At 37.9% G+C, this 55837-nt stretch carries 70 protein-coding genes and 1 riboswitch (2 of these 71 only partly in view); of the genes, 55 read left to right on the forward strand and 15 right to left on the reverse strand.

Annotated features, from left to right (window positions below; genetic code table 11):
- Both QFZ28_RS09870 and QFZ28_RS09875 read left to right on the forward strand, forming a co-directional pair.
- On the forward strand, positions 1–395 hold the end of the coding sequence (locus QFZ28_RS09870) for a M14 family metallopeptidase (RefSeq protein ID WP_307194466.1). 739 nt of this gene lie to the left of the window's left edge; the window shows 395 of its 1134 coding nt (coding positions 740–1134); its start codon lies off the left edge, out of view; the stop codon is at positions 393–395.
- 193 nt (positions 396–588) lie between these two features.
- Positions 589–1731 (forward strand): YqgU-like beta propeller domain-containing protein, encoded by a 1143-nt coding sequence (locus tag QFZ28_RS09875; protein ID WP_307194467.1) that lies wholly within the window; start codon positions 589–591, stop codon positions 1729–1731.
- Positions 1732–1769: 38 nt separating this feature from the next.
- Here the strand turns inward: QFZ28_RS09875 and QFZ28_RS09880 are convergent, their stop codons facing one another.
- On the reverse strand, positions 1770–1946 hold the full coding sequence (locus tag QFZ28_RS09880; protein ID WP_307194468.1) for a DUF2759 domain-containing protein: 177 nt from the start codon (positions 1944–1946) through the stop codon (positions 1770–1772).
- 195 nt (positions 1947–2141) lie between these two features.
- On the opposite strand from QFZ28_RS09880, the gene QFZ28_RS09885 reads away from it, so the two are divergent.
- Positions 2142–2777: an MBL fold metallo-hydrolase gene (locus QFZ28_RS09885; protein WP_307194469.1), complete on the forward strand. Its 636-nt coding sequence runs from the start codon at positions 2142–2144 to the stop codon at positions 2775–2777.
- A 199-nt stretch (positions 2778–2976) separates the two neighbouring features.
- On the forward strand, positions 2977–4065 hold the full coding sequence (locus tag QFZ28_RS09890; protein ID WP_307194470.1) for a class I SAM-dependent methyltransferase: 1089 nt from the start codon (positions 2977–2979) through the stop codon (positions 4063–4065).
- A gap of 48 nt (positions 4066–4113) precedes the next feature.
- Here the strand turns inward: QFZ28_RS09890 and QFZ28_RS09895 are convergent, their stop codons facing one another.
- Positions 4114–4362, reverse strand: coding sequence for a DUF2626 domain-containing protein (locus QFZ28_RS09895; RefSeq protein ID WP_063251310.1), 249 nt, complete (start codon positions 4360–4362; stop codon positions 4114–4116).
- A gap of 80 nt (positions 4363–4442) precedes the next feature.
- A complete protein-coding gene (locus QFZ28_RS09900) occupies positions 4443–5138 on the reverse strand; it encodes a helix-turn-helix transcriptional regulator (protein WP_307194471.1) in 696 nt (231 codons plus the stop codon).
- A 292-nt stretch (positions 5139–5430) separates the two neighbouring features.
- On the opposite strand from QFZ28_RS09900, the gene comGA reads away from it, so the two are divergent.
- From comGA to QFZ28_RS09940, 8 genes are all read left to right on the forward strand, one after another.
- A complete protein-coding gene (gene comGA / locus QFZ28_RS09905) occupies positions 5431–6513 on the forward strand; it encodes a competence type IV pilus ATPase ComGA (RefSeq protein ID WP_307194472.1) in 1083 nt (360 codons plus the stop codon).
- Positions 6500–7531: a competence type IV pilus assembly protein ComGB gene (gene comGB / locus QFZ28_RS09910; protein WP_307194473.1), complete on the forward strand. Its 1032-nt coding sequence runs from the start codon at positions 6500–6502 to the stop codon at positions 7529–7531. The genes comGA and comGB overlap by 14 nt, the downstream gene beginning before the upstream one ends.
- A gap of 51 nt (positions 7532–7582) precedes the next feature.
- Positions 7583–7894: a competence type IV pilus major pilin ComGC gene (gene comGC / locus QFZ28_RS09915; RefSeq protein WP_307194474.1), complete on the forward strand. Its 312-nt coding sequence runs from the start codon at positions 7583–7585 to the stop codon at positions 7892–7894.
- The gene (comGD, locus tag QFZ28_RS09920) at positions 7894–8328 is read left to right on the forward strand and encodes a competence type IV pilus minor pilin ComGD (RefSeq protein WP_307194475.1); all 435 of its coding nucleotides are present in this window, start codon (positions 7894–7896) and stop codon (positions 8326–8328) included. Before comGC ends, comGD begins: the two co-directional genes overlap by 1 nt.
- The gene (gene comGE, locus QFZ28_RS09925; RefSeq protein WP_307194476.1) at positions 8312–8650 is read left to right on the forward strand and encodes a competence type IV pilus minor pilin ComGE; all 339 of its coding nucleotides are present in this window, start codon (positions 8312–8314) and stop codon (positions 8648–8650) included. The genes comGD and comGE overlap by 17 nt, the downstream gene beginning before the upstream one ends.
- The gene (gene comGF / locus QFZ28_RS09930) at positions 8598–9074 is read left to right on the forward strand and encodes a competence type IV pilus minor pilin ComGF (RefSeq protein WP_307194477.1); all 477 of its coding nucleotides are present in this window, start codon (positions 8598–8600) and stop codon (positions 9072–9074) included. Before comGE ends, comGF begins: the two co-directional genes overlap by 53 nt.
- Entirely contained in the window at positions 9056–9454 is a 399-nt protein-coding gene (comGG, locus tag QFZ28_RS09935; protein ID WP_307194478.1) for a competence type IV pilus minor pilin ComGG, read from the forward strand. Before comGF ends, comGG begins: the two co-directional genes overlap by 19 nt.
- A 69-nt stretch (positions 9455–9523) precedes the next feature.
- On the forward strand, positions 9524–9712 hold the full coding sequence (locus QFZ28_RS09940; protein ID WP_063251304.1) for a YqzE family protein: 189 nt from the start codon (positions 9524–9526) through the stop codon (positions 9710–9712).
- 32 nt (positions 9713–9744) lie between these two features.
- On the opposite strand, the gene QFZ28_RS09945 is transcribed toward QFZ28_RS09940, so the two are convergent.
- Together QFZ28_RS09945 and QFZ28_RS09950 are read right to left on the reverse strand one after the other, a co-directional pair.
- Positions 9745–10536 (reverse strand): YqhG family protein, encoded by a 792-nt coding sequence (locus QFZ28_RS09945; protein WP_307194479.1) that lies wholly within the window; start codon positions 10534–10536, stop codon positions 9745–9747.
- A complete protein-coding gene (locus QFZ28_RS09950) occupies positions 10514–12202 on the reverse strand; it encodes a DEAD/DEAH box helicase (RefSeq protein ID WP_307194480.1) in 1689 nt (562 codons plus the stop codon). The genes QFZ28_RS09945 and QFZ28_RS09950 overlap by 23 nt, the downstream gene beginning before the upstream one ends.
- A 157-nt stretch (positions 12203–12359) precedes the next feature.
- A riboswitch (glycine riboswitch) is annotated at positions 12360–12448 on the forward strand.
- Between the two features lie 186 nt (positions 12449–12634).
- On the opposite strand from QFZ28_RS09950, the gene gcvT reads away from it, so the two are divergent.
- Genes gcvT through gcvPB form a run of 3 tightly spaced genes read left to right on the forward strand, consistent with a single transcriptional unit; the run spans position 12635 to position 16558 of the window.
- On the forward strand, positions 12635–13738 hold the full coding sequence (gene gcvT / locus QFZ28_RS09955) for a glycine cleavage system aminomethyltransferase GcvT (protein ID WP_307194481.1): 1104 nt from the start codon (positions 12635–12637) through the stop codon (positions 13736–13738).
- Positions 13739–13758: 20 nt separating this feature from the next.
- On the forward strand, positions 13759–15105 hold the full coding sequence (gene gcvPA, locus QFZ28_RS09960; protein ID WP_307194482.1) for an aminomethyl-transferring glycine dehydrogenase subunit GcvPA: 1347 nt from the start codon (positions 13759–13761) through the stop codon (positions 15103–15105).
- The gene (gene gcvPB, locus QFZ28_RS09965; RefSeq protein WP_307194483.1) at positions 15098–16558 is read left to right on the forward strand and encodes an aminomethyl-transferring glycine dehydrogenase subunit GcvPB; all 1461 of its coding nucleotides are present in this window, start codon (positions 15098–15100) and stop codon (positions 16556–16558) included. The genes gcvPA and gcvPB overlap by 8 nt, the downstream gene beginning before the upstream one ends.
- Before the next feature lie 157 nt (positions 16559–16715).
- Here gcvPB and QFZ28_RS09970 read toward each other — a convergent pair whose 3' ends face one another.
- Positions 16716–17099: a rhodanese-like domain-containing protein gene (locus tag QFZ28_RS09970; protein ID WP_307194484.1), complete on the reverse strand. Its 384-nt coding sequence runs from the start codon at positions 17097–17099 to the stop codon at positions 16716–16718.
- Between the two features lie 181 nt (positions 17100–17280).
- On the opposite strand from QFZ28_RS09970, the gene QFZ28_RS09975 reads away from it, so the two are divergent.
- Positions 17281–18117: a lipoate--protein ligase family protein gene (locus QFZ28_RS09975; protein WP_307194485.1), complete on the forward strand. Its 837-nt coding sequence runs from the start codon at positions 17281–17283 to the stop codon at positions 18115–18117.
- Between the two features lie 38 nt (positions 18118–18155).
- Here QFZ28_RS09975 and QFZ28_RS09980 read toward each other — a convergent pair whose 3' ends face one another.
- A complete protein-coding gene (locus QFZ28_RS09980) occupies positions 18156–18635 on the reverse strand; it encodes an SRPBCC family protein (protein ID WP_307194486.1) in 480 nt (159 codons plus the stop codon).
- 381 nt (positions 18636–19016) lie between these two features.
- Between QFZ28_RS09980 and QFZ28_RS09985 the strand changes: the two genes are divergently transcribed.
- On the forward strand, positions 19017–21566 hold the full coding sequence (locus QFZ28_RS09985) for a vitamin B12-dependent ribonucleotide reductase (protein ID WP_307194487.1): 2550 nt from the start codon (positions 19017–19019) through the stop codon (positions 21564–21566).
- A gap of 38 nt (positions 21567–21604) precedes the next feature.
- Here the strand turns inward: QFZ28_RS09985 and QFZ28_RS09990 are convergent, their stop codons facing one another.
- Positions 21605–22789: a chromate transporter gene (locus tag QFZ28_RS09990; protein ID WP_307194488.1), complete on the reverse strand. Its 1185-nt coding sequence runs from the start codon at positions 22787–22789 to the stop codon at positions 21605–21607.
- Between the two features lie 259 nt (positions 22790–23048).
- Between QFZ28_RS09990 and QFZ28_RS09995 the strand changes: the two genes are divergently transcribed.
- The 4 genes from QFZ28_RS09995 to QFZ28_RS10010 all read left to right on the forward strand — a co-directional run bounded on the left by QFZ28_RS09995 (position 23049) and on the right by QFZ28_RS10010 (position 27630).
- Positions 23049–23861 (forward strand): hypothetical protein, encoded by an 813-nt coding sequence (locus QFZ28_RS09995; RefSeq protein ID WP_307194489.1) that lies wholly within the window; start codon positions 23049–23051, stop codon positions 23859–23861.
- A gap of 163 nt (positions 23862–24024) precedes the next feature.
- A complete protein-coding gene (locus QFZ28_RS10000; RefSeq protein WP_307194490.1) occupies positions 24025–24759 on the forward strand; it encodes an urease accessory protein UreH domain-containing protein in 735 nt (244 codons plus the stop codon).
- A 165-nt stretch (positions 24760–24924) separates the two neighbouring features.
- Positions 24925–25131, forward strand: coding sequence for a copper chaperone CopZ (gene copZ, locus QFZ28_RS10005; RefSeq protein WP_307194491.1), 207 nt, complete (start codon positions 24925–24927; stop codon positions 25129–25131).
- An 84-nt stretch (positions 25132–25215) separates the two neighbouring features.
- Positions 25216–27630 carry a heavy metal translocating P-type ATPase gene (locus QFZ28_RS10010; RefSeq protein WP_307194492.1) on the forward strand — a complete coding sequence of 805 codons (2415 nt, stop codon included), beginning with the start codon at positions 25216–25218 and terminating at the stop codon, positions 27628–27630.
- Positions 27631–27840: 210 nt separating this feature from the next.
- On the opposite strand, the gene QFZ28_RS10015 is transcribed toward QFZ28_RS10010, so the two are convergent.
- From QFZ28_RS10015 to QFZ28_RS10035, 5 genes are read right to left on the reverse strand one after another with little or no spacing between them, the layout of a single operon-like run.
- Positions 27841–28044 carry a hypothetical protein gene (locus tag QFZ28_RS10015; protein WP_307194493.1) on the reverse strand — a complete coding sequence of 68 codons (204 nt, stop codon included), beginning with the start codon at positions 28042–28044 and terminating at the stop codon, positions 27841–27843.
- 6 nt (positions 28045–28050) lie between these two features.
- Positions 28051–28434 (reverse strand): hypothetical protein, encoded by a 384-nt coding sequence (locus tag QFZ28_RS10020; RefSeq protein ID WP_307194494.1) that lies wholly within the window; start codon positions 28432–28434, stop codon positions 28051–28053.
- Between the two features lie 10 nt (positions 28435–28444).
- Positions 28445–28885, reverse strand: coding sequence for a sulfite exporter TauE/SafE family protein (locus QFZ28_RS10025; protein ID WP_307194495.1), 441 nt, complete (start codon positions 28883–28885; stop codon positions 28445–28447).
- Complete coding sequence (locus QFZ28_RS10030; RefSeq protein WP_307194496.1) at positions 28870–29028, reverse strand: hypothetical protein; 159 nt, start codon at positions 29026–29028, stop codon at positions 28870–28872. Before QFZ28_RS10030 ends, QFZ28_RS10025 begins: the two co-directional genes overlap by 16 nt.
- Positions 29012–29170, reverse strand: coding sequence for a heavy-metal-associated domain-containing protein (locus tag QFZ28_RS10035; RefSeq protein ID WP_307194497.1), 159 nt, complete (start codon positions 29168–29170; stop codon positions 29012–29014). The genes QFZ28_RS10030 and QFZ28_RS10035 overlap by 17 nt, the downstream gene beginning before the upstream one ends.
- 198 nt (positions 29171–29368) lie before the next feature.
- Here QFZ28_RS10035 and splB point away from each other — a divergent pair, with 198 nt between their 5' ends.
- Both splB and QFZ28_RS10045 read left to right on the forward strand, forming a co-directional pair.
- Positions 29369–30394 (forward strand): spore photoproduct lyase, encoded by a 1026-nt coding sequence (splB, locus tag QFZ28_RS10040; protein WP_307194498.1) that lies wholly within the window; start codon positions 29369–29371, stop codon positions 30392–30394.
- Between the two features lie 88 nt (positions 30395–30482).
- Complete coding sequence (locus QFZ28_RS10045; protein WP_307194499.1) at positions 30483–31367, forward strand: patatin-like phospholipase family protein; 885 nt, start codon at positions 30483–30485, stop codon at positions 31365–31367.
- A gap of 23 nt (positions 31368–31390) precedes the next feature.
- Here QFZ28_RS10045 and QFZ28_RS10050 read toward each other — a convergent pair whose 3' ends face one another.
- Positions 31391–31780, reverse strand: a complete 390-nt coding sequence (locus QFZ28_RS10050) for an SA1362 family protein (RefSeq protein ID WP_307194500.1) — start codon at positions 31778–31780, stop codon at positions 31391–31393.
- A gap of 339 nt (positions 31781–32119) precedes the next feature.
- Between QFZ28_RS10050 and QFZ28_RS10055 the strand changes: the two genes are divergently transcribed.
- The 16 genes from QFZ28_RS10055 to QFZ28_RS10130 all read left to right on the forward strand — a co-directional run bounded on the left by QFZ28_RS10055 (position 32120) and on the right by QFZ28_RS10130 (position 44180).
- A complete protein-coding gene (locus QFZ28_RS10055; protein WP_307194501.1) occupies positions 32120–32617 on the forward strand; it encodes a YqhR family membrane protein in 498 nt (165 codons plus the stop codon).
- 105 nt (positions 32618–32722) lie between these two features.
- Complete coding sequence (locus QFZ28_RS10060) at positions 32723–33784, forward strand: M24 family metallopeptidase (protein WP_307194502.1); 1062 nt, start codon at positions 32723–32725, stop codon at positions 33782–33784.
- A gap of 20 nt (positions 33785–33804) precedes the next feature.
- Complete coding sequence (efp, locus tag QFZ28_RS10065) at positions 33805–34362, forward strand: elongation factor P (RefSeq protein ID WP_306073436.1); 558 nt, start codon at positions 33805–33807, stop codon at positions 34360–34362.
- 187 nt (positions 34363–34549) lie between these two features.
- A complete protein-coding gene (locus tag QFZ28_RS29735; RefSeq protein WP_373428056.1) occupies positions 34550–34999 on the forward strand; it encodes a PCYCGC motif-containing (lipo)protein in 450 nt (149 codons plus the stop codon).
- 10 nt (positions 35000–35009) lie between these two features.
- A complete protein-coding gene (locus QFZ28_RS10075; RefSeq protein WP_307194503.1) occupies positions 35010–35663 on the forward strand; it encodes a c-type cytochrome in 654 nt (217 codons plus the stop codon).
- Between the two features lie 214 nt (positions 35664–35877).
- On the forward strand, positions 35878–36924 hold the full coding sequence (locus QFZ28_RS10080; RefSeq protein WP_307194504.1) for a hypothetical protein: 1047 nt from the start codon (positions 35878–35880) through the stop codon (positions 36922–36924).
- Between the two features lie 13 nt (positions 36925–36937).
- Positions 36938–37393 (forward strand): cytochrome c maturation protein CcmE, encoded by a 456-nt coding sequence (locus tag QFZ28_RS10085; RefSeq protein WP_307194505.1) that lies wholly within the window; start codon positions 36938–36940, stop codon positions 37391–37393.
- Positions 37394–37418: 25 nt separating this feature from the next.
- The gene (locus tag QFZ28_RS10090) at positions 37419–39401 is read left to right on the forward strand and encodes a heme lyase CcmF/NrfE family subunit (RefSeq protein WP_307194506.1); all 1983 of its coding nucleotides are present in this window, start codon (positions 37419–37421) and stop codon (positions 39399–39401) included.
- A gap of 1 nt (position 39402) precedes the next feature.
- Complete coding sequence (locus QFZ28_RS10095; protein ID WP_307194507.1) at positions 39403–39906, forward strand: cytochrome c-type biogenesis protein; 504 nt, start codon at positions 39403–39405, stop codon at positions 39904–39906.
- Between the two features lie 12 nt (positions 39907–39918).
- Positions 39919–40296 carry a hypothetical protein gene (locus tag QFZ28_RS10100; protein ID WP_307194508.1) on the forward strand — a complete coding sequence of 126 codons (378 nt, stop codon included), beginning with the start codon at positions 39919–39921 and terminating at the stop codon, positions 40294–40296.
- Positions 40293–41288: a hypothetical protein gene (locus QFZ28_RS10105; protein ID WP_307194509.1), complete on the forward strand. Its 996-nt coding sequence runs from the start codon at positions 40293–40295 to the stop codon at positions 41286–41288. The genes QFZ28_RS10100 and QFZ28_RS10105 overlap by 4 nt, the downstream gene beginning before the upstream one ends.
- Positions 41289–41312: 24 nt before the next feature.
- A complete protein-coding gene (ccmA, locus tag QFZ28_RS10110) occupies positions 41313–42017 on the forward strand; it encodes a heme ABC exporter ATP-binding protein CcmA (protein ID WP_307194510.1) in 705 nt (234 codons plus the stop codon).
- Positions 42017–42691 (forward strand): heme exporter protein CcmB, encoded by a 675-nt coding sequence (locus tag QFZ28_RS10115; RefSeq protein WP_307194511.1) that lies wholly within the window; start codon positions 42017–42019, stop codon positions 42689–42691. The genes ccmA and QFZ28_RS10115 overlap by 1 nt, the downstream gene beginning before the upstream one ends.
- A gap of 3 nt (positions 42692–42694) precedes the next feature.
- Positions 42695–43456 carry a cytochrome c biogenesis protein gene (locus QFZ28_RS10120; RefSeq protein ID WP_307194512.1) on the forward strand — a complete coding sequence of 254 codons (762 nt, stop codon included), beginning with the start codon at positions 42695–42697 and terminating at the stop codon, positions 43454–43456.
- 12 nt (positions 43457–43468) lie between these two features.
- Positions 43469–43594: a CcmD family protein gene (locus QFZ28_RS10125; RefSeq protein WP_082799345.1), complete on the forward strand. Its 126-nt coding sequence runs from the start codon at positions 43469–43471 to the stop codon at positions 43592–43594.
- A 76-nt stretch (positions 43595–43670) separates the two neighbouring features.
- The gene (locus tag QFZ28_RS10130; RefSeq protein ID WP_307194513.1) at positions 43671–44180 is read left to right on the forward strand and encodes a TlpA family protein disulfide reductase; all 510 of its coding nucleotides are present in this window, start codon (positions 43671–43673) and stop codon (positions 44178–44180) included.
- Positions 44181–44225: 45 nt separating this feature from the next.
- On the opposite strand, the gene QFZ28_RS10135 is transcribed toward QFZ28_RS10130, so the two are convergent.
- A complete protein-coding gene (locus tag QFZ28_RS10135) occupies positions 44226–44900 on the reverse strand; it encodes an SIMPL domain-containing protein (RefSeq protein WP_307194514.1) in 675 nt (224 codons plus the stop codon).
- Positions 44901–45096: 196 nt separating this feature from the next.
- On the opposite strand from QFZ28_RS10135, the gene spoIIIAA reads away from it, so the two are divergent.
- The 16 genes from spoIIIAA to QFZ28_RS10215 all read left to right on the forward strand — a co-directional run.
- Positions 45097–46020 carry a stage III sporulation protein AA gene (spoIIIAA, locus tag QFZ28_RS10140; RefSeq protein ID WP_307194515.1) on the forward strand — a complete coding sequence of 308 codons (924 nt, stop codon included), beginning with the start codon at positions 45097–45099 and terminating at the stop codon, positions 46018–46020.
- The gene (gene spoIIIAB / locus QFZ28_RS10145) at positions 46021–46536 is read left to right on the forward strand and encodes a stage III sporulation protein SpoIIIAB (RefSeq protein ID WP_307194516.1); all 516 of its coding nucleotides are present in this window, start codon (positions 46021–46023) and stop codon (positions 46534–46536) included.
- 11 nt (positions 46537–46547) lie between these two features.
- Entirely contained in the window at positions 46548–46751 is a 204-nt protein-coding gene (gene spoIIIAC / locus QFZ28_RS10150; protein WP_026572556.1) for a stage III sporulation protein AC, read from the forward strand.
- A gap of 16 nt (positions 46752–46767) precedes the next feature.
- On the forward strand, positions 46768–47157 hold the full coding sequence (spoIIIAD, locus tag QFZ28_RS10155) for a stage III sporulation protein AD (protein ID WP_307196993.1): 390 nt from the start codon (positions 46768–46770) through the stop codon (positions 47155–47157).
- Positions 47158–47194: 37 nt separating this feature from the next.
- Positions 47195–48394, forward strand: coding sequence for a stage III sporulation protein AE (spoIIIAE, locus tag QFZ28_RS10160; protein WP_307196994.1), 1200 nt, complete (start codon positions 47195–47197; stop codon positions 48392–48394).
- An 11-nt stretch (positions 48395–48405) separates the two neighbouring features.
- The gene (spoIIIAF, locus tag QFZ28_RS10165) at positions 48406–49026 is read left to right on the forward strand and encodes a stage III sporulation protein AF (RefSeq protein WP_307194517.1); all 621 of its coding nucleotides are present in this window, start codon (positions 48406–48408) and stop codon (positions 49024–49026) included.
- A 1-nt stretch (position 49027) separates the two neighbouring features.
- Positions 49028–49678, forward strand: a complete 651-nt coding sequence (spoIIIAG, locus tag QFZ28_RS10170) for a stage III sporulation protein AG (RefSeq protein WP_307194518.1) — start codon at positions 49028–49030, stop codon at positions 49676–49678.
- Positions 49679–49694: 16 nt separating this feature from the next.
- On the forward strand, positions 49695–50255 hold the full coding sequence (locus QFZ28_RS10175; RefSeq protein ID WP_307194519.1) for a SpoIIIAH-like family protein: 561 nt from the start codon (positions 49695–49697) through the stop codon (positions 50253–50255).
- A 136-nt stretch (positions 50256–50391) separates the two neighbouring features.
- Positions 50392–50907 (forward strand): acetyl-CoA carboxylase biotin carboxyl carrier protein, encoded by a 516-nt coding sequence (accB, locus tag QFZ28_RS10180; RefSeq protein ID WP_307194520.1) that lies wholly within the window; start codon positions 50392–50394, stop codon positions 50905–50907.
- Between the two features lie 14 nt (positions 50908–50921).
- On the forward strand, positions 50922–52277 hold the full coding sequence (gene accC / locus QFZ28_RS10185) for an acetyl-CoA carboxylase biotin carboxylase subunit (protein WP_307194521.1): 1356 nt from the start codon (positions 50922–50924) through the stop codon (positions 52275–52277).
- Positions 52278–52295: 18 nt separating this feature from the next.
- Positions 52296–52703 carry an Asp23/Gls24 family envelope stress response protein gene (locus QFZ28_RS10190; protein WP_307194522.1) on the forward strand — a complete coding sequence of 136 codons (408 nt, stop codon included), beginning with the start codon at positions 52296–52298 and terminating at the stop codon, positions 52701–52703.
- A 202-nt stretch (positions 52704–52905) separates the two neighbouring features.
- Positions 52906–53295, forward strand: a complete 390-nt coding sequence (nusB, locus tag QFZ28_RS10195) for a transcription antitermination factor NusB (RefSeq protein WP_307194523.1) — start codon at positions 52906–52908, stop codon at positions 53293–53295.
- A gap of 35 nt (positions 53296–53330) precedes the next feature.
- Complete coding sequence (gene folD / locus QFZ28_RS10200; protein WP_307194524.1) at positions 53331–54185, forward strand: bifunctional methylenetetrahydrofolate dehydrogenase/methenyltetrahydrofolate cyclohydrolase FolD; 855 nt, start codon at positions 53331–53333, stop codon at positions 54183–54185.
- A 12-nt stretch (positions 54186–54197) separates the two neighbouring features.
- Positions 54198–55553: an exodeoxyribonuclease VII large subunit gene (gene xseA, locus QFZ28_RS10205; protein ID WP_307194525.1), complete on the forward strand. Its 1356-nt coding sequence runs from the start codon at positions 54198–54200 to the stop codon at positions 55551–55553.
- Positions 55546–55779, forward strand: a complete 234-nt coding sequence (locus QFZ28_RS10210; RefSeq protein ID WP_179596676.1) for an exodeoxyribonuclease VII small subunit — start codon at positions 55546–55548, stop codon at positions 55777–55779. The genes xseA and QFZ28_RS10210 overlap by 8 nt, the downstream gene beginning before the upstream one ends.
- A gap of 3 nt (positions 55780–55782) precedes the next feature.
- Positions 55783–55837: the beginning of a polyprenyl synthetase family protein gene (locus QFZ28_RS10215; protein WP_307194526.1), read on the forward strand. The gene runs 839 nt beyond the window's last position; only the first 55 of its 894 coding nucleotides appear in the window; it begins with the start codon at positions 55783–55785; its stop codon lies beyond the right edge, outside the window.

Below are 55837 nucleotides of genomic sequence, written 5' to 3' on the forward strand. Positions count from 1 at the left end.
GGAAGTCACCCAAGTCTCCTGCACCCAGAGATTATCCCGGCAGTTCTTCTTTATCAGAACCAGAAGCAAAAGCAATGGCTGACTTGATTAAGAAGAATCAATATGATCGAATTTTGGCCTTTCATACTCAAGGCGAGGAATTTTATTGGGGATATGAAGGATTCGAACCACCTGAATCTGAAATCTTAGCAAAAGAATTCGAACGAGTGAGTGGATATAAGGCGATTCGAAATGTCGATAGTCATGCGGGATTTAAAGATTGGTATATTCAAGAATATAAACGCCCTGGTTTCACCATTGAATTGGGAAGGGGCATAAATCCATTGCCTTTATCACAATTTGACGACATTCTCCATAAAGTTGAGGGAATATTTCTAGCTGCAATTTATTTGTAAATAGTTGTTTACACGACTTGTAAAATGACCTCAATGACATTAAAATAAATTGTTGTGTTGGTGATTTTAATAAGAAAAAAGTCGTGTAATATGCGACTTTTTTCTTATTTCTAGAATTTTCTGTAATGATTGAAACATTTCTGTAAAATAAACGTACTAATTAATGTGAAGAAAAAGTGGAGGGAGGGGGAAAATGAGCCGTAACAAAGGTAATATCATTAAAAAATTTATTTATCAAATCTTATTTTCGCTCGTTTTTGCCTCCTTTTTAAGTGCTTGTGCGCAACTACAAGATGCCAAGCCCAGCCCTTCTGAAGATCATGACAAGCAAAATGTCCCGCCATCACAACCTGAAGGAACATGGAAACTTCCAATCGAAATACCAGAGGGTGAGTTTTACAAAATAGGTTCCTGGTATTCGGACCATCAATTACTTTATATTACAAATTTTGAACAATCATCGTCTGTTTATCTTTATAATCTTCTAACAGGAAGCAGTGAATTACTTTATAAAAGTGAAGTTCCTATTGTGACTTTACAGATAAGCCCATCAAAAAAGAATATACTTATTCAATCATCTCCTTCTACGTATGAAGGACAAGTTACCATACTATCTCCTGAGGGCAAAGTAATCTATAAACAATCTATCCCATCATATGAATTAACTTTTGAATGGAACCCATTCAATGAGTCTGAAATCCTAATCTCATCTTTTAATGAAGATTGGACCTATCAAATGCTGCTATTAGACATTGAACAAAGAAAAACGACTGAACTAACACTTCCTCAACCTTTTATTAAATGGATCGGTAATGAGGAAGTAGCCTATTTGAAGTGGGATGAAGAAAGTCCATCTCTTTTTGCACCACTCATGACGAAAAATTTAAGTGCAGAGGATGAGAAAGAAATACTTACAGAAGTACTTCAATTCGCAACTTTCAAAAACATTTTAATGACTGTTACAGTCAAAGACGTCGAACAGTTACAGGCTTCCTATACTTTTTATGATAAGGACAAAAAGGTATTAAATTCGTTTTCCATTCCTCACCTAACTATGTTTTCTGGATGGTTGGTTCCTTACAATGACTTAAATGTTAGTAAAGGTGAATTTATTACTCTTAAGCCAGTAAAAAGCGCAGAGGCTGATGCTTATAGGGAGGGTTTTGAACTTGTAAGCTATAATATTAACAGTGGAAGCAGTCATGTCATTTTGCAGGACCTGAAAAATGAACCCATTCTTCTATCCCCTTCGGGCGAAGTTGCACTATATGGTAATCGTTTTGAAAAGATCATTGATCTCAAAACAAAAGAGGTAAGGGAGCTCGTTGCAAAATAAAAAGACTGCCGGCTGGCAGTCTTTCAATTTTTTTAAGTTTAGTGTGTACCAGTAGGAAAACCACTTTCTATAACGGTCATGATTGCAAACCAGCCAAAAACAGCCAATGTGCCTACTGCAAAAAATACTCCTAAGAAATTTTTATTTTTTAGGGCAGTGAATGCACCATAAGCAGCAAGTAATGCTACCAAAGAAAAAATAATAACTACTCCCATTAATAAAGCCCCCTTTATTAGATAATACTTGGGCTCAGCCCAACACATTTCTAAGAGTTATGTAAGAATATTATATACATTCGATTCTTATTTTATATTCTTTTCAATCATTTGTCGAGGGCTAAAAAAGTTAGCAATGCAGCTTACATAGTGTAAAATAATAGTAATGTAAAAATAGTTGGAGGTATATGAGAAATGAAATGGTCACAAATCCCATTAGGGGTATTACAAACAAATTGTTATATCGTTGAGAGTCCTGACAAAACCTGTTTGATTTTTGATCCAGGGAGTGAAGGGAAAAAGCTAATAAAGTGGTTAACAAAACGAGAACTCAATCCGATTGCTATTTTTTTAACACATGCACATTTCGACCATATTGGCGCTGTTGATGAAATCAGAGACTATTATAAAATTCCGGTTTATATTCATGAAGAGGAACAAGATTGGCTGACAGATCCGGCATTAAATGGTTCCAAGTACTTTCAAATGCAAGAGTTAATGAAAATGAAAAAAGCCGACTACATCCTTAAAAAAGAGGAAACGATGACGATTAGTAATTTCAAGTTCTCTATTCTTGAAACTCCAGGACATTCTCCTGGGAGTGTGTCGTATTACTTTGAGAAAGAGGGATTTGTTGTATCAGGGGATGCATTATTTAAGAGCAGCATTGGCAGAACAGACCTGCCAGGAGGTAACCATAAACTTTTAATGAAGAGCATTCATGAAAAATTATTATTTTTACCAGAAGAAACAACAGTATTATCGGGACATGGACCAATTACCACAATAGGGGAAGAAATGGATAGTAATCCGTTTTTAAATGGGTTTTAATATCAAAAGCGGAAGCCCTGGGCGCTGGAGTTAGACGGAATTATTCTATAGAAAAAACCCTTCTCGATTGAGGAGGGTTTTTCTGGGGATGTTCTTTTCCTATTAAAAATGGGAGGGGATAATAGTTAAGCTACTAGAATTACAATATAATAAAGTTTTCACTGTGTCAATGATGTAAACCTACATAAAGGAGATTTAAATGATTACGTACTTAAAGAGTTTAATTTCAAACTCACCAACAAACTTAATTTCCTATGCAGAATATATGGAAGCTGCCCTCTACCATCCCAAATATGGTTACTATATGAAAGATAAACAGAAAATTGGCAGCCAAGGTGATTTTATCACTACCAGTAATATTTCTGATATTTATGGTAGAATCGTTGCCAAATGGTTTGCGAGTGTTTGTAAGAAAAATGATCTTGAAGCTAATTTTTGTGAAATTGGTGCTGGTAATGGACGTTTTGCCCATGCCTTTTTACAGGAATGGGAGAATTCCATCAAAGCTCCAATCAATTACATGATTGTAGAAAGCAGTCCCTATCATCTGAAATTACAAAATGAATTAATACCACCACACCATAATGTACTCCAAGTAAACAACCTGGAAGAACTTGAGCCTTTCGAAGGGTTGGTTTTTTCAAATGAATTATTTGATGCTTTGCCAGTTCATGTTATAGAAAAAGAGAACGGTCAATTGTACGAGGTTATGGTGGGATTAAAAAATGAAACCTTATATGAGGAGAAGGTTTTATTAACCAATCCAGCTATCCACTCCTTTTTAGAGGAATTTATGCTGGAATTAAAAGATGAACAGCGTATTGAAGTGCCTTTGTTAATGGAAGTGATGGTACAAGATATATCTAGAGCGCTAACGAAGGGAATCGTTGTGACAGCAGATTATGGTTATACGAAAGAAGATTGGAAGCACCCTTCACGAAAAAAAGGAAGCTTAAGAGGATATTATCAGCATCAAATGATTGATAATGTTTTAGAGCATCCGGGTGAAATGGATATTACCACACATATCCATTTTGATTGGCTTATTCAAAAAGGTGAGCTAGCCGAGTTGGTATTTCATTCAAAGCTAAGACAGGATGAATTTTTATTAAAAGCAGGAATACTAAAGGAATTAGAAAACCATTACGATCCCAATCCTTTTTCAGAGGCTGCTAAACGAAACCGTGCAATCAGAAGTTTAATTATGCCATCTGGAATAAGTTCTTTTTTCCATCTGATTATTCAACAGAAAGGTATCATTGATGTTAATCTTTTTGAAGAAGTATAAAAAACACCGGAGAAGAACTCCTCCGGTGTTTTTATGTGTGATTACTTCTTAATGTCCTCCAACTCCACCCAGCGGCATCATGAATGTTGTCCAATAAGTGAAGCCTGCGAAGAATACGGTCAAATATGCTCCGAAAACATACATATACATACGTTCGGAAAGTTTAAGATAGCTTAACAAAACAAAGAATCCAGTTTGGGCTAGGAATAGCATTGCTGTTTTATCCATATCTCCTAGATAGAACATAACAGTAAAAATACCCGTCCAGAAACCCAAAACTCTGAACATGCGATCCATATGTATCCCTCCTTTTCCCCTACGGTACCATCATGCAATATTATAAAGAAAAGGAGTTCAAAAGTAAATAAAGATTCAAATTAGTTTGCTACAAGTGCTTGGTATGAACAAGTTTCACAGCCAGAAATGATATTTTCTTTCTCTACTAATTCCACCGATTCAAATAATGCCTCAAACATTCCTTTTAGGAACTCGTGATGCATAGCGCATACACTTTCATGTTCCTCTGCAACCTCTTTAAAAGGACAATTGTAGATTTGGAAGTAGATTTTTGTATGATCCCCATTTGCTTCAAATTCTGGGTAAAAACCTGCTAATGTTGCTGCGCTTTTTAGTATTGTTAATTTTTGATCAAAATCTATTTCTTCCCCATAGGATCTTTTTGCCACTTCTTGTTCAATGACTTCAGTACCAAATCGCTTCCCGGTTAAGTAAAGAGCCTGTTTACCCGCCTCACCCAATGTGAGCATGGTAGCGATAGCTACTTTGGATAGCAGCATGTAATCTCGGAACGGAAAGTGCAATTGAATGACATCGTCTGATAAACGGTATAACCTGCTTGGTCTCCCGCCTTTACCAGTCTTTTTTGTTTCAGATACCAACATGTTAACATCTTCAAGCTTAGATAAATGTAATCTTGCAACGTTCGGATGGATATTAAAATTCTCTGCAACCTCTTGTACTGTTACTTCTTGATGACGTTTCGTAATGTATTGATAGATGTAGTACCTGGTTGGATCTGATAAAACATTTGTGATCTTTAATGTTTGTTCCATCTCTGTTCACCTCGAACCCCCATAATTTAATCCAATTATAATACAGCTATTTAAACATGGGAATGAGGTTAACAATGTTAACACTATATGTTTAGAAATTGTTCACAATTACCAAATGCTTTGAGTGCTGGTGTTATACAAAACTTACACAAAACATATATAATATGTCTGTCAAGAGTAGTTTTTCGGTAGATTTAGGAGTGAAAAATCAAAAAAATTTTTCCAAAAAAGATGAATATTGAAGGAAAGGCATGAATGATGTCGTATAATTACTAAGACAAAATAAAAGGTGGTGTTTCCCATTGTAAGTGCAATCGAAATACTAGCGAATAGAATTATTACAGATGCTGCCAGAAACCAAGCAACAGATATTCACATTGTTCCCAGGAAAAAAGACACACTCATTCAAATCCGCTTAACAAACAAGCTTATTCCCCGGTTATCACTTCCAAAAGATGAATGCGACAGATTAATCTCACATTTTAAATTTACTGCAAATATGGATATCGGTGAACGAAGGCGCCCTCAAAGCGGTTCAATTTTTTGTGAAGTGGATGGAAAATTAATGGGTCTTAGACTGTCAACCCTTCCTTCTAACAATCGAGAAAGTCTTGTGATTAGACTTCTGCCCCAACAAGAACAGATTCCCTTTCATCAGCTCTCACTTTTCCCTGGTATGACAAGAAAACTACTTGCTCTCCTAAAGCATGCTCACGGCCTAATAATTTTTACAGGTCCAACCGGATCAGGTAAAACGACCACTTTATATTCCCTTTTAAATGAAACTGCACATCTTTTTCATCGAAACGTTATTACTCTTGAAGACCCCATCGAAAAAAACTACGATTCTGTTTTACAAATACAAGTGAATGAAAAAGCAGGTGTGACATATGCAGCTGGTTTAAAGGCAATTCTGCGTCATGATCCAGATATTATTATGGTCGGTGAGATCCGTGACGGTGAAACTGCCAAAATTGCTGTGCGGGCAGCATTAACAGGACACTTAGTTCTAAGTACGATGCATACAAGAGATGCAAAGGGTGCGGTATACCGTCTTCGTGAGTTTGGTGTTAATTGGTTAGAGGTAGAGCAAACTCTTATTGCTGTTACAGCTCAGCGGCTAGTAGAGCTAACATGTCCGTATTGCGAAGGAGAGTGTTCACCCTTCTGCTATTCATATGGGAGATGGAAAAGGGCGAGTGTTTTTGAACTTCTGTCAGGGAGAAACCTCAATGCTGCAATGAAAGAAGCCAAAGGTGAAAATATTATTTCACATTACACAACAGTTAAGGAAGTAATTAAAAAAGGGATTGTTCTAGGCTATATTAAAGAGTCTGAATATGATCGCTTGGTGTATGATCATGAAGCGCCATAAGTGGACTATTAATGAACAGGCTAATTTTTTAAAAAGGATTGGAGAATTATTGGCACGCGGTTATCCAATTGCAGAAGCGATTGAGTCCCTATGTTTGCACTTACCAAAGAACCGAAAGGAGGAATTGTACAAGTGTTTGGCTGATTTGAAAAATGGGATGTCATTCCATGATGTTCTAAATAACATAGGGTTTCATAAGGACTTAATTGGTTATGTCTATTTTGCGGAACAGCATGGCAGCTTTGCGGAGGCACTCTTAGAAGGGAGCAGTTTAGCATTAGTAAAGGAGAATGATAGGAAAAAGCTTTTGAAACTATTACAGTATCCAGCTTTACTTACCTTTATTACTGGCTTTCTATTTGTATTTGTCCAAAAATCATTGCTTCCTAAATTTACAAGTCTCTTCCAGTCTATGAGTCTTGAAGCAAATTTCTTTATGAAAGTACTTTATTCCTTTGATGAATATTTTCCTATATTTATGACTGGTGTAGTGTTTCTTCTGGCAGTAGGCGCAACTTATTATTTTTTTGTATTTCGAAAAGTCTCCATTCTTAAGCAAAGAGCAATTCTGGTAAGAATTCCGATTGCAGGAAGAATCCTCAAATTGTTGTTTACTCATTATTTTTCTGTACAACTCAGCTTTCTTTTAGCGGGTGGTATTTCCGTATTTGAGGCACTAATCTTATTTGAGAAGAATCACAGACAGCCCTTTTATAGTCGGCTGGGAATGGTGATTAAGCAAAAACTGTTAACGGGAGAAAAACTAGAGTCTATTTTGGCTTCCTTTCCATTCTTTGAAAAAGAGTTTCCGATGATTATTAAACATGGTCAAGAGAATGGGAAATTGGAACAGGAATTACTCTTCTTCAGCGAGCACTGTATGGTGAATATGGAAGAAAGAATCGAAAAGAGTTTAAAAATGATTCAACCTATGCTTTATCTTTTTATTGGGTTACTCGTTGTATCCATGTACTTAGCAATATTATTACCAATGTTCCAACTCCTAGAAGGAATATAGAAACGCTTAAGAGCATTGGGACTAAAAATATAATAAATGGAGGAATTACTGATGTTGAAAAATGAAAAGGGTTTTACTCTTATAGAAATGATGATTGTAATGCTGGTTATTTCTGTTTTATTAATTGTTACAATTCCGAATGTGGCAAGGCATAATACCAATATTAACAATAAGGGCTGTTATGCGTTTGTGAAAATGGTTCAAGCACAGGTGCAGTCGTATATTATGGAAAATAACAAGGTGCCAACAATGGCAAATTTGATTACGGATGGATATCTAATTGAAGATACTGGTTGTCCAAATGGAACGAAGAATGTACAGATTGATTCAGAAGGTAAAGTAACCGCAGTACCAACAACGTAATGCTCCGCAATCAAAAGGGATTTACACTAATAGAATCGTTGATTGTTCTCTCCATCTTTCTAATCATCTCCTCGATAACTGCCTTTAACATGAAGCCACAATATTATTCAGCTGTTGATAAGGCCTTTATTTCCCAATTAAAAGCGGACTTATATTATGGTCAGCAATACGCTATTGCTAATCAGATGGAAGTCAAAGTTATCTTTTATGAACATGAGCACAGGTATCTCATCAGTACAGTCAGTAAACAGCTGATTGAAAGAAATCATTCTCCAATGGTTACTGTGACTCAAGGAACGATTCAATTAGTTTTTAAATTTAACTCAAATGGAAATGTAGACAGATTCGGTACATTATATATTCGGACAAAACAAAAAAATTACCGATTAACTCTTTTGATTGGAAAGGGACGGTTTTATGTTATGGAAGAATGATGGATTCTTTTTACTAGAGCTCCTATTATCACTATCTGCATGGTTTATGATGGGCATGTTTTTTATGCCGTTATTAATGGAATTATCCAATCAATCTCAACAGCTTGTGAGGGATAAAAAAGCGGTACAGTTCTTATATGAAGAACTACAAGCAAATTTAACTGAAGACAGAACAAACTCAAATTACTCCATACTTCATAATGGAACAGAATATAAGATTTATTGGAATCAATCGTCAGGGACTGGACAAAAGGAGGTGTGTGTAAAAATTGAGGGAAATTCCTTTCTTCCAAGAACAGAAATTTGTAAAGTACCGGAATGAAAAAGCCTTTACGCTCCTCGAGGTGCTTTTTGCCTTTTCAGTTTTTATGACCATTATATTTTTCATGGCTCCTGTATTTCATATTGTTTTAAACAATAAAGATTCAAATGGAAGGCTTCAGGAAATGGAATGGGATGTTTTTTGCAGCCAAATCAAAAAAGAAATTCGTATTAGCTCTAAAGCTGAGGTAGTCTCAGGTCGACTGGTGTTAACAAATAATAATGAAAGTATTACTTACGAGAAATATGGAAGCAACATAAGAAGGCGTGTGAATTCCTCGGGGCATGAGACGTTACTCCAAAATGTATCTTCCGTTACCTTTACTAGGGTTAATAACTCCATAAAAATTATTGTAAAAGATGTTTGGGGGAAGGAGTACAATGTGGTAGGACATTCTTATATTCAATGGTTTCCGGTCATATGAGAAATAATGAAAATGGATTTACATATCCACTAACTTTAGCAGTGGTTATCCTCTTCCTATTACTATTCACCTTTCGTGTAGAACAGCTGTTAACCGAAAGGAAGTTGTCCTATGAAAATACAATCATTCTCCAGGAGGAATATTATTTTCATTCATCGGTGAAAAAAATTGAAGAAATCATGCAATCGGGTGGTGTAATTCCATCCAAAGGTACCTTTACCTATTTAAAGGGCAGCATAGGATTTCAAGCGGACATTCCAATTGGAACTGTACAGAAAATCAACTTCACTCTTAGAATGCATACAGGTACAACAGTGGTAGGACGCGGTTTTTTCGATATTGCTTCCAAGAAAATGATAAAGTGGATTGAAATTTACTAAGGAAATTAGTTGTTTGAAAAATTGAAATATGGACATACTTTTTAGTGAAGACTGAAGGCAGGTGTGTCCATGAAAACGAATGATTATGTAAAATATATGACTCAAACGCTTGTTAAATATGCGGACCAGCCAAAAGATGAAAGAAAACGGCTCCGGGAAGAACGAAAACAAACAAGAGCTTCTTTTTGGTATCGCTGGTTCGGGATACTACCCTATATCTTTTATATTGAAGTGAAAAATAGAAGAAGGAAAGAGTAAAGAAGCAGATTCAAGATCTGCTTCTTTCTTTTTTATACAGCATTATCGGTTAAATAAAACAATCCTCCATTGATAAATGATATGTTTATTTTTGGTTCATATTGGTCTTGTAAGGCCTTTTTCTCCGTTTCGTAACTTTCATTTTCTTCTTCCGCGTCCTCATAAAAATGATCAAGAAGGCGTAAATCCTGTTCCCACCGTTTCCGGGCATCCTCTGCCCAAGTATGATCATCTTCATTAATTACCGCTTTTAGGTAGTTTTCGATTCTTGACATTCCGCTTTTTGGCTTAACAAGAGGTGAAAGTGTAAACGAGTAATCCGGTATTTTCGGTGTAAGTTGGACATTCTGCAGTCGTTCATGAAAATCCTCAATCATTTGTCCATTAATGAGCTGCAAACCGATTGATTTGTAAATATCCCGTTTCCGGTCGCATTGATACGAAATCTTAACATTCATACAGAGCCAAGGCATTAATGGAGTTTGCTGTTGGCCATTCCGGTGATTCTCATAAAGCCTGATGTAGCTTGCTAGCTTTTTGGTTGATTGAAAAATTTGGTGCAGACGAGGAGAACCAAAATGAACGGTTTCTCCCTTAATATGTTCCGGTGCTATCTGTGGGTTCGTAATAAACGTAAGCTTCATCGGATTAGGTATACCGCCAGTTTTTTCTAGGTAATGCCAATAAAAAGGCCGATTCATTAATTCCTTATCGAGTTCAATTGTTAATTGGACCTTTAAATATCCTGGACCATTTTCTGTTATTTCACATTCATTAGCCTGAAAATAGCGTATAAGAAAGTTATGAATTTCCAGCTGCTGCATGTGAATCCTCCTTCTGCATATCTTTAGCCAAATCAATCATCGATGTAAGATTTTCCATCTTAATCCGCATTTCACCCTCAGAGCAGGATTGTCCGAAAATATCAATTAGATGATCTTCAATACTTCCAAAGTCCAATTTCGTTAAAATATCATCCAAATCACCTATTACTTTTTCAAAGAGTTCAATTTTTTCATATAGAAGCTTTAATATATGTTCCTCGACTGTGTTTTGTATTGCAAAATTATAGATCATAACGTCCTTTTCCTGCCCAAGACGATGGATCCTTCCGATTCTTTGCTCCAATCTCATAGGATTCCACGGTAAATCGAAATTAATAATATGATTACAGAATTGAAGGTTAATTCCCTCCCCACCTGCTTCTGTTGCGATGAGTACCTGTGCATGCTTTTGAAATAACTCGCGCATCCAATCCTTTTTACCTCGTTTAAAGCCCCCGCGGAACGGAACGGATGATATCCCGTTTTGTTTTAAATACCATTGCAGATACATTTGGGTTGCTCTGTATTCGGTAAAAATAATCACCTTATCATCTATTTTTTGAATCAACTCCAAAGCCTTTTCTGCTTTAGAATTGGATGGAACTGCTTCCACTTTTGAAATTAAATGTTGAATCTGCTCTTGAAATTCCTTAGTAGGGTTTTCTTTTTTCTGAAGCATGTTTTTAAGCGTATAAAAAACGGCCTCTCTGCTGCTGCACGCTTCCCTCTGTAAGGTCATCACCGAGAATGCACTTGTTTGGACCCAATCGCCTTCGCTCTTTAAATCAGTGATAGCTTGATACAATTCCTTTTCCTGTGGTGTAAATTCAATCGGTATCGTTTCAACATGTCTCTTGGTCCATTCAATGCCTGTATCGGCGCGGCGGTTTCGAATCATTACCTTATTTACCAGCTCTTTTAAATGCTCATTATCATTTAATGAACGGGCATCCCGTTTGTATTTATCATAGAAGGCTGTTTCACTGCCTAAATGTCCAGGTTTTAATAGGGATACGAGGTTGAAAATTTCCCCAATTCTGTTTTGTATGGGTGTAGCAGTGAGAAGCAGACAAAATTTCTTCTTTAGATTTTGAACAAACTCATAGTTTTTGGTCTTATTATTCTTTAGCTTGTGTGCTTCATCAATAATGATTAAATCGTAGTCCTGCTTATAGATAATATCACGGTGTGGGTCCCGTTTTGCTGTATCAATAGACGAAACGACAACATCACATTGTTCCCAAACATAGCTTTTCTTTTGGGAAACCGCGGGTATAAAGAATTTACTATTCAATTCATAAGCCCATTGGGTTACTAAAGAGGCTGGGACAAGAATGAGAACCTTTTTTACGAGTCCGCGAATCATGTATTCTTTTAAAATAAGGCCAGCTTCTATCGTTTTTCCCAGCCCAACTTCATCGGCAAGAATGGCCTTTCCATTCATATTCTCAATTACTTGTTTTGCCGTTTCGAGTTGGTGTGGAAGAGGCGTCAGATTAGGCAAATGCTTGGGTGCTTGCAATCCTTCAAATTCAGGGATAATCAGGTGTTTTTCAATGCCGACTGCCAGTTTAAAGAGGTCCCAATTTCCCCATGGTCCATCATTTTCTATTCTATGTAAAAATTCATCCTGCCAAGAGGAATCAAATTCTATTTCAACAGTCATGGTTTCAGCTCCTTAATGCACAAAAATTTATTGCTCACCTTTTACTTTAATGGTAGGATAGTAATAGATTTGAATGTTTTAATTATTGCAATAAAATAATTTTTTTTTTCAGATGTATATTTTAGTATGACCCGAATGTGAAAATATTATAATGCGGATGATGACAAGGGGAGAGACTACGAATGTAGCGCCGAAGGAGCAAGCACAATGTGTGAATCTCTCAGGCAAAAGAACTCTTGTTTGACGCAACTCTGGAGAGTGCTGACTAAAATGAGCAGCCACCAAAGGGGAAAGCCATCTAAGGTAAACTTTCAGGTGCAAGGACAGAGACCTTCTTTTGTTAAAGGGAGGTTTCTGTCCTTTTTTGTTTTTTTAGGCGCTGGATTTATGAAGCAACAAATGAAAAACATCTTAGTTGAAGGGGGATTATTGATGACTGAATTAAAACGGACACCGCTATTCGAAGTCTATAAAGAATATGGTGGAAAAACGATTGACTTTGGAGGCTGGGAGCTGCCTGTTCAATTTTCAAGCATTAAGGAAGAACATGAGGCAGTCCGTACAAAAGCTGGCTTATTCGATGTTTCTCATATGGGGGAAATCATCGTCACGGGACCAGGTAGTCTAAACTATTTGCAAAAGATGTTAACAAACGACATTTCAAAAATTAAAAATGGCGGGGCACAATATAATGCAATGTGCTATGAAAATGGCGGCACTGTTGATGATCTTCTCGTTTATAAAATAGAAGACAATCATTATTTATTAGTTGTTAATGCTTCCAATATCGAAAAAGACTATAAATGGCTTGAGGACCATTTAGAGGGCGATGTTTCGATAGAAAATCTATCTGAAAAAATGGCTCAATTGGCGCTGCAAGGCCCGCTTGCTGAAAAAGTACTTCAAAAGCTAGCAGGTAATACTGATCTTAGTACCATCGGAGTCTTTAAGTTCCAACAGGAAGTAACCATTAATGGGAAAAATGCATTGGTCTCACGAACTGGCTATACAGGTGAAGATGGCTTTGAAATTTATTGCGATGCTTCAGATGCGGCTGAACTTTGGAAGGCGATTTTATCCGCTGGGCAAGAAGAAGGTGTGGTTCCTTGTGGTTTAGGCGCCAGGGATACTCTTAGATTTGAAGCCACGCTTGCGCTTTACGGTCAAGAATTGTCACCTGAAATCACTCCGCTGGAAGCAGGAATCGGCTTTGCAGTTAAGTTGAATAAAGAAGCAGATTTTATCGGCAAAGAAGTACTTAAACAACAAAAGGAACAGGGTGCGGCAAGAAAATTAGTAGGAATTGAAATGATTGACCGTGGAATACCACGTCATGGCTACCCTGTCTATAAAGGTGAGGAACTTATTGGTGAAGTAACAACGGGAACGCAATCACCATCCTTGAAAAAGAACATTGGGCTTGTGCTAATTAAAAACGAATACGCAGGTCTTGAGTCAGAAATTGAGGTTGAAATTCGTGGAAAACGCTTGAAGGCTAAAGTAGTACCAACACCTTTTTATAAACGACAAAAGTAAACACGAGGGGAGATTAGGTTATGAAACATCGATATTTACCTATGACTGAAGAAGATAAAAAGGCAATGCTCGAAACAATTGGCGTTAATTCCGTCGATGAATTATTCAGTGATATTCCAGAAAAGGTTAGATTTAAAGGTGAATACAACATCAAAGCTGCAAAATCTGAGACTTCTTTGATGAAAGAACTATTTCAAATGGCTTCTCGTAATGCCGATTTAAAAACAAATGTATCCTTTTTAGGAGCAGGAGTTTATGACCACTATATGCCTGTAATCGTTGACCATGTTATTTCTCGGTCTGAATTTTATACAGCCTATACACCGTATCAACCTGAAATTTCTCAAGGTGAGCTCCAAGCCATTTTTGAGTTCCAGACGATGATTTGTGAGTTAACTGGTATGGATGTAGCAAACTCCTCCATGTATGATGGCGGGACTGCATTAGCTGAAGCAGCGATGTTGAGCGCAGGTCATACGAAACGGAAAAAGATTCTTGTTTCAGGTGCTGTTCATCCTGAGTCAAGGGAAGTCCTAAAAACGTATGCAAAAGGTCAGTATCTTGAAGTGATTGAAGTACCAGTTAACGATGGGATTACAGATATTGAAGCATTAAAGGGACTCGCAAATGAAGAAATTGCCGCAGTTATCGTGCAGTACCCAAATTTCTTCGGAAGAATTGAACCTTTAAAAGAACTAGAAGAAATTGTCCATGCGAATAAGTCTTTATTTGTTGTTTCAAGCAATCCACTTTCACTTGGAGTATTAACACCTCCTGGAAAGTTTGGCGCAGATATTGTTATTGGTGACGCACAGCCATTTGGAATTCCGGCTGCGTTTGGCGGACCACACTGCGGTTATTTTGCCGTAACAACTAAGTTAATGAGAAAGGTACCAGGACGTCTAGTTGGTCAGACTGCTGACGATCAGGGCCGCCGTGGATTTGTATTAACGCTTCAAGCTCGCGAACAGCATATCCGTCGTGATAAAGCGACATCAAATATTTGTTCAAACCAAGCGTTAAATGCTTTGGCTGCATCCGTAGCCATGACAGCCCTTGGTAAAAAAGGCGTACGTGAAATGGCTGCGGCTAACTTGCAGAAGGCACACTACGCAAGAACTGCATTTAAAGAAGCTGGCTTTGATATAGTTTATGATGGCCACTCATTCAATGAATTTGTTGTGAAATTAAATAAACCAGTAAAAGAGATTAACCAAGCCCTGTTACAAAAAGGAATCATTGGCGGTTACGATTTAGGACGTGACTATCCTGAACTTGCCAACCATATGCTGATTGCTGTAACAGAGCAAAGATTGAAGGAAGAAATCGATACTCTTGTGAAAGAAGTGGGGGATTTGCATGCATAACGAAGATCAGGCACTCATTTTTGAACTAAGTACACCAGGTAGAATTGGATACAGTCTCCCGGAAATGGATGTTCCCGAATTAGACCTTGAAAGCCTTCTTCCTGAAGGATATTTACGGAGTGAGGAGCCAGAGCTTCCTGAGGTTTCTGAGCTTGATATCATGCGTCATTACACTGCGCTATCAAGGAGAAATCATGGGGTTGATTCAGGTTTCTACCCATTGGGCTCATGTACAATGAAATACAATCCAAAAATCAACGAAAATGTGGCCCGTTTTAACGGATTTGCTCATGTTCATCCACTACAGGACGAAAGCTCTGTACAAGGTGCCCTTGAGCTGTTGTATGATTTGCAGGAGCATTTAATTGAGATCACAGGAATGGACGAAGTAACATTACAGCCAGCTGCCGGTGCTCATGGGGAATGGACTGGATTGATGATGATTCGTGCTTACCATGAAGCAAACGGAGATTTGAAGCGTACAAAGGTTATCGTTCCGGATTCTGCACATGGAACAAACCCTGCTTCTGCAACTGTAGCAGGACTAGAAACCATCACTGTAAAATCAAATGAGAATGGCCTTGTTGACCTTGAAGATTTAAGAAGAGTAGTTGGGGAAGATACAGCTGCCTTAATGTTAACTAACCCAAATACCCTTGGACTTTTTGAAGAAAATATTGTGGAAATGGCTGAAATTGTTCACGCTGCCGGCGGTAAGCTTTATTATGATGGTGCAAACTTAAATGCGGTACTTTCAAAAGCTAGACCAGGGGATATGGGATTTGATGTTGTTCACTTAAATCTTCATAAAACCTTTACGGGTCCACATGGCGGCGGAGGCCCAGGTTCAGGTCCTGTTGGTGTAAAAGCAGACCTTATTCCGTTTTTACCAAAGCCTGTTATTGCCAAACGCGGTGAAGAGTATGTATTTGATTATGACCGTCCGCAATCAATCGGCCGCGTGAAGCCTTATTATGGTAACTTTGGAATCAATGTTCGTGCCTATACTTACATTCGTTCAATGGGACCAGATGGCTTAAAAGCGGTAACCGAATATGCTGTATTAAATGCAAATTATATGATGAGAAGACTTGCAGAGTATTATGATCTTCCATTTGAAAAGCATTGCAAACATGAATTTGTTTTAAGCGGAAGAAGACAGAAGAAATTAGGTGTTCGTACTTTGGATATTGCAAAACGCCTGCTTGATTTTGGCTACCATCCGCCAACTATCTACTTCCCATTAAATGTTGAGGAATGCATCATGATTGAGCCTACTGAAACAGAATCGAAAGAGACTCTAGATTCCTTCGTTGACATTATGATTCAAATTGCGAAAGAAGTGGAAGAGAACCCAGAAATCGTTCAAGAAGCGCCACATACCACTGTAGTAGGCCGTATGGACGAAGCAACAGCTGCTCGTAAACCAATCTTAAAATATCAAAAGGCATAGGATTGTAAAGAGGGTCGGATTCACAAGCTGAATCCGGCCCTTTCCTATGGCATTTACGATTGTGCCCGAGTATCGTTTCAAGAGGAATTTGGGTATCAAAAATTGTCTTTTGTATAACAAAAAAGAGACCTCCGATAAGGGAAGTCCCACATTAAATTTATTTTTTTGTTTTAACTTTACCAGTCCATTTTTTGAATCCGCCTTGGAGCTGGGTAAGATCTTTGTAACCTTTACGGTGTAAAAATTGTGCTGCCCTGGCGCTGCGCATGCCATTTTGGTCATATAAATAAACAGGTAAATCCGGGCGAAGCTCCTTCATTCGCATTCTCATTTGTGACATTGGAATATTTCGAGCTCCTAAAATATGACCTGCTTCGAATTCGTTCGGTTCACGAACATCGATTAATTGTGCCTTTCGATAACCGGCACGAAATTCTTCTTCCGTTACCGTTTTTACAATCCTTTTTTGATAAAAATAGGTGAAAACGGAATAAGCTGCAACTGCCACGATGATGATAAGTAGGACATAAAGTGAATTCAATTTCTTTTGCTCCTTTCAAGCATGGTACACTATGTTTTATTATATAAGTCAAACACGGAAAGATAAAGAATAAACGACAAAAAACTTCAAATTGATTATACCTGAAACATCTGGTTTTGAATTCATCTCAGATTTTGGTAGACTAAAATAAGAGTAAACTACATAAAGATGAGGTTTTTATATGAGCAAAGAGGTTTGGCGTTTTATAGATTCCGGTAATTGTTCCCCATCATTTAACATGGCGTTAGATGAGGCATTACTAGATTGGCATAGTGAGGGGAGAATACCTCCTGTTATTCGCTTTTATGGATGGGAACCTGCGACACTGTCCATTGGATATTTCCAAAAGGTTGAAAAGGAAATCGACCTAGAGGCAGTAAAAGCCCATGGATTGGGGTTCGTTAGAAGACCAACAGGCGGCAGGGGTGTGCTCCATGAGCATGAACTTACTTATAGTGTTATTGTTTCGGAAGATCACCCAGAAATGCCGACATCGGTAACAGAGGCTTATCGTGTTATTTCTGAAGGAATCCTAAAAGGATTTCATCAGCTAGGATTAGAAGCTTACTTTGCAGTTCCAAGAACTGATGAAGAGCGAAGTGCATTGAAGAATCCTCGTTCAGCAGTATGTTTTGACGCACCAAGCTGGTATGAACTTGTGGTTGAAGGTCGTAAGGTGGCCGGAAGTGCACAGACTCGGCAAAAGGGAGTAATTCTGCAACACGGTTCGATTTTATTAGATATAGATGAGGAAAAGCTGTTTAGTTTATTTAAATATCCTAGTGAGAGAGTTAAAGATAGGATGAAATCGGCTTTTAAAAGTAAGGCAGTTGCCATTAATGAAATCAGTCCTAGAAGAATTACACTAGAGGAAGCAAAGGAAGCTTTCTATAAAGGCTTTGCAGAGGGACTTAATATCGAACTACAATCTTATCAATTAACGGAAGAAGAACTTGCATACGTAAATAAAATTGCTAAAGAACGATATGAAAATGATGAGTGGAACTTCAAAAGGTAATATGAAAAGGCGAACCTATTTTTCGGTTCGCCTGTTATTTATTGTTGAGTTACTTTTTTGACTTCCATAACATATTTTTCGTACCACTTTTCCCATTCTTGTTTTCGTTCTATTGTCTTGCCGTCAAGCAATGCTTGAATGACATCTAGACATACATGCCAACCGGCAAGATCTCTTGGGGTATGGTCAGTAATGGTATTTATTTTTTCGATTAGGCGCAATAAACATCCATTTGATTCTTCGATCAATTCGAATCGAACGGTATCTTCCCACCAGGAGAATTCCAAGGCAGAATGTTCTTTTAAGTCTAGGATAGAAAGCTCATCAAATGTTCCATCCCCCATATCAAATTTAATTACCCCGCCTTTACGAAGTTCCTCTACGTGTAACTCTGAGAACCATTTTTGCAATTTCTCGTTATCTGTTAAAAAAGACCATACCTCTTCAACTGAATGGTTAAGATGGCGTTCATATTTGGCAGTATAGCCGTTTTCAACTTTTTCAATATGTGCTATCATTAATATTTTCCTCCTCTTAATGACTTATTAGTTAAGTATACCTTTTTTGCTATTCTTGATAATCAATTTATCTACTTTATAGGTGTAGATTTTCGTGCATTAAAAAATCGCAACCTGCGAAATTTGTTAAATTTTCGTGTTTTATCCCGAAAAATGAGAGATATCTTATCTATTCTCTTGTTTCTAGTTTATTTTGAGTTTGACAAAGTTTATGTTTTTTGCCTTTACCACAATATGTAGTGGTGTCGAAAATATTTTCGGTACTATATATTGATTTGTTATAACTACCTATGGTAACTTATTTATATCAAGTCAGCTAGATATAGCATAACTTACTAGAATCCTACACAAGATATAGAAATTTTTGAAGGAGTTGTTCTCATGTCTGTAGTTTTTAGACAAAAAATGAATATTGATTTTGAAAGGTTGAATGAGGATATCCGCTTATTCCCCCAAGTGCACCCGGTTACCCCAGATATGAAAATAACTCATAAGGGTGTTTCACGATTGGTCATGTTGGACCGTTACACCTTCAAAGATACTGCAAAAATCACCCTAACGAATGGCGACTTTGTTGTTCTCACTATAAAAGAAGATCCAAAATTCCCAGCGCGCGGTCTTGGATACATCATGGAGATTGATTGGGAGAGTAAAAAAGCAAAGGTTTTAGTAGAAGAGGAATTTAGAGGTGTCCTAGATGACCCTGAAGAATCGGCGACAGGATTGATTTGGCGCTCGTTAGATGTCATTGAGAAGCCTCTAGAATTGTTTTATGAGCAGATTGCTAAGAGAAATGCTACTGGTCTTGCTTCTGTTGAAGAAACAGAAGAGAAGCGAATCGAGTGGTTTGAAAAGTTTTACAATGAACTTGTTTCAATGAACTTCATTCCAGCTGGTCGTGTCCTTTATGGGGCAGGAGCAGAAACAGATGTAACATTCTTTAATTGCTACGTAATGCCTTTTGTTCCAGATTCACGTGAAGGTATCTCAGATCACCGTAAACAGGTAATGGAAATCATGAGCCGTGGCGGCGGTGTGGGTACAAATGGTTCAACACTACGACCACGAAACACCTTGGCACGAGGTGTAAATGGAAAATCATCTGGTTCAGTGTCTTGGTTAGATGATATTGCGAAATTGACACATCTAGTAGAACAAGGTGGATCGCGTAGGGGCGCGCAGATGATCATGCTAGCGGATTGGCACCCAGATGTTATTGAATTTATTATTTCAAAAATGCAAAACCCTAGAATTCTACGGTTCCTAATTGAAAATACAAACGATGAGACAATCAAGAAGCATGCTCAGGACAAACTAAAATTAACTCCGCTAACTGCCCAAGAGAAAGCAATGTACCAGGGAATTGTTAATTATAAACATATTCCAGGCTTAGGTGGCTTCGGTGAAGAAATCATTGCTGAGGCTGAAGAGAAGCTTCAAACTGGCGGGAACTATACCGTTCATAATCCAGAATTCTTAACAGGGGCTAACATCTCTATCTGTTTAACCAAAGAATTTATGGAAGCTGTTGAAAATGATAGTGATTACGAGCTTCGTTTCCCATATGTTGAACATTATAGTAAAGAGGAAATGAAGATTTACAATGAAGAATGGCATAATGTTGGGGACGTTCGCGAATGGGAGAGACTCGGTCACAAAGTACGAGTTTATAAGAAGATCAAAGCAAAAGAACTTTGGAACCTTATAAACATTTGCGCAACTTACTCAGCTGAGCCAGGAATATTCTTCATTGACAACGCCAACGACATGACAAATGCAAAGGCATACGGTCAGCAAGTAGTAGCAACAAATCCTTGTGGAGAGCAACCTCTCGCACCATTTTCTGTTTGTAACCTTGCAGCTGTGAATCTTGCAGAAATGGCAGATAAGGAAACAAAAACAGTTGATTTTGAAAAGTTAAAGAAGACTGTAGCTGTAGGCGTAAGAATGCAAGATAACGTTATTAATGCAACACCATATTTCCTTGAAGAAAATAAGAAGCAGGCTCTAGGTGAGCGCCGTGTAGGTCTTGGCGTAATGGGCTTACATGATATGCTAATCTATTGTGAAACGGTGTATGGCTCAGAAGAAGGAAATAAACTTGTTGATCAAGTATTTGAAGTAATTGCAACCACAGCGTATAAGACATCAGTGGAACTAGCCAAAGAAAAGGGAAGCTTCCCATTCTTAAACGGTGAAACACTCGAACAAACGAACCGTTTACGTCAAGCGTTCATCGATACAGGATATATGAAGAAAATGCCTGAAGATGTCCGTCAATCTATATTAGAAAATGGAATAAGAAATTCACACTTGCTAACTGTTGCTCCTACTGGATCCACTGGGACCATGGTTGGGGTTTCCACAGGCCTTGAACCTTATTTCTCATTCTCTTATTTCCGAAGCGGACGTTTAGGTAAATTTATCGAAGTAAAAGCTGATATCGTTCAAGAATACCTAGACCAGCACCCTGAAGCAGATGCGGATAATCTTCCTAACTGGTTTGTTGCAGCTATGGAACTTGCACCTGAAGCGCATGCTGATGTTCAATGTGTTATTCAGCGTTGGATTGACAGTTCCATTAGTAAAACAGTAAATGCTCCACAAGGATATAGTGTTGAGCAAGTGGAAAAAGTGTATGAGCGTCTTTACAAAGGCGGAGCTAAGGGTGGTACCGTCTATGTAGATGGATCACGTGATTCACAAGTCCTTACCCTTAAAGCTGAAGAAAACGAGATCCCAACATTCACAGAAAAAACGAAACAACACGTTGTACTTGTTGATACCATTAGTGACCTTCGTTCAACAGATGTAACGATTGGTTCTGAAGTTGGAAACACCTGTCCGGTTTGCCGAAAAGGTAAAGTAAAAGAAATTGGCGGCTGTAATACATGTTCAAACTGTGGTACACAGCTTAAGTGTGGTTTATAAAATGTAAAATGAGGATGCCCCTAGGGCATCCTCATTTTTTACACATTCAAACTAAGTAAGTATCCTCCGATAATTCCAGTAACCACAATCACCCATGGCGGCAGTTTCCAATAAGCTAGCATGCTGAACAATAGGGCTGCAAAAGCAAAATCCATTGGACCTGGAATGGAACTAGTCCAAATTGGATCATAAAAAGCAGAAATCAGTATTCCCACAACAGCTGCATTTACACCCATTATTGCCCCTGTTATTTTTGGATTACGATTTATGGTGACCCAAAACGGCAGCGTTCCTAACACCAATAAAAACGCAGGGAGAAAGATTGCAAAGGTTGCTAGCAAGCCTCCAGCCCATCCATTCACAACCGCACCTATATAGGCAGCAAAGGTAAACAATGGTCCAGGTACTGCCTGTGCTGCTCCATATCCAGCTAGGAACGCTTCCTTACTGAGCCAGCCACTTGGAACAAATTCTTGTTCCAATAACGGTAAAACCACATGCCCGCCGCCAAACACTAAAGAACCGGACCGATAAAAGCTATCAAACATCGCCACCCAGCTAGACGCAGTCAGCTCTCTTAAAATAGGAAGGACAATCAATAATCCGAAAAACAAACCCAAACAAATGAAAGCAAAGCTTCGAGAAAGTGGAACCTGTATAGCAGAGGGAGAAGATTCCTTCTGTCCCTTATAGATAATTAAACCTGCAACTGCTGCCACGATGATTACACTTACCTGTGTATAGGCTGTTTGCCATAATAGCGTACATATTAAAGCCAATAAAGCAATTGCTTTTCGGGATAAATCAGGCGTTAACTTTTGTGCCATTCCCCATATAGCATGAGCCACAACGGCAACTGCTACAATTTTTAACCCGTGAATCCAGCCTGCATTTCCGATATCCATTCCTTGTAGAACGAGGGCAAAAACGATCAGCATGACGACTGAAGGGGTTGTAAAACCAATAAAAGCTAAAATTCCTCCTAACAAACCGCCGCGCATTACTCCTATCCCTATTCCAACCTGACTGCTGGCCGGACCAGGTAAAAATTGGCACAGAGCTACTAAATTGGCGTATGCTTGTTCATCCAGCCATTTTCTTCTCCGAACATACTCGTCATGGAAATATCCTAAATGAGCAATTGGACCGCCAAACGAGGTTAGTCCAAGTTTTATAGAAACAATAAGGATTTCTATTAGTGATGTAAAGTTACCTTGTTTCATATATCCCCCTTTTAAAAATCGCAAGTATTATATAGGTAAGTTTATCTGTATTTTTCGAAATATTCACCTAAAACAGTTTCCATTCATATTAAGATTTTGTAAATACCCTTTACATACCATACCAGGGTATAATATAATCTTTTCATCAGTAAATTTACAACATTTTCGTATTGTTTTAGTAAAAGAAGCGTGCAATAAATTAGCACGCTTTCTATTCCAAAAAAATATACCCTATATAGGTATTAAGGAGTGAGTTTGAATGAAAAAATGGACTATTTCTGCACTAGTCTACCTGTTTGTTATTGTAGGAGGATATTATGTCTATGCTTCTTTTGCGGAACCAAAGTCTCATAATGATACAAAGGCACCACACGAACAAGATGCAGCGTCTTCCCATGGTCAGGAGCATGAAGAAAACGATGAAAACCACGATGGTAAAAGTGAGGTCATTCCTAGTCTCCAAGTTAATAATGGAGAATTGATTATTACTTTGAATGATATAGATGGAAACCCCGTATCAGATTTAGAAGTAAATCATGAAAAGCTGCTTCATTTGATTGTTGTCAGCACCGATTTGAAAGAGTATCAGCATTTACATCCTCAACCAAACGAACCTGGAGTCTTCAAAGTACCTCATTCATTACCAGCAGGCGAGTATAAAGCATTTGTTGATATTAAACCAACTGGCAAGACATATGAGGTAACGCCGATTTCATTCACGGTGGGAGAACATCATGAACATGAGGAAAATTCTTTAACCGTTGACACTGAATTAACAAAGGAAGCAGGCGGCCATACAGTTAAACTGCTTCCAAGTTCATTAAAAGTAAATGAGGAAATCCAACTAACATTTGATTTAGCTGGAGATACCCCAGAGCAGTATCTTGGGGCATTAGGACATGTCGTAATACTTGATCAAAAAGGGGAAAATTACATTCACGTTCACCCATTAGAAGAAAATGAGCCTGTGTTTGTTACAAAATTTTCAGAACCAGGAATTTATAAGATATGGGCAGAGTTTAAGTTTAGCGGCCAAGTATTCGTATATCCATACGTTGTAGAAATTAAATAGACATAGAAAAGCACCGGCAATTTGGGTGCTTTTTGCCTGCTAGAAACTGTTCCAAAATTGTCGAAAACTCTTCATACGTTCTTCATAATATCTGACTACTATTGTTATAGTATTAACTTAGTAAACCTTCCTTTTTATCATCAATGAGAAATAAGGTGATTCTATGTACAATCTCTTGAGTCAATTTAGTTCATTCGTCAGCAAACCGTTCTTTATCATCGCCAACAACTTGGAGTCATGGCCAATTATTTTTGCCCTTCTCCTCGGGATAGTGGGTGCTTTGGCACCGTGTCAACTTACTGGAAATATCAGTGCCTTAACACTGTATGGTAACCGCTCCTTTCAACAAAAAATTGTATGGAAAGACGTTTTCTTCTTCACATTAGGAAAAATCGCAGTATTCTCATTATTAGGTGGGTTGGTTTGGATATTAGGAAGAGAAATCCAAGATAGTCTAATTTCTTATTTTCCTTGGATCCGCAAAATTATGGGACCACTGCTGATTATTGTTGGTTTGTATATGGTAGGATTGATAAAACTACAAGGAACAATCAAATTATTTAAAGGTTCTAAAGACTACGAACAAGAAACTCCATTTGGTTCATTTATGCTTGGTTTCAGTTTCTCGCTTGCTTTTTGTCCTACGATGTTTATTCTGTTTTTTGTTACGTTAATGCCAATTGCGTTGTCCAGTTCCTACGGTTTCATCCTGCCATCGATATTTGCTTTTGGTACAGCACTACCTTTAATTCTATTTATATTAATTATTTGGTACTTAGGCGCCGGCGGCCTGTTAATTAAAAAGGGCAAAAAGCTTGGTGCTTCAATCCAACGGGTCTCTGGAGTATTAATCATATTGTTAGGCATATTTGATACACTAACCTATTGGTCCTTGTAACCGGAATCTTGGATAAAATGGGGTTTTATGAACAAAATGTGAAAGTTAAAAAAATAAAATTCAAAAGACTTTACATAGGGTAGGGGGGTATGGTTAAATATAATTAAGAACCTTACCTTTATAATAGGTAAATAAAATTGTTCATTACGAAAGGGTGTATATAAAATGGAAAAAGTTACTTTAAACGTACAAGGAATGTCTTGTGATCATTGTGTAAAAGCAGTTGAAGGCAGTGTTGGTGAACTAAACGGAGTAAGCTCTGTAAAAGTAAATTTAAAAGCGAATACGGTTGATGTAGAATATAACAACCAAGAGGTATCACTAGATAAAATCAAAGAAACTATTGATGATCAAGGTTACGACGTAGAGTAAGAATAGGAAAAGATACGTGCTAATGAATAGCACGTTCTTTTTAAAATAACATATACCCACATAGGGTATAAAGGGGTGACTTTTATGTCTCAAGCTTTAAAAGAAACCAATTTACAAATCTCTGGAATGACCTGTGCTGCTTGCGCCTTAAGGATTGAAAAGGGATTAAATAAATTAGAAGGTGTAGAGAACGCAACCGTTAATCTTGCATTAGAAAAATCTGCTATTAAATACGATCCACAAAAACTAAAGGTCGAAGATATTGAAAAAAAGATAAGAGACCTTGGTTATGACGTTGTTACCGAAAAAGCGGAGTTTGATATTACTGGAATGACCTGTGCTGCGTGCTCAACAAGAATTGAAAAAGGCTTAAATAAATTAGATGGTGTTATTAAGGCAAATGTGAATTTAGCACTTGAAAAAGCTACAGTGGAATATAATGGTTCTGTTTTAACACCAAGTGACATCATTAGCAAAGTTGAAAAGCTCGGTTATGGTGCTCATATGAAAGAAGACGTGAAGGAAACAAGTGACCACCGCCAACAAGAAATTAAAAAGCAAACAGGCAAGTTTATTTTTTCAGCTATCCTTTCTCTACCATTGTTATGGGCAATGGTTGGACACTTTTCATTTACATCCTTTATTTGGGTTCCGGAAGCATTTATGAATCCATGGGTGCAGCTGGCATTAGCGACACCTGTTCAGTTTATTATTGGTTCGCAGTTTTACATCGGAGCCTATAAGGCACTCAGAAATAAGAGTGCAAATATGGATGTATTGGTTGCTTTAGGTACATCTGCTGCCTATTTTTACAGTTTGTATTTATCGACTATGTCCCTTATGGAAGAAGCACATGGAGTGGAGCTTTATTATGAAACAAGTTCCATATTAATTACCTTAATTATTTTAGGGAAGCTTTTTGAGGCGAAAGCGAAAGGTCGTTCATCAGAGGCTATTAAAAAATTAATGGGGCTTCAAGCTAAAACAGCTACAGTTGAAAGAAATGGGCAAGAACTTGTAATCCCACTTGAAGAAGTTGCTGTTGGAGATATCCTTTTTATCAAGCCAGGTGAAAAAATACCTGTAGATGGAAAAATTATCGAGGGAAATTCAGCCATTGACGAGTCCATGCTTACTGGAGAAAGTGTTCCTGTTGATAAGTCAGTCGGTGACCATGTCATTGGAGCTACACTTAACAAAAATGGTTTCTTAAAGGTTGAGGCAAAAAAGGTTGGCAGAGATACAGCACTAGCACAAATTATTAAAGTGGTTGAAGAAGCGCAAGGCTCAAAGGCACCGATCCAACGACTTGCCGATCAAATATCTGGTGTGTTTGTACCAATCGTGGTGGGAATCGCCATTCTTACTTTTGTTATCTGGTTTGTGTGGGTGACGCCTGGTAACTTTGGAGAGGCACTAGAAAAAATGATTGCTGTCCTAGTTATTGCCTGTCCATGTGCGTTAGGATTAGCAACACCAACGTCTATTATGGCCGGATCGGGAAGAGCTGCAGAATTTGGGATTCTCTTTAAAGGTGGAGAGCATTTAGAAATGACCCACCGAATTACAACTGTTGTACTAGATAAAACGGGGACCGTAACAAATGGTGCACCTGTTTTAACGGATGTAATCACGGACACAATGTTTAGCGAGGAAGAAATTTTATCATTGATAGGTTCTGCTGAAAAGCAATCTGAGCATCCATTAGCACAAGCAATTGTCCAAGGGATAAAAGATAAGGGGATTACTTTTAAAGATGTTACTGAATTTGAAGCGATTCCTGGCTTTGGCATTAAAGCAATGGTTGATGGTAAAGAATTATTAGTTGGAACAAGAAAATTAATGAATAAATATAATGTCGATGCTGCTGCTGCTTTCAAAAAAATGGATGACTTAGAAAGAGCTGGAAAGACAGCCATGCTTGCAGCTATCAACGGTCAATATGCAGGTACCGTTGCAGTCGCCGATACAATTAAGGATACCTCAAAGGGTGCGATTAACCGCCTTAAAACCATGGGGCTTGATGTGATTATGATAACTGGTGATAACCAGCAGACCGCTTTAGCGATTGCCAAACAAGCTGGTATAGATCATGTCATAGCGGAAGTCCTTCCAGAGGGAAAAGCAGCCGAAATTAAGAAATTACAGGAACAAGGAAAGAAAGTTGCAATGGTCGGTGATGGGATAAACGATGCCCCGGCGCTGGCGGTTGCAGACATTGGGATGGCGATTGGAACTGGAACAGATGTGGCGATGGAAGCCGCCGACATCACCCTTATTCGCGGGGATTTAAATAGTATTGCAGACGCCATTTTCATGAGTAAGAAGACCATTACGAATATAAAACAAAATCTTTTCTGGGCACTCGCGTATAATTCGCTGGGAATACCATTCGCTGCACTTGGGTTCTTAGCACCTTGGCTTGCCGGGGCTGCGATGGCATTCAGTTCAGTATCCGTTGTCCTAAATGCGTTACGATTACAAAAAGTAAAACTCTAGATGTAAAACCTCATAAATACAAGAAGGCTGACACATAATTGTCAGCCTTTTTTACATTTTTTACTATCTGTAACTATTATACTTATTTTATAAGGTGTCAATTTTAATAAGCCGGGTGAAATAAGATGAATCATATCTTACTGATTGAAGACGAGCAAAGTGTATCAACTGTTATTAAAGGATATTTGGAAAAGGAAGGATATAATGTTTCTAGCTTTCCAACCGGATTAAAAGGGCTGGAGCTTTTTTTACTAATCGTTCTGTCGCTACCTTACTTAAATCGTCACCGTAGATACAAGGTTGAGCAGGTTCTGCTGGGGGGGCAGTAACAGCAGAATCAATCCCGTCTCCATCACTGCTAGAAGCCGTGATAGCTTTTAGGTCATCTACAACTTTAATTACTCCGCGTTTCATTCCCATCTAGCAGCTAAAATTAAGATCTTCATTGCCTGGTGTGAATTCAATGAGATTATTTCCACTTTGCAGCTTCTGTTGAATTTCCAAATCCGGCACTACAATTGTATTATTACAGCCAGTAATTTCTTCACCATTAATAACCCATTTAAGCGGCATTCCCTTTTGGACATAAAGAGTTTTTGGATTATAGCCATAAACATTGGCAGTCATATTTAAAACCTGAACCCCGTCTTTAATAGTTGCTTTAATCTCATCGGATGAGGATGATGAGGCGTTTGTATCACCGAAGGCTCCCACACTAGACATAATAGCCATTGAACTGATATTCATGCCAGCTAAGGCAAGCCCTCTGTTACTCATAATAAGACCGAGCATAATTATTAACACACCGCTAAACTTAAGGATTTTTTTTGTGTATCCTTTGGTCAATAACCCTGATAATGTTCCAAATGTCAGCATGAGCGGGACTGTTCCATGCTCTACAAGCCACATTTGGCAATTTAATTTGGAGTTTTCTAAAAGCCTTAAAACCAGCCATATTAAAGGCCATTATAATCATGAAAACACCAGAAAATAACTGCAAACCCGCTTTAGCACTTAGGGACAGAGCGAAAACTGAACCAATAGCGCCAATTATCCCGCCTAGTACCGTATATGCGACCACTCTTCCAGCGTTATATAAAAGTGCTGGTTTTATTGCCTCAAATTTGTTCTTGCTTTCTTTTCCGATACTTTGCGAAAGCATGATTCCACCGCACATCCCCACACAATGGATCGAAGTAATCACTCCAACTACAAATAATACAGCGTAAGAAGCAGTATTTAGTTGTGATTCCATATCGTAATTCCAGTGTTGATACCTAGTAACACAACGGCTGCTACAGCAATCATAATGCCAATAAACTTAAATTCTTTAGGGTTTTCAGTGCTATAACCTGCACTTTGTATAGCATTTTTAATTTTTTTAAATCGTATTATCATAGTCAATTTCCGCAAATTGACCGCTAAAATTAGCCTTTACACCGAGAACCCCAGCTAATTTTTTTACTGTTTTCTCAACCCGCTTCTCACAAGATGTACAGGTCATTTCATACACCTTTATGCTTTCTCTTTTTATACTCATAAAGTTCCCTACCTTTACGTGTTAATAAAACCTACTAAAATAATAGCTAGAGTATAGAGAACTTTTGTGTTGATGATATGAAGAAAGAGAGTACTAAAGTGAACAATTTGTAGACAAAATATAAACAAATTATGAACCTTGTTAATAATTAAAAATTGCTCATACTAATAAAAAACAGATTGAAATGAGGAAAACAATTTGGAACCTTTTATGCCTCAATTAGTTTACTTTGAACCAAGAGCATTGGAATATCCTCTTGGAAGAGAACTAAAAGAGAAATTTGAAAAATTGAATCTTGAAATTCGTGAAACTACCTCCCATAACCAAATCCGTGATTTGCCCGGGGAAAATGAAAATCAAAAATATAGAAATGCAAAATCAACACTTGTTGTAGGAATTAGAAAAACATTGAAGTTTGATACATCCAAACCTTCAGCCGAATATGCCATTCCATTGGCAACTGGCTGTATGGGGCATTGCCATTACTGCTATTTACAAACAACACTTGGAAGCAAGCCGTATATTCGAACCTATGTAAACCTGGAGGATATTTTTGAACAAGCCCAAAAATACATGGATGAGCGGAAGCCAGAGATCACTCGATTTGAAGCTGCTTGTACCTCGGACATAGTGGGATTAGATCATTTAACACATTCACTGAAGAAAACAATCGAATTTATCGGACAATCGGAATTTGGCCTGCTGAGGTTTGTAACAAAGTTCCATCATGTTGACCATCTGCTTGACGCCAATCACAATGAAAGGACAAGATTCCGTTTTAGTGTTAATTCTCGTTATGTGATTAAGAACTTTGAGCCTGGTACCTCTTCCTTTGAAGAGCGTTTGGCAGCCGCAAGAAAGGTCGCAAAGGCAAAATATCCTTTAGGATTTATCGTTGCTCCTATTTATTTACATGAAGATTGGCAGGAAGGCTATCGTGAACTATTTGCACGTTTAAGTGATGAATTGGCAGGCTTAGAAATACCGGATTTGACGTTTGAACTTATCCAACACCGGTTTACAAAGCCAGCCAAAAACGTGATAGCAAAAAGGTATCCTAAAACCAAGCTTGAAATGGATGAGGAAAAGCGAAAATATAAATGGGGACGCTATGGCATTGGCAAATATGTCTATCCAACTGAAGAAGCGAACGAGTTAGAAACGACCATTCGGAACTATATTGGCGAATATTTTCCAAACGCTACTATTGAATACTTCACATAAAAAATATTTTTTACTTGTACACCGTACTATTTTGGTTTCCTGCTGCTTAAAGATGTAACAATGAGTACACCTTTAGGAGTGGCTGCCCATGAAAATAGACGGTGTTTTTTCTGGAGGAGGAATTAAAGGATTTGCCCTAATTGGGGCAATTCAAGAAATTGAAAGAAGAGGTTTTCAATTCGAGCGGGTTGCCGGAACGAGTGCTGGTTCCATTGTTGCTGCATTCATTGCAGCTGGCTATCGCAGCAGTGAGATGGAACAACTTCTTGATGACCTGGATTTAACAAAGTTCCTCGATGCCCGAAAAATGATTATTCCTTTTCCATTGGCTAAATGGCTTTTCGTATATTGGAAGTTGGGTTTATATAAAGGGAATGAGTTGGAAAAGTGGATTGAAGAAAAATTAGCAGCAAAAGGTGTTAGAACATTTTCCGATTTGCCGCCTCAAAATTTAAGAATAATTGCATCCGACCTCTCTAATGGCAGGTTGATGGTCCTTCCGGACGATTTGGTTCAATACGGTATTCCTCCTGAGTCGTTTTCAATCGCAAAAGCTGTTAGAATGAGCTGCAGTATTCCCTATTTTTTTGAGCCTGTTAAATTAAAATCGATGGATGGAGTAAATGTGATTGTTGATGGAGGGGTATTAAGCAATTTCCCAATGTGGCTTTTTGACCGGGAAAATATTCAAAAGGTAAGGCCTGTGATCGGAATTAAATTACGCGCAGATGAATACGAGCACGAGAAACATAAAATTACAAATGCAATTCAAATGTTTGGTGCTTTGTTTGAAACGATGAAGGATGCTCATGATTCACGTTATGTATCTAGAAAACATGCCAAAAACATCATTTTTGTTCCTTCTGAGGGAGCATTATCAATCGAGTTCCACCTGACAGATGAAAAGAAACAGGCATTGTTTGAATTAGGCAGAGAGGCTGCTAAAAAGTTCTTTAAGTCATGGTGTTATTAATGCAAGCAAAAAAAAATCGAGCGTTATAATGACGCTCGATTTTTCTTTTTGCCTTTTTTGCCGTCGATGACTGTTAAGTGAACAGGTGATTTCTTTTTTGTCTTGCTTTTCTTTAAAGAAGTAAATGAACCAAAGGATGAATTTTTTGTAGACTGTTCTCCACCTTTAGTCTGCAATCGTTTTTTGGACTTTTTAGCTGCTTTAATAAAGGCCTGCTGCTCTTTATTCCTAGGATTTGATCTACGAATTAGTTTAAAAACAAAATAAATGGCTAAACCGACCAATGCGAACACTACGATATTCTTAAGAAAACCGATAGGATCACCTGCAAAAGCTCCAATAATGCCAATTATCCCTAAAACAATAACACTGCCAACCAAAGGAACGGAAATCCGATTTTTCAAGAAAGCCACCTCCCTAAAAGCATCATAAGCATTTTCTTAATTTTTTAAACACATAAATAATAATGTTTTTGATATTTCTTCCATTTTAAGCGGATAATTTATCACTCTCCGTTAGTTCTTAAGACTTAATACCGGAGATATAGAGAAATTTTTTATCTTACTTTGAAAAATTAATTTGTACTTAATTTTATTCTACTTCAACCATTAAAAAACCTCTAGGAAGACATAATTTTTCCAATTAAAAAGTTTTTCTATGCAAATGATTGGCAACAAGAGGGCATAATATGGTGGAATTCTGCTGAATTATTTTTTAAAAGTAAAAAACAGATATTGAGGGGGTAGATTATTATGGCTAATGGATCGAAAAAATCAAATTATCCAAAACCAATGTCTTTTGCTGTCGTAGTTTTCTGGACTGGATTATTTGGAGGTCTATTTTGGGGGACAATCGGTTTTTTAGCATACTATTTTAATTTCACTGAAATTCGTCCAAACGTAATATTAGGGCCTTGGGCGCTGGGAAACTGGAAAAATGAATGGCTTGGGACAGTCATTTCTATCATTTTACTTGGGGTCCTTTCGGTCGGTGCAGCATTTCTTTATTCCCTGGTACTAAAAAAATACAATGGAATTTGGTTAGGCTTAGGATTTGGAATTGTGCTCTTTTTGCTAGTGTACCTGGTCTTAAATCCGATTTTTCCAGGAATAAAACCATTTTTAGACCTGAGTCGTAATACCGTTATTACCACTATATGCTTATATTTGGTATATGGATTATTTATTGGCTATTCGATTAACTATGAGTATGAAATTAATCATAAGGAAGAAAATGAGACAGCCTCTTAACGCTTTATTAGTCTTTATAGACTGAGATGTGATAAAATTATTTTTGATCTTATTACAATAGGAATTTAATTTGTTACTGGATTACATACGGGAGAGTGGGAGACGATGGAAAAGATAGATAAATTAAGATCAAGTTTTTCTTTATATGGAATTGATGGGTTTTTAATTACAAGTCAATTTAACCGTCGTTATATGACAAACTTTACAGGTACAGCTGGGGCAGTTCTCATCAGTGCTTCTAAAGCACAATTTATTACTGATTTCCGATATGTCGAACAAGCTTCAAACCAATGTCAAGGGTATGAAGTTGTCAAAATGACTGGAAGTTTTTTCGAAGAAGTAGCGAAGCAAGCAAAAAACCTTGGAATTAAAAAGCTTGGTTTTGAAGAAGATCATGTAACATTTTCCACTTATAAAGCTTATGAAAAAGAACTCGATGCAGAACTTGTTCCTGTTTCAGGTGTTATAGAAAAATTACGCTTGATTAAGACAGAAGCAGAGATTAAGATATTAAAGGTAGCAGCAGATATTGCCGATGCTGCTTTTAAGCATATATTGGATTTTATTCGACCAGGAAAAACGGAGCTTGAAGTATCCAATGAATTAGAGTTCTTTATGAGAAAGGCAGGCGCAACTTCTTCTTCCTTTGATATCATTGTTGCTTCTGGGCACCGCTCTGCTCTCCCGCATGGAGTTGCAAGCGATAAGGTGATTGAAAAAGGAGATTTTGTAACTTTAGATTTTGGTGCTTATTATGACGGCTATGTATCAGATATCACTAGAACAGTGGCAGTAGGTGAACCTGAAGCGAAGCTTAAGGAAATATACGACATCGTTCTAGAAGCCCAATTGAGGGGAATGGCTGGTATTAAGCCTGGAATGACAGGAAAAGAAGCAGATGCACTAACAAGAGATTACATAACGGAAAAAGGTTATGGAGATTATTTTGGGCATTCTACCGGGCATGGTATTGGACTTGAGGTCCATGAAGGTCCGGCTCTTTCTTTCCGTTCCGATCTTGTTCTTGAACCAGGCATGATTGTAACAGTTGAACCAGGTATCTATCTGCCAGGACTTGGCGGGGTTCGGATTGAAGATGATACTCTCATTACGCAGGACCATAACGAAGCTTTTACTCATTCTACAAAAGAACTTATTATTTTGTAATAGACATAGGAGGATAAAACATGATTTCTGTTAATGATTTTAAAACAGGTCTAACAATTGAAGTGGACGGCGGGCTTTGGCGCGTTCTTGATTTCCAACACGTAAAACCAGGGAAAGGCGCGGCATTTGTTCGTTCAAAGCTTCGTAACCTACGTAATGGAGCAATCCAAGAGAAAACATTCCGTGCGGGTGAAAAAGTTGAAAAAGCCCAAATTGATAACCGTAAAATGCAATACCTATATGCCAGCGGTGATCAGCATGTGTTCATGGATATGGAATCTTACGAACAAGTAGAGCTTCCAGCTAGCAATATTGAATATGAACTAAAGTTTTTAAAAGAAAACATGGAAGTTCATATCATGATGTTCGGTCATGAAACACTCGGTGTGGAACTGCCAAACACTGTTGTACTAGAAGTTACTGATACGGAACCAGGAATTAAAGGTGACACTTCTTCAGGCGGCACCAAGTCAGCTACTCTTGAAACTGGCCTTACTGTTCAAGTGCCATTCTTCGTTAACCAAGGAGATAAATTAATTATTAATACTACAGAAGCTTCCTATGTTTCTCGTGCGTAATGTCTTCAAAAAACTAAGGCCAATGGGTCTTAGTTTTTTTATGCTTGATTTTAGGCAGGTAACTTTATTACTTTCTTTATTGTGAAAACTTCACTAAATAGTAATATTTACTTTCAATTCATTTGATTAGTTTTTGCTAAAATAAAAATAGAATTACATCATTTAAGCAAAAGGGGTGACACAGAACATGAAAAAAATACTATCTCTATTGTTTCTAATTACCGCTATTGGTCTATTATTAGCAGCCTGCAGCAGTTCGAAAGAAATAAATGTAACTCTAGATAAAAAACATTTACCACTACCAGATTATGTTTTGAATTCTTCTGATTTAATTCAGGAAACATATGCAATGGTATCAAACTATCCAGAGGTCGTAGCAGGTGTACCTTGCTATTGCGGATGTTATGCACAAGATGGACATGAGAGTAATTTGGATTGTTATATTGATTCATTTGGAGAAGATAAGGCCGTTACCGGCTGGGATTCAATGAGTATATCGTGAGACGTCTGTATAGATATCGCCCGGGAGGCGGTAGAAATGCATCTTGACGGGAAAAGCCCTAAGAAAATATATGACCTGATTACTACCAAATATCAAGATTTTGGGGAGCCAACTCCGACACCAGAACCTAAGTAAGGGATAGCCAATGAAAAAAATATTATACGGCCTTTACATCATCATCATTATTGGGATTATTATCTGTATTTTTAATAGTGGTATTTTTAGCAGCGAGAATGCAAAAGCAGTTGCTGCAGGTGAAAAAGTTTATCAAAAGCAGTGCCTGATTTGTCATGGAGACAATGGTAAAGGTGAAGGTAAAAATGCTGGTGTTGCCATAAACAACCAACAATACTTAAATTCTGTAAGCGACAAAGACATTTATAACAGTGTTAAATTCGGCAGAGAAGGTACTGGTATGCCTAGCTATGGACCAAGACTTACAGAGAAAGAATTAAATAATGTTGTTGCTTATATTAGGAATTGGCAGTCTAAAGAAATTGAGTTTGAAGTCCCTAAAACCATTGCCGGTAATCCTATTAACGGTGAGAAACTATATAATTTGTACTGCATCAACTGTCATGGAGAGGCGGGTGCGGGTAAATTAAAAATGGGGACAGCTCTTTCAAATCCGCAATACCTGAAATACACCACTGACAAGCAGATATGGATTGGAACAGCTTATGGTCGTGATGATACTAGAATGGCAGCTTCACTAAAAGGACTTGACGGAGTAAGACAGCTCAAAGAAAAAGAAATTTCAGATATTGTGTCGTATATACGTTCATTAGAAGGAAAATAAAAAAAACCCTGAATCTTCGGATTCAGGGTTTTTTTAGATAGATCGGCAAATGTGAACAATTTGTGGTCAAATTTTGACGAAAACGTAACGGTTTCTCCCCTTTTACAAAATGTTCAAATGTGAATCAACTATACATAGATGATTAATATTATATTTATTTCAAAGAGGGCTATAGTGAAAAATAGCTTTTTATAGGAGATCAAGGAGGATTAACATGTTTAAAAAAAAGTTGTTGGCTTTATTTGTAATTACATCATTTTTATCTAGTTTTATCATTCCAAACGCATATGCCGAAACCACCTTTCAGCCCGAAAAGTTTCCTTATACTGATATGCAAATTCAAGTAATGCCAGAGTTTGATTACCCTGAAGGCTGGGCAAAAGATACCCCGTCATTACTAGTGGGGCAGTATGGAACTTTTACAAACAAGAGTGGACAGGATTTTGATGGAAAGGTTGAAATAGCTGTTCCTGCTAGTGAAAAAGGCTTTCAAGCATACTTAGTTGCTGAATTTCCTGAAGACAATAAGCCAGAAGTGCAGCGGCCATTTGATGTTGATATCGAAAAGGGAATGATTTCATGGAAACCTTCAAAAGCAATTAAGAATAATGAAACTTATAGATTCGTAGTGGAGTACTATACCAGTGCAGTAGAGGTAAAGGACAAAAGAAGCTTTACATACGAATATAGCAACCATACAGAAATTGGAACACTGGATGTAATCTTTTATGCCCCCATGGAGGCAAAAGAGATTACCTTAGAGCCTAAGGCACCAAATAATACAAAAAGTGAATATGGTGAAGAGCTATTCTACTATCAATACAAAGATGTAAAAGCTGGTGAAAGCTATAAATATACTTTCTCCTACCAAAAAGATGGTTTTAAATCAACGTTAGACGCTATCAATGAGAAACAACCGCCTAATGATGAAAACCACGCTAGTGTTAATGGTACTGCAACAGATCAAATTTCCGGGGGATCCGGCGGCGACCGTCCTCTAATTGGAATGGGCGGTGCAATCGTAATTGGAATCGCCATTATCATTGCTGGTGTGTTTGTTTACTTAGGTTTAAAGGGAAAATCACAGTCTGCACCTAAAGCTTCAAGTTCCAAAGCAACAAATCATCATCCAAAAAAGCAGCCTGTAAAAAAAGAGATTAAATCTATCAGTGTTGACGATAAAAAAGAATTACGTAAGAAACTTCTAAATGGAAAAATTGATCAAGAAACATATGATGAGGAAATGAAAAATTTAATTTAATGGGGTGAATGGGATGAAAAAGAACACAATTGTTATGATTGGCGGATTTATTATCGCCGGGGCTATTGTTTTCTTACTTATGGCAGCAACACCAGGATCAAGCGGTATTGAATTAACCATGAAGGAGCTTTTGGTGAACCAAGAAAAGCATAAAGATGATTTTGTAACTGTTGAAGGTCTATTAATCGAAGAATCTATTAAATGGAACCCAGATAAAATTGAATTGAAGTTTGATTTAAAAGATAACGACGGTAACTTAATGCATGTTATTCATAATGGAACAAGACCAGATAACTTCTCTGAAGGTGTTATTGTTATCCTCCAAGGCGCACCTACTAAGAAAGATACGTTTGTTGCTGAAACCGTTAAAACAAGATGTCCTTCTAAATACGAGGGTGAAGATATAGAAAATTATGATCCTGAAGCACATAAAAAGTTATTAGATCAGCCACCAACGCAGGAACGATGAGGCAAAACAATAAGAAGGTGACGATATGTACTTATTTGCTAACGCAACAATTTACTTAGGCTTAGCACTTGCAATCTATTCACTCCTCATAATCACATTGGGGATCAGTACGAAGAATCAAAAATTAATTAATAGTGGAAAAGGCGGGGTCATTGGTATTCTAGTTTGTGCCTCAATGGCGATGTTTTCTTTATTCTACTTACTAGCCACATCACAATTTCAATATGAATACGTTACTGATTACACGAGCAGTGAGCTTCCAGTTATTTATAAGCTTACAGCATTATGGGCTGGTAATTCAGGCTCCTTGTTATTATGGACTTTCTTCTTAGTTCTTTACACCGTAATGGTTTCCTTCTCAAGAAAAATGAGAGGAAACCCAATGGTACCATATATTTCCGCAATCCTATTAGGAAATATCGTATTCTTCTTTTTAATCCTAGGGTTTGTTGCTAAACCTTTCGTTTTATTGGATCAAGTTCCAATTGAGGGCCATGGCTTAAATCCAATGCTGCAAAATCCTGGTATGATTATCCATCCAGTAACACTTTACCTTGGATATGTAGGACTGGCTATCCCATTCGCCTATGCAATGGCAGCACTTTTATTGAAAAACGTTGATGATTTCTGGATTAAGATGACAAGACGCTGGACGATAATAGCTTGGTTGTTTTTGAGTTTAGGTAATATCTTCGGCGGTCAGTGGGCATACGTTGAGTTAGGATGGGGCGGCTATTGGGCATGGGATCCGGTTGAAAATGCTTCCTTTATGCCATGGTTAACGGCAACTGCGTTCTTACATTCAGTGATGATTCAAGAACGAAAAAACATGTTAAAGATCTGGAACATAGGCTTAATTATTACTTCTTATGCGCTAACATTATTTGGTACATTCCTTGTTCGAAGCGGTGTTTTAACTTCCGTTCATGCATTTGCTAATTCAAATCTAGGACTATACTTCTTAATCTTTATGGGTGTTATGGTAATTGGTGCCTTATATGTGCTAATGAGCCGTTACAATTTACTAAAACGCAGTGCAGGAGAATTCAATTCATATATTTCAAAAGAGAGCAGTTTCTTAATTAATAACTTATTGTTGGTGGGATCGGCATTTGGTGTATTTTGGGGAACAGTATTCCCACTAGTATCGGAAGCTGTACGTGGTACGAAGGTTACAGTAGGTATGCCATTCTTTAATACTGTTCAAGCGCCAATTTTATTATCAATGATGTTTTTAATGGCCGTTTGTCCGCTGCTGGCATGGCAAAGGTCTTCGCTAAAGAACTTAAAGAAAAACTTTTTAATTCCAGCAATCCTTGCTGTAGCAGCGATGGCGCTAATGGTTGTACTAGGAATCCAAAAAGCCTGGGCAGTAATTGGATTTGGCCTTATTGTTCTACTATTTATCACTCACTTCCTAGAGTTTTACCGTGGTGTCAAAGCACGTAGAAAAATGACAAATGAAAAGATTTATCTCTCACTCTATCGCTTAATGACTAAAAACCGTCGAAGATATGGTGGTTATATTGTTCATATCGGTATAGCGTTTATCGCAATGGGAATTATCGGCTCACAAAACTATGACGTACAAACGATGAAAACAGTGAACTTAGGTGATTCCATTGAATTGAGGGATTATCGAATCAATTACGAACGCCTAGACCAGAAAAAAGAAGGTATCAATGATATCGTTTATGCAGAAATGACTGTTTTCAAGAATGGTAAGCGTATTGGAAGTATTCAACCTGAGAAAGTATTTTATGGAAACTGGGATCAGCCATCATCAGAAGTCGGACTAATTTCATCCTTAAAAGAGGATTTATACGTTGTTTTAAGTGATTGGGAAGACAATGGAAAGGCAACTTTTATTGTAAAAATTAACCCAATGATTACTTGGCTTTGGATTGGATCTTTCATGATTGTGATTGGCTCACTATTTGCCGTTTGGAATGGAAAATATCAAAATATTACTCCAAGGTACACAGGAGTACGCAAAGAGGTGTCTTAATGTGAAAAGTAAAATCTATTTTGGACTCCTTCTGATTGCATTTATTTTTCAAGCTTCAATCTTCCAGGTCAAAGCGCAAGAGTTTGATTATAAATCTAAGGAATTTGAAGCAGCTGCGTCCCAATTTAGGTGTACATGCGGCTGTGGTCAGGACCATTTTGAATGTGACCCAAAAACTTGTAATCTCACAATTGGCTTTAAAGAAGACATTGTTGAAATGATGAACAAGGGCTGGGATAAGGATAAAATTCGTGAATACTACGTTAATATTTACGGTGAAGAAATTTTAACTGCACCAGAGAAAAGTGGGTTCAGTTTAGTTGCTTGGGTACTGCCATTTGCAGTTTTAGCAATTGCAGGGGTAGCGATATTCTTCATCGTTCGTAAATGGGTGAAGAAAAAAGGAACAGAAGAATTAACCCCAGACAACGAAAGTGATAGGGATGAAGTGGAAGAGGAAATCCTCTCATCTATGATTGAAGAAGAACGCAAAAAGTACCTTTAGGATGTGAACATAATGCAAGAAATCTCGATCATTCCCCTGATTTTTACAGCTGCACTTGTGCTCATTTGTTTATTTCTCGTTCTAGCCCCTTTCTTTTCTTGGGATTCATATTTAAGTTTTGCAAACAAGGGTCAAGATTCAGCAACGAATAAAGAAATGCTATTATCCACTCTCAACGAGCTAGAGTTTGAATACAAAATGGATAAAATTTCTCACGCAGATTACAAAAACCTAAAGAAACAATATGAAGCCCAAGTCGTCAGCATTATCAAGGATGAAGAAGAGCAAATGACTTCTCAGACAATCGATAAGGATTTAATGGCTGAAATCGAAAGTGAAATCGAAGCTTCAATAAAGAGTTATCAAAATAAAAAGGGGGAAGGTAAGTGATTAAGAAAATCACCGTTTTCCTCCTTGGGCTGTTGCTGCTTATTCCTATCAATGGAATGGCGGCTACAGAATCAGCGATATCAGTCGATATGCATTATCTCGTCGTTAGCCCTGCGGAAGATGGTTCAACCAATATGATGAATATGGTGAACTATACCAATACAACTGCAGAGGTATTTAAAGGCGACGGCACGGGTGGTGCAGTTCTGAATGTCACTATCCCGACAGGAGCAATAGGATTTACCTTTTTAGATAATAAAATTGCTCAAAAACAGGTTGATTCAGGTTTCATCACAACAGATCCTATCCCAGCCAATCAGACAGTTGTTTTGCCATACAGCTACAGAATCGCAAAGGGCGAGGAAATTAACCTGAGCTTGGACTATCCTATTCAAATGATGCAAATTCTTGTACCTGAGGGAATGGGCAGCATTCAATTTAAAAATGTTACGGCAACGAATCAAGGTCTTTTCAAAATGGATGATCAAAATTATCAGGGCTACAGCGTTGAAGGCATCCAAGCAAAGCAAGCTTTTACCATGATTTATGACAAAGATAAACAGCCATCCGCAACCGCGGCCCAAGGTTCTTCAGAACAGGGAGCAAGTGAAACAAGTGGAAATGTAACCAAAACCGCACCTGCTTTCCATAATCCTGGTCATCTTCGCATGTGGTCACAATCTCCGCTGCGCAGCTGGGATCCACATGTTTTCTTAATTGTCATGGCTGCCATTATTATCGCAGCATTATGTTATTTTACCTATTTTAGAATGAAGGCTAGGGCGGAAGAAAAGAGGCTTGGAGCGGATAAGGCAGAATCAGCATTTAAAAACCTTATGGCGAAGCAAAAGGCGATTATGGATAAAATCCTTGAATTAGAAGAAAACTTCGGTGATGGAAATATGACTGAAGAGGATTATCAAGCTAAATTGGCTGCTTATAAACAGCATTTAGTTCAAGTAAAAATGAATTTACGCCAATTTGTAGAGTAGCAGTCGGAATGCGAGGGATACTTGATGATTGAAATAAAAAAGCTTACAAAGCAAGCCGACAATAAATTAATCCTGCGTGGTATTGACCTATCAATTACTCAAGGCGAAACAGTTGCTATACTTGGTCCAAATGGTGCTGGGAAAAGTACACTGCTTAAAGTACTGGCAACATTAATCAAGCCTACATCTGGCCATGTGAAGATTAACGGATTGGATTTAAAAAAAGATCATATTGAAGTAAAGAAAATGTTCGGTTACTTGCCGCATTCCAGCTTGTTATACGGTCACTACACGCCAGTAGAAAACTTAGTTTTCTTTGGTAACTTATATGGTGTCAAGGATGCAGAGAATAGAGCAAGAAATCTTGTTAATGAAGTAGGTTTGTCATTCTTTATCAATGAACCTGTAAAGAATTTTTCACGTGGGATGATTCAAAGGATTGCGATTGCTAGAGCCATCATTCACGAGCCGAAAATCATGCTGCTAGATGAACCACATACCGGTCTGGATCAAGGTGCCATTACCATTTTAAATAATGTAGTCCTTTCGATGAAAGAGAAAGGGTGTACCACATTAATGGTAACACATGATTTCAAGCAAGCTGCGGCAATTTGTGATCGAATTATTATAGTGAAGAATGGCAAGATTGCTGATGATTTTAAAATAAATAATAAATCACTAAGTTTAGTTTCTGAAAAATATCATGTTTTGGTAGAGGGGGTTTCATGATGTTAAGAGCAGCCCTCACTATAGCAAAAAAAGATATCTATTCAGAATTAAGAACAAAGCAAGTTTTGGGTACCATGATCATTTTTGCTGGTTTAGTCATCTTAGTACTAAGCTTTGCTTTTGACCCAGCAAACAATACAACTAAAGCAGTTATACCCGGTGCTGTCTGGATCATCATAGTCTTTTCAGGAATATTGGGACTAAATCGCTCATTAGTATCAGAGCAGCGAAACGATACCATGCATGGTTTACTAGTTGCACCTATGGACGCTTCAAGCATTTATTTAGGCAAATTCATGGCCAACTTCTCCATGATATTAATAGTAGAAATTGTATCCATCCCTTTTCTCTTTCTCTTATTTGATTTTAAAATCACCGGCAGCATTCTCTATTTCATATTCGTTTTATTTGTCGGAAGTTTTGGATTCATAGCGATTGGGACTTTTTTAGCTGCACTTGCTTCCAATTCAAAGAGTAGTGAAATGTTATTACCGCTATTGCTTTTCCCAATGACAAGCCCTGTCTTGATTGGTGTTACACAAGCAACAAAAATTATACTTACAAATATGGAGAAATTACCGACTGCTATATCCTGGATGCAATTGGTCGCAGCCTATGACGTGATTTTCTTTGTTCTTTGTTTTTTACTAATTGAGTACGTTCTGGAGGTTTAAGAGATGAGTATGAATCTTGAAAGCGAAAAGACGCCGCTTCCTATAGTAGATATGGCGCCCGTGAAAAGTTCTTTGCTTACCAAATTATTATATGGTGGAATGGTAGTTTCAATGTTAGCGGCATTCTATTTTATTTTCATGTATGCTGAGATTGAAAGAACAATGGGTGCTGTACAAAAAATATTTTATATGCATGTTCCATCAGCATGGGTAGCATTTTTAGCATTCTTCGTCACATTTGTCTTTAGTATCATGTTTTTAATAAAACGTAAAAGAATTTTTGACACATATGCCTTTGTATCAGCAGAAATAGGGGTAGTTTTTACTACTATCGTACTAACAACAGGTCCAATCTGGGCGAAATCTTCTTGGAATACATGGTGGGCATGGGAACCACGCTTAACCACAACCTTGATTCTTTTCTTTCTCTTTATGGCTTATCTGATGGTTCGCCAGATGGATGGGGTTTGGGATAAAAAAGCACGACTTGCTGCTGTATTCGGGATTATCGGGTTTGCAGATGTTCCAATTGTATTCTTTGCGATTCGCTGGTGGCAATCAAAATTCCATCCAATCGTTTTTGGAGATGGTCCTTCTCAACAGGGTGGAGGAATTGCACCTAGTATGCTTGTTGCCTTATTGGTTTCGATTACGGCATTTACCTTCCTTTATGCCTATCTGCTTCATAAAGGAGTATCATTAGAAAATATGAAAATAAAAGTTGGTCATTACAAAGAAAAATTACGTGAAAGATTGGAAAACTAGGAGGAATTTATCATGGGATTCATGTACGCAGCTTATTCAGTAGTTTGGGTAATTATTTTTGGTTATATGCTTCTGATCGGAAAACGTCATAACAGTCTTAAAAAAGATATCGAGTTTTTAAAACAATTAGATAGGTAGAAAAAGTGAAAAGGGCCTGTTTATACAGAACAGTGCTTTTCTGTAAAACTACTTATTGCTGTCAGGAGGAAGAAGAATGGGCAGACGAGTCATTAACTTACTCGTGTTGTTTCTTTTAATTGGAATGTTTAGCTTTTTTGGATATAGTTTGGCTAGCAAAGGTGACAATACCGATGTCGGGGATCAAGCCTATAATTTTGAACTGCCAAATTTAGATGGAACAAATACGAAGCTTTATGATTACAAAGGGGAAATCATCATCCTGAATTATTTCGCGTCATGGTGTAAACCATGTGTGGATGAAGCTCCAGAGCTTGAGGCATTTGCAAAAGATTACGGCGATCAATACAGATTAATCATGATTAACAAGGGTGAAACAAAGGACCGAGTTAAAAAGTTTTTGGAAAAGTATAACACACCTGCTGTTTATGTATTTGACTACAATTCCAAGATTGCCAAAAAGTATAATGTAACAGGACAGCCGGAAACCTTTGTCATAGATAGAAAAGGAGTCATAAGAGAGCATTACAATGGTCCCGTCACAGCTGCACAATTATATTCAATGGTAAAGAAGTATGACCAATAATGAAAAAAAGGATTGAATCACTTTTCCAGTGATTCAGTCCTTTTTTTATCCACCAATTGGATGAAAGTTAAAATCTGCTGCAATACTTGCTTTGATAATCAGCTGTCCTGGTTGAATTTGAGTTGAGTTTACTGCTTTGGCAAATGCAACTTGTTGAAGCTCTATGGGGTGAATCATTTCGCCGCCTTCTATCACAAGGATGGGCGTGGGATTGAGGGTCACTCTTAAGGTATTTGCTATGGTTTTTGCTTTGTTGCTGGCATTGTTTAAAGCGTAGGTGAGCGCTCGTTGGTAATAAGTTTCTTTGTATCTTGTTGTGAATTGAACATTTGCCACATAGTTGGCTCCATTCTGGACAGCAGTATCTACTACTTTTCCAATAATGTCTAAATTCTCCACTTTCACCTGCAAAATATGTGTGATTTTATAACCACGAAAAATTTGTTTTCCTTGATCATAGTCGTAGTCCGGTTCAATACGATAATCAAAGGTCTGTATCTGATTTCTTGCAATCCCTAACCTAGTGAGAGTATCAATCACTTTGTTCGCATCCAAGGAGTTCTGCTGCTGTGCCCCAATTAATTCTTTCCCTTCAGTAACTACACCGAGATTAACAGAGGCCGTATCTGGCTGAACAGCAATTTCTCCTTCACCCCTTACTTTAATTAAGTTGTTCCGTTGGGACAGGGGATTACCCTGACCAGGGTTCTGAATATACATGGAATGCACCCCTTATTAAAATTCCTTACTAAATAAAATACGTTTATCGGAGTGGAGTATTCCTAGTTCTAGTAACTCTCTCAGAAAAATAGAATATAAGAGTATTTTAAAAGAATTGAAAATTTCAAAGTCATAATGCTTATCAAAAGGCATACATTTTAAATAATGAGACAAGCAACTCGGAGGAGGAATAAATGTGGAAACGATCCTAAAATTCTTACCAAAAAACATTGCCGATCTAATCAGTAAAATCCCTCCTAATCAAAAAGCAGAATTGGAAGAAATCAGAATTCGCATCGGACGACCTATAGAAATTACGATGAAAGGAGCTCCAAGGTTTCTATCGTATATTATTCAGCAAGAAGATGCTTTCCATTTAATGAATAAAATCAGCCAATTCTCCATCTATACACTTGAGGAAGAGTTGAAGCGGGGGTATATAACAGTTTCAGGAGGCCATCGAATTGGACTTGCAGGAAAGGTGATCCTTGAAGAAGGAAAGGTAAAAGCGATAAGGGATATTGCTTCTTTTAACATTAGGATTGCCAAGGAGAAAATTGGGATTGCTGAGAAGATTTCGCCCTTTATATTCAATGATTCCTGGCTGCACACCATGATTATTGGTCCTCCCCAAACAGGAAAAACAACGCTTTTACGGGATATCGCAAGAATTATCTCTACTGGAAACCTTGAAAAAGGGATACATGCATATAAGGTAGGGGTTGTCGATGAACGTTCAGAAATTGCCGGATGTGTAAATGGAATTCCTCAAATGTCGTTCGGTCATCGTCTAGATGTGTTGGATGCCTGCCCGAAAGCAGAGGGGATGATGATGATGATTCGTTCCATGAGTCCGGAGGTATTAGTGGTGGATGAAATTGGCCGTATAGAGGATGCAGAGGCTATCCAAGAAGCGGTCTACGCAGGCATAAAACTTATTATGACCACACACGGTACCAGCCTGGAGGAAGTAAAGAACAGACCTTCATTAAAATCCATTATCGACCAAAACATATTTCAACGTTTTATCGTACTAAGCAGGTCTCAAGGTCCAGGAACCATTACACATATTTTGGATGGCAGCGGAAAAGAACTTAGTCAAAAAGTGAGAGTGATGTAAATGGTTAAAATAATTGGTGCCATTTTTATTATTCTTGCTACTACTTGGACTGGATTTGAAGTTGCCAAACATTTAAGTGAACGCCCGAGACAGCTTAGGCAATTAAGATCTGCTCTTCAATCACTTGAAGCTGAAATCATGTATGGCCATACACCCTTGCATGAGGCAGCGAGGAGATTGGCAGCACAACTATCTAAGCCATTGTCATCCTTCTTTGAAAGTTTTGCAAAAAAATTGACTGATACTGAAACAACCGTAAAGGATGCCTGGGAAGACAGTTTGAAGGAGGTTTGGAAGCAAACGGCTTTTAAACAAGGTGAGTTTGAAATCATGAAACAATTTGGGGAAACCCTGGGTCGGCATGATCGCTTTTCCCAGCAAAAACATATTATGCTAACTCTTTCCCATCTCGAAAGAGAAGAAGCGGACGCAGTTGAGAGCCAAGCAAAATACGAAAAAATGGTGAAGAGTTTAGGGTTCTTTTCAGGATTATTACTGATTATTTTATTAATTTAGGGGGAAAAGCAATGGGCTTAGAAGTGGATATTATTTTTAAAATCGCCGGAGTGGGTATAGTGGTTGCGTTCTTGCATACCGTTCTTGATCAGGTTGGGAAAAAGGAATATGCCCAGTGGGTAACACTATTTGGCTTTATTTACATTTTGTTTCAAGTCGCCACAATTGTTGATGACCTCTTCCAGAAAATAAAATCTGTCTTTTTGTTTCAATAGAAAGGAGGGCTTTGCCATTGAGATTATTAAAATAGTTGGCGTGGCTCTAGTCGCAACCTTCCTAGCATTAGTAATAAAAGAGCAAAAACCTAATTTCGCCTTCCTGTTAATTGTATTTGTTGGGTGCAGCATTTTTCTGTTTCTAGTCGATAAAATATATGAAATTATTCATATGCTTGAAAAGCTTGCCGTGAATGCAAATGTAAATCTAATTTACGTTGAGACAATCCTAAAAATCATCGGAATTGCCTATATTGCAGAGTTTGCCTCTCAAATTACCAAGGACGCTGGCCAAGGTGCAGTAGCATCAAAAATCGAACTTGCTGGAAAAGTGTTAATTCTTGCAATGGCAATTCCAATATTAACCGTCATGATAGAAACCATAATTAAGCTGATTCCAAGCTAGAAAGGTTGTTCTTTTCCAAAATAAGAGGTGAAAAATGATGAAGCAAAGGCTGCAGTTTATTCCCATTATTATTTTATTATTTCTATTTTTTACTTCAACAAGTGTACAAGCTAACGAAGAAGTGAATGATGCTTCAACACCTCTATCGCCGCAGGAATTAGTAGATGCACAGCTTGAGACAATGGATTTAACAGAACTTAAACAATATTGGGAGGATATACAAACTAAATATGGCGGCTTCCTCCCTGAAAGCCAAAAAGGAAGTCTATACGATTTTGTAAAGGGAGACAAGCAATTCTCCTTCAAGGAATGGACACATGGAATCATTAAATTCTTGTTTCATGAATTTGTCGTAAATGGAAAACTGCTAGGTTCATTAATTTTGCTAACGATATTTAGTATGTTTCTCCAATCGATGCAAAATGCATTTGAGAGCAGTACGATCAGCAAAGTAGCCTACTCCATCGTCTATATGGTGCTAGTAATTATTGCCCTTAATAGTTTCCATATCGTTATTGAATATACCAATGAGGCAATAGCAAGCATGATCTCATTTGTGCTCGCACTGATTCCGCTATTATTAGCCTTAATAGCTTCTTCTGGAGGAATAATCTCAGCCGCTTTCTTTCACCCGGTTATCTTGTTTTTAATGAATATCAGCGGAATGTTTATGCAATTTGTGATTCTCCCGCTTCTCTTTTTAGCCACTCTGTTAAGTATCGTGAGTACGATGTCCGACCAGTATAAGGTGACACAGCTGGCACAACTGTTGAGAAACTGGAGCATTGGGTTAATGGGGCTTTTCTTAACGGTATTTCTTGGAGTCATTTCGGTCCAAGGTGCTTCTACTGCCATAACCGATGGTGTGGCCATTCGTACGGCAAAGTTCGTTACAGGTAACTTTATCCCTGTCATTGGCAGAATCTTCACAGACGCAGCCGATACAGTAGTAAGTGCTTCGGGATTATTGAAGAATTCAGTCGGTATTGCAGGGGTTGCGATTCTCCTTATTATCGTTGCTTTCCCTGCTTTTAAAATCTTAATGATCGCCTTCATTTATAAATTTGCAGCTGCGATATTACAGCCATTAGGCGGGGGTCCGGTTATTAAATGTTTAGATATAATTAGCAAAAGTGTTATATATGTTTTTGCTGCATTGGGTATTGTCTCTCTTATGTTCTTTTTAAGTATTACGGTAATTGTCGCAGCAGGGAATTTAACGATGATGATGAGATAGGGGAGAGCGTTATGGAGTTTTTAATAGAATGGGTTACGAATATCATCCTATTTATTCTTTTAGCAACCGTTATTGATATGCTGCTGCCTAATACAAGTTTACAAAAATATACAAAAATGGTTACAGGACTTCTGCTTATTGCCATCATCCTTACACCGATTTTTAAGTTAATATCTAAGGATTTTGAAACAGTGATGGCTCAAATCCCGACTTTTCAGGATTCCGGAGAAAAAAATATGGAAAATTTAATAGAATTGCAGAAAAAAGAAATACAAGCCTCCAATCATGCATATATTTTAGAAACAATGGCTGTCCAGCTTGAAAAGGGAGTAGAGGAGGAGTTGATGGAACAATTTGGTTTGGAAATTGCAAAAATAGAACTTACAACCAAGAATGATAGCCAAGAATCATTCCCTGAAAACCTAGAAATGGTTACAGTGCGCCTAAAGCAGCCAGAAACATCCGTTACGACAGTCGAAGCTATACAACCAGTGAGTATTACTACAGATACACCTCTTCCATCAAAAGAACCAACAGAAGAATCAGAAAAAATCGCCTCATTTCTTTCGCAGCAATGGAATGTAACAGAAAAGGCAATTGAAGTCTCGGTTGAAGGGGGGATGAATAAATAGAATGGAAAATAATAAAGGGCCATTTTCATGGTTGAAAAACATAATGGCAAAGGGAGAAACTTCCGATAAAAAGTCCGGGAAATATCAATATATGATTCTAGTACTATGCATTGGTGCAGCATTCATGATCGTCGGAAATGTACTATTTTCCGATAAATCAGCTCCACTAGATAGCAAGGCCGTTACTACCAGCCAAGCAGAACCAACAGATGTTGAGGCTTTTAGCCTTAAGAAGGACTCCAATAATAAAAGTATTTCTGGATACGAGGAAGAGTATGAGAAGCAGCTTAAGAAGGCACTTGAAGAAATGCTGGGGGTTGACGATGTAACGGTGGTAGTGAACATTGATTCAACTGACAAGAAAATCCTTGAGAAAAATACGGTGACAAAATCTCAGACAACGGAAGAAAAAGACAATGAGGGTGGGGAACGAAAGGTTCAAGATACCTCCACGGACGAGCAATTAGTCATTATTCGTGAAGGAGAAAAAGAGGTCCCAATTGTAGTTGAATATCAAAAACCAGCTATACGTGGAGTATTGGTGGTAGCGAAAGGTGCAGAAAATATTCAAGTTAAGAAATGGATTATTGAGGCAGTAACAAGATCACTCGATGTACCAAGTCATCGCGTTGCCGTTATGCCTAAAAAATAAAAGGAGGATTTTAAAAATGCTATTGAAAAAACAAACAGTTTGGTTATTAACAATGTTAAGTTTGGTGGTTGTATTGTCCGTCTATTACATCACTTCTCCAGAACAAAAAAGCAATGAACTTGCTGCAGTAAAGCAAGAAGAAAAAGCAGACCAAAAGGAAAAAGAAACAAAAACCGATACTGAAGCCAAAGAAGGCGACACTGTTATATCACAAGTTGCTGGTGATGAAGAATTTGAAGCACTTCGATTAAAGCTTCAAGATGAGCGCAGTGAATTAAAGGAACAACTAAACGCTGTTGTGGCAACAACTGATCTTCCTGCATCTGAAAGAAGCGAAGCAGTGGACCAAATGAAAAAGTTAAATGAGATTGCTCAAAAGGAAGAAATGCTTGAAACGTTAATTAAAGCAAGGGATTATGAAGACGTTCTCGTTAGAGCAGATGGTTCCACTGTTAAAATTATTGTAAAGTCTAAAAAAGAGTCTTCTAAATCAGAAGCAAATGCGATTATTCAAATGGTTAAGAAAGAAATTGGCGAAACAAACTTTGTTGCTGTTGAATTCCAGCCAACTAAATAAAAAGAAATATCTAAAAAGGAGGGCTCTTGCTTTCCTTTTTTTGCTGTTAGTTAACAAGATTATTGAACTTTAATAAGGTATTAGCGTATAGTATTAGTAGTTAGTCTTAATTTTTTCAGGACAAGGAGTGTTCAGAATGTTAAAAGTACAGGAAATTCGTGAATTAATAAAATTAGTTGACCATTCTAGCATTGATGAATTTGTATATGAGTATGAAGGTTCAAAGATTAAAATGAAAAAGAATACTGAAACATCAACTGTGACAACGGTACAGGTACCACAAGCAGCACCGCAGGCAGTTCCGGTCGTGCAGCAGGCTGCACCAGCTGCAGTTACAAATACAGCACCTGTACAAGATACAAAGCAGGAAGAAGCAGTAAGTATTGCTGCAGCTCAGGCTGATACCTCGAATTTACACAAAATTACTTCACCAATGGTTGGAACTTTTTATGCCTCACCAACACCAGAAGCAGATGCTTATGTAAAAGCTGGTTCTGTTGTTACAAAAGATTCTATCGTATGTATTGTAGAAGCAATGAAATTATTCAATGAGATTGAAGCAGAAGTAAATGGTGAAATTGTTGAAGTTCTTGCCAAGAACGGCCAACTAGTAGAATACGGACAGCCTTTATTTTTAGTGAAGCCGGAATAAGGAGCGATAACTGGATGATAAAGAAACTGTTAATTGCAAATAGAGGAGAAATAGCGGTCAGAATTATTCGTGCTTGTCGGGAAATGGGAATTGAATCAGTTGCCGTATTCTCAGAGGCAGACCGTGAAGCTCTGCATGTACAACTTGCAGATGAAGCTTATTGTATAGGACCGACATTATCAAAAGACAGCTACTTAAATGTGACGAATTTGATTAGTGTAGCGAAGCTGACTGCGTGCGATGCGATACATCCTGGTTATGGATTTCTTGCAGAAAATGCAGATTTCGCTGAACTTTGCCGTGAATGTAATATAACCTTCGTAGGGCCAAGTCCTGAAGCGATTACGAAAATGGGAACAAAGGATATTGCCAGAGAAACGATGCGAGAAGCAGGTGTTCCAATTGTTCCTGGTTCAACTGGTATCATTAATCATATTGATGAAGCACTTGAGCTGGTAAGTAGAATTGAATACCCCGTGATTATCAAAGCAACTGCAGGCGGCGGCGGTAAAGGGATCCGCGTGGCAAAAAATGAGCAGGAGCTAATCAAGGGGATTAATATTACACAGCAAGAGGCATTAACTGCCTTTGGTAATCCGGGAGTATACATAGAGAAGTATATTGAGGATTTCCGTCATGTTGAAATACAAGTACTTGCAGATTCCTACGGAAACACAATCCACCTTGGTGAAAGAGACTGTTCTATTCAACGCAGACTTCAAAAGCTTTTAGAAGAAACACCTTCACCAGCCTTAGATGGAGAAATTCGTGCTGAGATGGGAAATGCAGCAGTAAAAGCGGCAAAAGCAGTTGATTATTCAGGTGCAGGGACGGTAGAATTTATATATGACTACCGCAATCGTAAATTTTATTTCATGGAAATGAACACAAGAATACAGGTGGAACACCCAGTTACCGAAATGGTCACAGGTATTGATCTAATTAAAGAGCAAATCCGAGTGGCGTCTGGAGAAAAATTAACGATCAATCAGCAGGATGTTACGTTTACGGGCTGGGCCATTGAGTGCCGGATTAATGCAGAGAACCCGGAAAAGAACTTTATGCCTTCAGCGGGGAAAATTAATATGTATCTGCCTCCTGGCGGCTTTGGTGTTCGAATTGATTCTGCTGCCTACCCAGGGTATACCATTCCACCTTATTATGATTCCATGATTGCGAAAGTCATCACATATGGTAATAGCAGGGAAGAAGCAATCTCACGAATGAAACGTGCGTTAAGCGAATTTGTAATTGAGGGTATTCATACCACTATTCCATTCCATTTAAAATTGCTTGAACATGAAAGTTTCGTAGAGGGACAATTTAATACGAAGTTTCTTGAGTTACATGATGTGATGAAGTCTAGCTAAAATCTGGAGGTGTACTTTATGAGCGAGTATAATGTACTGGAAATGAATCAAGGAAACAACGGTCATGGAAAAGTAGAAATTGCACCTGAAGTCATTGAAGTCATTGCGGGTATTGCTGCTTCAGAGGTCGAAGGAGTAGCGCAAATGCGTGGAAATTTTGCTACTGGTGTAGTGGAACGATTAGGCAAGAAAAACCACGGTAAAGGTGTTAAAGTGGAACTATCGGAAGAAGGAATAACAGTTGACGTATACTGCTTAATGAAATTTGGTGTATCCATCCCGACAGTAGCAGGGAAAATACAAGATAACATTCGCCAAGCATTGCTAAACATGACCGCATTAGAGGCAGAGGCAGTAAACATTCACGTCGTCGGTATCTCCTTCGAAACCCAAAAACCAGAACCAGAAGTAGAAGAAGAAATCTAATTATTTGACCAAAGGAGGATATCCTTTGGTTTTTTTTCTTTTTTATGGTTATTAGTACACTGCTTCTAGGTAAAAATAAGTTCTTACAGTGCGAATCAGTTTTAGTTGTGCTATTATCTTTTTATGTACAAAAAACACCATGCAATCGTTGTATCAAATTTGACAAAAATTAATGACTATCTCTAAAGGAGTTAAATGTATAATGAAGAGAAGAACAGCAAGGGAAAAGGCGTTACAAGCTCTTTTTCAAATTGATGTAAGTAACACAGAACCATCTTCTGCAGTTGAACATGTCTTAGAAGGTGAGGCTGGAGATGACTACTTAACAAAGCTAGTCTTGGGTGTTGTGGAACAAAAAAATGAAATTGATCCATACATAAAAGAAAATCTTGAAAAATGGACGATGGATCGTTTAGCAACGGTTGATAGGAATATATTAAGGATTGCGATTTACGAGTTACTATATTTCCGTAATGAAATTCCAGAAAATGTTATTTTAGATGAGGCGATAGAAATAGCAAAAATTTACGGAGATGAACAATCAAGCCGTTTTATTAATGGAGTACTATCGAAGGTAAAAGAAAAACTATAATCAAGAAAACTAACTATGAATTGAGGGAAAAGCACATGGCAGCAACTATTATTGATGGGAAAGAAATAGCAGCAAAAAAGAAGGTGGAAATTGCATCTGAGGTCCAAAAGCTGAAGGAATTAGGGATTACACCAGGTCTTGCTGTTATTCTTGTTGGAAATAATCATGCATCGAGAACATATGTAACGAACAAAGAAAAAACGTGTCGAGACCTAGGTATGCACTCAGTATTGATTGAATTACCAGAAATGGCCACCCAGGAAGAATTACTAACAAAAATTGAGGAACTTAATGGAGATCCTGCAATCCACGGCATTTTGGTACAGCTTCCACTTCCAAAACATATTGATGAGACCAGAGTTATTGAATCCATATCTCCTTTAAAGGACGTAGACGGATTTCATCCGATAAATATTGGAAGAATGATGACAGGACAAGACGCATTCTTACCGTGTACCCCATATGGAATCATGGTACTCTTAGAAGAAATGGGTATAACGGTTGCAGGCAAACATGTGGTTGTGGTAGGGAGAAGTAATATTGTCGGAAAGCCTGTTGGTCAATTGTTTCTCAATCAACATGCAACGGTAACTTATTGTCATTCAAAAACAAAACATTTACAGTTCCATACCTCACAAGCAGATATACTTGTTGCAGCAGTTGGTATTGCCGACTTTATTAAAGCTGACCATGTAAAAGAGGGTGCAGTTGTAATCGATGTAGGAATCAATCGAAATGAAGCCGGTAAACTTTGTGGTGATGTTGCTTTTGAAGAAGTAAGTGAAAAGGCTGGATACATTACCCCTGTTCCAAAAGGAGTAGGTCCTATGACTATTACTATGCTCATGTATAACACTCTTAAATCAGCCAAAAATACGCTCGAGTTCTAAAAGGAGTTCGTTATGCAGGAAAAGAAGTATTTATCTGTGCTAGCATTAACAAAATACATAAAAAGAAAATTTGACGCAGACCCCCATTTGCAGGATATACATGTACGAGGCGAAATCTCAAACTTTAAACAGCATTCAAGCGGACACATGTATTTTACTTTAAAAGATGAAAAAGCACGTATTCTTGCAGTGATGTTCTCAAGCCAATCTCGTACCATGAAGTTTTCACCAGAAAATGGAATGAAGGTAGTTGTAAAAGGGGATATCTCTGTCTATGAACCAAGTGGTCAATATCAAATGTATATTAAAGAAATGCAGCCAGATGGAATCGGGGAATTATTTTTAGCGTACGAGCAGTTAAGAAAAAGACTCGAAGCAGAAGGACTATTTTCTATCGATCTAAAAAAGCCCATACCGAGCTATCCCAAAACGGTAGGGGTCATAACATCACCAACAGGAGCGGCAATAAGGGATATTATCACCACTATTAAAAGACGTTATCCGATTACGAATATCCTTGTTTTACCTGCACTGGTACAGGGTGAGAACGCAGCTTTTTCTATAGCACGAGCTATAGAAAAAGCAAACAAAATGGATGAGATCGATGTACTTATTGTTGGGCGAGGAGGCGGCTCGATTGAGGAGTTATGGGCATTTAATGAGGAGATAGTCGCTAGGGCTATTAATAAATCAGAAATCCCTATTATTTCCGCAGTCGGACATGAAACAGATTTTACGATTGCTGACTTTGTTGCAGACATGCGTGCACCAACACCAACTGCAGCAGCAGAGCTGGCTGTTCCTCATATTGATGAATTAATGGAAAGACTGCTTCAGCGGAAAACCAGAATGCTTCAAGCGATGAACGGCAGATATCGCTATGAGAAACAACGGTTAATGCGCGCACAAAAATCCTATGCATTTCGATACCCTCATCGTCTTTACGAACAAAAGCTTGAACAGGTGGATAAATTAACAGAATCCCTTGTACGTGGTGCTGCTAGATTGACTACTCTAAAAAAGTCACAGCACGAAACGATTCATATCCGACTCATCCGTAATCACCCAAAGGTAGTATTACGGGATGCGGAGATTAAATTTGAACGTTCTAAAAAAGACATCCAACGGGCAATGGGACAAATCTTCTTGAAGAAACATAATGAATTCGAAAGAATCCTCGCAACACTTCAAGCTTTGAGCCCATTAAAAATAATGGAACGAGGATACAGTCTCGTTTATTCTGAAGACAATGTATTAATAAAAAGTGTTAAACAAGTAAAAGAGAACGAACCACTTCAAATTCAATTAACAGATGGCAGCCTTCTCTGTAATGTACAGAACATAAAGGAGAGCGAAAACCGTGAGTAATGAACAAAAGATTTCCTTTGAGGAAGCAATGAATAAGCTCGAGCAAATTGTGGATAAGCTTGAAGAGGGGGATGTCCCACTCGAAGCAGCCATTGCCTTTTATAAAGAGGGTATGGAGCTTTCTAAGCTTTGTCATGATAAGCTAAAAAGTGTTGAAGAACAATTAACACAGATTATTACGGAGGACGGACGTAAACAAAACTTTACGATTGAAGAGGAGGAATAGGCTTTGACTGCTAAAGTTCTAGATGCTTTTACACAAGAACATAAACAACTGCTTGAAT

The sequence above is a fragment of the Neobacillus niacini genome (assembly GCF_030817695.1).
GTDB lineage: Bacteria > Bacillota > Bacilli > Bacillales > Cytobacillaceae > Neobacillus > Neobacillus niacini_F.

Excerpts from the sequence above, each read along its gene's own strand:
- QFZ28_RS10045 (WP_307194499.1), top strand. The coding sequence starts at position 30,483 with ATGAAAATAGACGGTGTTTTTTCTGGAGGAGGAATTAAAGGATTTGCC.
- QFZ28_RS10055 (WP_307194501.1), top strand. The coding sequence starts at position 32,120 with ATGGCTAATGGATCGAAAAAATCAAATTATCCAAAACCAATGTCTTTT.
- gcvPA (WP_307194482.1), top strand. The coding sequence starts at position 13,759 with ATGAAACATCGATATTTACCTATGACTGAAGAAGATAAAAAGGCAATG.
- spoIIIAE (WP_307196994.1), top strand. The coding sequence starts at position 47,195 with ATGAAGCAAAGGCTGCAGTTTATTCCCATTATTATTTTATTATTTCTA.
- QFZ28_RS10025 (WP_307194495.1), bottom strand. The coding sequence starts at position 28,885 with ATGGAATCACAACTAAATACTGCTTCTTACGCTGTATTATTTGTAGTT.
- QFZ28_RS09895 (WP_063251310.1), bottom strand. The coding sequence starts at position 4,362 with ATGGATCGCATGTTCAGAGTTTTGGGTTTCTGGACGGGTATTTTTACT.
- spoIIIAC (WP_026572556.1), top strand. The coding sequence starts at position 46,548 with ATGGGCTTAGAAGTGGATATTATTTTTAAAATCGCCGGAGTGGGTATA.
- QFZ28_RS10015 (WP_307194493.1), bottom strand. The coding sequence starts at position 28,044 with ATGAAACGCGGAGTAATTAAAGTTGTAGATGACCTAAAAGCTATCACG.
- efp (WP_306073436.1), top strand. The coding sequence starts at position 33,805 with ATGATTTCTGTTAATGATTTTAAAACAGGTCTAACAATTGAAGTGGAC.
- QFZ28_RS10035 (WP_307194497.1), bottom strand. The coding sequence starts at position 29,170 with ATGAGTATAAAAAGAGAAAGCATAAAGGTGTATGAAATGACCTGTACA.
- QFZ28_RS10125 (WP_082799345.1), top strand. The coding sequence starts at position 43,469 with ATGGGATTCATGTACGCAGCTTATTCAGTAGTTTGGGTAATTATTTTT.
- QFZ28_RS10135 (WP_307194514.1), bottom strand. The coding sequence starts at position 44,900 with ATGTATATTCAGAACCCTGGTCAGGGTAATCCCCTGTCCCAACGGAAC.
- QFZ28_RS10100 (WP_307194508.1), top strand. The coding sequence starts at position 39,919 with ATGCAAGAAATCTCGATCATTCCCCTGATTTTTACAGCTGCACTTGTG.
- spoIIIAG (WP_307194518.1), top strand. The coding sequence starts at position 49,028 with ATGGAAAATAATAAAGGGCCATTTTCATGGTTGAAAAACATAATGGCA.
- QFZ28_RS10190 (WP_307194522.1), top strand. The coding sequence starts at position 52,296 with ATGAGCGAGTATAATGTACTGGAAATGAATCAAGGAAACAACGGTCAT.
- QFZ28_RS09980 (WP_307194486.1), bottom strand. The coding sequence starts at position 18,635 with ATGATAGCACATATTGAAAAAGTTGAAAACGGCTATACTGCCAAATAT.
- comGG (WP_307194478.1), top strand. The coding sequence starts at position 9,056 with ATGGTTTCCGGTCATATGAGAAATAATGAAAATGGATTTACATATCCA.
- nusB (WP_307194523.1), top strand. The coding sequence starts at position 52,906 with ATGAAGAGAAGAACAGCAAGGGAAAAGGCGTTACAAGCTCTTTTTCAA.
- QFZ28_RS09950 (WP_307194480.1), bottom strand. The coding sequence starts at position 12,202 with ATGACTGTTGAAATAGAATTTGATTCCTCTTGGCAGGATGAATTTTTA.
- comGC (WP_307194474.1), top strand. The coding sequence starts at position 7,583 with ATGTTGAAAAATGAAAAGGGTTTTACTCTTATAGAAATGATGATTGTA.
- spoIIIAB (WP_307194516.1), top strand. The coding sequence starts at position 46,021 with ATGGTTAAAATAATTGGTGCCATTTTTATTATTCTTGCTACTACTTGG.
- accC (WP_307194521.1), top strand. The coding sequence starts at position 50,922 with ATGATAAAGAAACTGTTAATTGCAAATAGAGGAGAAATAGCGGTCAGA.
- spoIIIAF (WP_307194517.1), top strand. The coding sequence starts at position 48,406 with ATGGAGTTTTTAATAGAATGGGTTACGAATATCATCCTATTTATTCTT.
- comGD (WP_307194475.1), top strand. The coding sequence starts at position 7,894 with ATGCTCCGCAATCAAAAGGGATTTACACTAATAGAATCGTTGATTGTT.
- QFZ28_RS09945 (WP_307194479.1), bottom strand. The coding sequence starts at position 10,536 with ATGCAGCAGCTGGAAATTCATAACTTTCTTATACGCTATTTTCAGGCT.
- xseA (WP_307194525.1), top strand. The coding sequence starts at position 54,198 with ATGCAGGAAAAGAAGTATTTATCTGTGCTAGCATTAACAAAATACATA.
- QFZ28_RS09885 (WP_307194469.1), top strand. The coding sequence starts at position 2,142 with ATGAAATGGTCACAAATCCCATTAGGGGTATTACAAACAAATTGTTAT.
- QFZ28_RS10080 (WP_307194504.1), top strand. The coding sequence starts at position 35,878 with ATGTTTAAAAAAAAGTTGTTGGCTTTATTTGTAATTACATCATTTTTA.
- QFZ28_RS10075 (WP_307194503.1), top strand. The coding sequence starts at position 35,010 with ATGAAAAAAATATTATACGGCCTTTACATCATCATCATTATTGGGATT.
- QFZ28_RS10000 (WP_307194490.1), top strand. The coding sequence starts at position 24,025 with ATGTACAATCTCTTGAGTCAATTTAGTTCATTCGTCAGCAAACCGTTC.
- QFZ28_RS09900 (WP_307194471.1), bottom strand. The coding sequence starts at position 5,138 with ATGGAACAAACATTAAAGATCACAAATGTTTTATCAGATCCAACCAGG.
- QFZ28_RS09890 (WP_307194470.1), top strand. The coding sequence starts at position 2,977 with ATGATTACGTACTTAAAGAGTTTAATTTCAAACTCACCAACAAACTTA.
- QFZ28_RS10030 (WP_307194496.1), bottom strand. The coding sequence starts at position 29,028 with ATGATAATACGATTTAAAAAAATTAAAAATGCTATACAAAGTGCAGGT.
- QFZ28_RS09880 (WP_307194468.1), bottom strand. The coding sequence starts at position 1,946 with ATGGGAGTAGTTATTATTTTTTCTTTGGTAGCATTACTTGCTGCTTAT.
- QFZ28_RS09990 (WP_307194488.1), bottom strand. The coding sequence starts at position 22,789 with ATGAAACAAGGTAACTTTACATCACTAATAGAAATCCTTATTGTTTCT.
- QFZ28_RS09875 (WP_307194467.1), top strand. The coding sequence starts at position 589 with ATGAGCCGTAACAAAGGTAATATCATTAAAAAATTTATTTATCAAATC.
- QFZ28_RS09975 (WP_307194485.1), top strand. The coding sequence starts at position 17,281 with ATGAGCAAAGAGGTTTGGCGTTTTATAGATTCCGGTAATTGTTCCCCA.
- QFZ28_RS09995 (WP_307194489.1), top strand. The coding sequence starts at position 23,049 with ATGAAAAAATGGACTATTTCTGCACTAGTCTACCTGTTTGTTATTGTA.
- gcvPB (WP_307194483.1), top strand. The coding sequence starts at position 15,098 with ATGCATAACGAAGATCAGGCACTCATTTTTGAACTAAGTACACCAGGT.
- QFZ28_RS10130 (WP_307194513.1), top strand. The coding sequence starts at position 43,671 with ATGGGCAGACGAGTCATTAACTTACTCGTGTTGTTTCTTTTAATTGGA.
- gcvT (WP_307194481.1), top strand. The coding sequence starts at position 12,635 with ATGACTGAATTAAAACGGACACCGCTATTCGAAGTCTATAAAGAATAT.
- copZ (WP_307194491.1), top strand. The coding sequence starts at position 24,925 with ATGGAAAAAGTTACTTTAAACGTACAAGGAATGTCTTGTGATCATTGT.
- accB (WP_307194520.1), top strand. The coding sequence starts at position 50,392 with ATGTTAAAAGTACAGGAAATTCGTGAATTAATAAAATTAGTTGACCAT.
- QFZ28_RS10175 (WP_307194519.1), top strand. The coding sequence starts at position 49,695 with ATGCTATTGAAAAAACAAACAGTTTGGTTATTAACAATGTTAAGTTTG.
- comGE (WP_307194476.1), top strand. The coding sequence starts at position 8,312 with ATGTTATGGAAGAATGATGGATTCTTTTTACTAGAGCTCCTATTATCA.
- QFZ28_RS09985 (WP_307194487.1), top strand. The coding sequence starts at position 19,017 with ATGTCTGTAGTTTTTAGACAAAAAATGAATATTGATTTTGAAAGGTTG.
- QFZ28_RS10010 (WP_307194492.1), top strand. The coding sequence starts at position 25,216 with ATGTCTCAAGCTTTAAAAGAAACCAATTTACAAATCTCTGGAATGACC.
- comGB (WP_307194473.1), top strand. The coding sequence starts at position 6,500 with ATGAAGCGCCATAAGTGGACTATTAATGAACAGGCTAATTTTTTAAAA.
- QFZ28_RS10090 (WP_307194506.1), top strand. The coding sequence starts at position 37,419 with ATGTACTTATTTGCTAACGCAACAATTTACTTAGGCTTAGCACTTGCA.
- folD (WP_307194524.1), top strand. The coding sequence starts at position 53,331 with ATGGCAGCAACTATTATTGATGGGAAAGAAATAGCAGCAAAAAAGAAG.
- QFZ28_RS10060 (WP_307194502.1), top strand. The coding sequence starts at position 32,723 with ATGGAAAAGATAGATAAATTAAGATCAAGTTTTTCTTTATATGGAATT.
- QFZ28_RS10120 (WP_307194512.1), top strand. The coding sequence starts at position 42,695 with ATGAGTATGAATCTTGAAAGCGAAAAGACGCCGCTTCCTATAGTAGAT.
- QFZ28_RS10085 (WP_307194505.1), top strand. The coding sequence starts at position 36,938 with ATGAAAAAGAACACAATTGTTATGATTGGCGGATTTATTATCGCCGGG.
- QFZ28_RS09940 (WP_063251304.1), top strand. The coding sequence starts at position 9,524 with ATGAAAACGAATGATTATGTAAAATATATGACTCAAACGCTTGTTAAA.
- ccmA (WP_307194510.1), top strand. The coding sequence starts at position 41,313 with ATGATTGAAATAAAAAAGCTTACAAAGCAAGCCGACAATAAATTAATC.
- QFZ28_RS10115 (WP_307194511.1), top strand. The coding sequence starts at position 42,017 with ATGTTAAGAGCAGCCCTCACTATAGCAAAAAAAGATATCTATTCAGAA.